Genomic DNA, 45,000 nt, shown 5'->3' on the forward strand with positions numbered 1-45,000 from the left:
TGACGCCGCGCCGAAAATGTAACGGGGCTAAACATACCACCGAAGCTATGGATCCCGTAAGGGATGGTAGGAGAGCGTTCCAAGCAGCAGTGAAGCGGTATCGTGAGGAGCCGTGGAGCGCTTGGAAGTGAGAATGCCGGTGTGAGTAGCGAAAAGAGGGGTGAGAATCCCCTCCGTCGAAAGCCCAAGGTTTCCTGAGGAAGGCTCGTCCGCTCAGGGTTAGTCTGGACCTAAGCCGAGGCCGAAAGGCGTAGGCGATGGACAACAGGTTGATATTCCTGTACCGCCGTACCACCGTTCGAACGATGGGGGGACGCAGAAGGATAAGGTAACCGTGCGACTGGAAGTGCACGGACAAGCAGCGAGGCCGTCGGGTTGGCAAATCCGCCCGGCATACAAGGTCGAGCTGTGACGTGGAGCCCGTAGGGCGAAGTACCGGATTTCACGCTGCCAAGAAAAGCCTCTAGTGAGGAGGTCGGCGCCAGTACCGTAAACCGACACAGGTAGGCGAGATGAGAATTCTAAGACGCGCGGGATAACTCTCGTTAAGGAACTCGGCAAAATGGTCCCGTAACTTCGGGAGAAGGGACGCTTATGGCAACATAAGCCGCAGTGAATAGGCCCAAACGACTGTTTAGCAAAAACACAGGTCTCTGCTAAATCGCAAGATGAAGTATAGGGGCTGACGCCTGCCCGGTGCTGGAAGGTTAAGGGGATGTGTCATCGCAAGAGAAGCACTGAACCGAAGCCCCAGTAAACGGCGGCCGTAACTATAACGGTCCTAAGGTAGCGAAATTCCTTGTCGGGTAAGTTCCGACCCGCACGAAAGGCGTAACGATTTGGGCACTGTCTCAACGAGAGACCCGGTGAAATCATAGTACCTGTGAAGATGCAGGTTACCCGCGACAGGACGGAAAGACCCCATGGAGCTTTACTACAGCCTGATATTGAGGCTTTGTACGCGATGTACAGGATAGGTGGGAGTTTGTGAAGCCGGAGCGCCAGCTTCGGTGGAGACACCCTTGGGATACCACCCTTTGCGTATAGAGTCTCTAACTCGCAGCCGTGATCCGGCTGGAGGACCGTGTCAGGTGGGTAGTTTGACTGGGGCGGTCGCCTCCTAAACAGTAACGGAGGCGCCCAAAGGTTCCCTCAGAATGGTTGGAAATCATTCGAAGAGTGCAAAGGCAGAAGGGAGCTTGACTGCGAGACCTACAAGTCGAGCAGGGACGAAAGTCGGGCTTAGTGATCCGGTGGTTCCGCATGGAAGGGCCATCGCTCAACGGATAAAAGCTACCCTGGGGATAACAGGCTGATCTCCCCCAAGAGTCCACATCGACGGGGAGGTTTGGCACCTCGATGTCGGCTCATCGCATCCTGGGGCTGGAGTAGGTCCCAAGGGTTGGGCTGTTCGCCCATTAAAGCGGTACGCGAGCTGGGTTCAGAACGTCGTGAGACAGTTCGGTCCCTATCCGTCGTGGGCGCAGGAAATTTGAGGAGAGCTGTCCTTAGTACGAGAGGACCGGGATGGACGCACCGCTGGTGTACCAGTTGTTCCGCCAGGAGCATCGCTGGGTAGCTACGTGCGGACGGGATAAGTGCTGAAAGCATCTAAGCATGAAGCCCCCTCCGAGATGAGATTTCCCTTTGAGCAATCAAGAAAGACCCCTCAGAGACGATGAGGTAGATAGGTCATGGGTGGAAGCGTGGTGACACGTGGAGCTGAATGATACTAATCGGTCGAGGCTTTGATCTAGTCTATGGTTTGACAATTGATGAACTTCAGTTTTCAGGGAACAAGCCTGAAATTGTCTGGTGGCGATAGCGAAGCGGCCACACCCGTTCCCATGCCGAACACGGAAGTTAAGCGCTTCAGCGCCGAAAGTAGTTGGGGGTCTCCCCCTGTGAGGATAGGACGTTGCCAGGCAACATGAGACGATCAAGCATCTGCTTGGTCGTCTCTTTTTTGTCTATATGCAAAACGATTAAGGAGGTTTTTTGATGACACGCCGATCTAAAAAGAACCCTTTCACATTCATGGAAGTTTTAGAACAACATGTGCGGGAAAGTCGTGTATCCTTTCATGTCCCTGGCCACCATAACGGTACTGTTCACGATCCAAGTTTACCGACAGCGTTCCATAAAATCATGCCGTATGATTTAACCGAGCTCGAGCACTTGGATGATTTACATCAGGCAGAGGGAATCATCCAGCAAGGTGAGGAAGCGCTTGGAACGCTCTATAAAAGTAAGAGTAAATGGTTGGTCAATGGTTCGACCGCGGGAAATTGGAGCATGCTAGCTGCGACTGTAAAACGTGGGGAACGTGTGTATGTACAACGAAATTCACATAAGTCCGTGTGGAATGCGATTGAGTGGTTAGGCTTAGAACCGATTTTATTGTCGCCTGAATTGGAACGGGGAAGCGGTATTCCTACGGTCGTCAATTTAGCTACGGTTCAAGAAGCGGTCGAGCGCTATCCAGGTGGTAAAGCACTGCTTCTCACATCACCGACGTACTATGGCGATATGGCTGATATTCAAGCAATCAGTACGTATTTAAACCAACATATGATCCCGTTGCTCGTTGATGAAGCGCACGGTGCGCACTTGATTTACGACGGATTGCCAAGACGTTCAGCGATTTTTGAAGGGGCGAGCGCGGTTGTTCAGTCGGCTCATAAAACGTTGCCTGCTTTTACGATGGGCGCTTGGTTACATTACAAAGAGAATGTCGATGAGAACCGATTGTTTCATGCCCTGTCTTCATTTCAAACGTCTAGTCCGTCTTACTTGATTATGGCGTCGTTAGACCATGCGCGGACTTATCTTGAACACTTGACGGAGCGAGACTGGTCAAGTATTCAAACAAGTCATTTCGCTTTTGTCATGGAATTGAAGCGCGCAGGATTTGCCGTTAAAGTCGGAGACGATTTTACAAAAGTCACGATTCTGACGTATCCGAAAAACGGTTTGATCTTTAGTCGCCACTTAGCATCGATTGGCATAGATATCGAGCTTGCCGCTGAAGATCATGTGTTACTCTGTTTGCCGTTACGGGAAATAAAGATGGAAGAGATTCATCATTGGGTGAAACTGATTCAAAATGCATCGAAACATGTGCCGCTGATTGAGGACGATGAAACGATTTATCCTTACCCTTCTACGGAGCAAGTCTCGAAATTAACTGTGCTTCATGACGTCGTGAAAACGGTGAGGCTTTCTTTTCAAGACGCAGTCGGTCAAATTGCAGCGGAAACGATTATCCCTTATCCTCCAGGTATTCCTTGGATCTTAAAAGGGGAAGTGGTGACAGAGGAAAAAGTTCGCGTGTTGGTCGAGTGGATTTCTCTCGGGCGGAAGCTTCAAGCGAGCAGACATGTTATGATGAAACAAATCGATGTTATCGTAGAGGAGTTTTAAGAGTGAATGGGATGTTTATTACAGTGGAGGGGCCGGATGGCTCTGGAAAAACGACACAATTGAAGTTACTCGAGCAAGCATTAAGCGCTCAAGGATATGAAGTCGTCACCACACGTGAGCCGGGGGGAACGAAAGTCGGAAACAGCATCCGCGAGATTTTGTTATCACCTGAACACGATGAGATGACGGCTAGGGTAGAGATGATGTTATATGCAGCCTCGCGAGCCCAAAACGTAGAACAAGTGATTCGACCTGCCTTGTCACGAGGTGCGATTGTCGTCTGCGACCGTTTCATCGATGCTTCGGTCGCCTATCAAGGTTTCGGATTAGGATACGATTTAGAACACGTCCTATCATTAAATGAGTGGGCAACAGGCGGCTTAACCCCAGACTTAACGTTTCTTTTCGATTTGACACCAAGTGAAGCAAGTAACCGTATGCGGGAACGCGGGCAATTGGACCGAATCGAGAGCCGGGACGAAGCGTTCCACCAACGCGTCTATGACGGTTTTCAAACATTGCTTGCGCAGCACCCTGATCGGATGGTACGAATCGATGCGAATGAGACGATTGAATCGATACAAGATGAAGTACTAGATATTACATGTGAGCGATTAAACGAAAGAGGAGTGAACAAAGCATGAAGATGGTAATTGCGATTGTACATGATAAAGATAGCGCCCGTTTATCTGACGCTTTGATTGAAGAGGACTTTCGAGCGACGAAACTTGCGACGACTGGTGGGTTCTTAAAAGAAGGAAACACGACGTTCATGATCGGTGTACCGAAAGAACGACTCGAGGATTTGCTTTCGCTCATCAAATCAAATTGCTCGAGCCGTGATCAGATGATCACACCGATTTCTCCGATGGGTGGCCACGCCGATTCGTATATCCCGTATCCCGTAGAAGTACAGGTAGGCGGCGCTACGGTATTCGTCTTGCCGATTGAAGGATTCCATCAGTTTTAATGGGAGTGGGACAGATGCGTTTTGAACAATTGGCCGCGTCTCAGACCGTTGTCGCCAAAGTGATGGAGAACTCGATTCGGACTGATAAAGTCGGGCACGCCTATATCTTTTCGGGCGATTATGAACCTTACTTGATTGAGACCGCTCAACTGTTTGCCAAGTCACTCTTTTGTGAGGCGCCAGATGGGGTAGAACCTTGTGGAGATTGTCGGAATTGTCGGCGGATGGATTCAGGAAACCTAGTCGATTATCTCGAGATGGAGCCGGACGGGGCAAGTATAAAAAAAGAACAGATTCAACAACTGCTCAGTGATTTGTCGTTACGCGGAGCCGAAGGGGATCGGCAAGTGTATGTGATTCATCAGGCCCATAAAATGACGACGCAGGCGGCGAATAGTCTGCTTAAGTTTTTTGAAGAGCCAGGCGTCGGGAAACTCGCGATTCTTGTGACAACACAGCCGCAACTGTTGTTGCCGACAATTCGCTCACGAGCCCAGCAGCTCGTCTTTCGACCGATTGATCGGAATGAGTTGGCGGATAAGTTGTCTGCGGACGTCGCATGTACGACGGATTTGGCTCGCTTGGCGCTCGCTGTTTATCCGAAATGGGATGACGCCCGTGAAGTGCTTCACAACGAGTGGTTTGTACAGTCGTATGGGCTAGTGGTACAATTAGTTGAAGTATTGACTAAACGACCACAGGAGTTACTCCTATTCGCCCAAGAGAAGTGGCTCGGCCATTTTAAAGGGCGCAATGAGTTACGAGTGGGCCTCGAATTGTTTGAAAGCTGGTTAGAAGAGTCGCTCCGGTTCAAAGTCCGGACGGATTACACGCCGCAACTGTTCACTCGCGAACAGGCGTTGTATCAGGCGTTCATCAGTAATCGTTCGGCGCATAAGATTGTCCATGCGATTGAACACGTCCATGAGGCGATTCGACGACTCGAGGCAAACGTCAATCCTCAATTAACGTTCGAACGGTTAACGTTCGATTTACAGAAAGGATAAGAGAGCGTGCTTGAAGTAGTCGGAGTCCGCTTTAAAGAAGCGGGAAAAATCTATTACTTTTCACCAGGCGAAGCAACGCTTGAACGTGGGGACCATGTCATCGTCGAGACGGTGCGTGGTATTGAATACGGGGAAATCGTCCAAGTCGGGAAACAACTTGGGGAAGATGAAGTCGTTTTACCTCTAAAAACGATTCTTCGTGTCGCTGATCAAAAAGATGCTCAAATCGTCCAAGAAAATCGATTGGCAGCTTTTGACGCTCACGCCGTCTGTGAAGAAAAAATACGTGAACATCGACTGGAGATGAAACTCGTCGATGTTGAATATACATTTGATCGCAACAAAGTCATCTTTTATTTCACGGCAGAAGGTCGGGTCGATTTTCGAGAACTCGTCAAAGATTTGGCGAGCGTCTTCCGCACGCGCATCGAACTCCGTCAAATCGGTGTCCGGGATGAAGCGAAACTACTCAGTGGGATCGGTCCATGTGGCCGTGTCTTATGTTGTTCTTCCTTCTTAGGAGAGTTTGAACCGGTTTCGATCAAGATGGCGAAAGATCAAAACCTTTCCTTGAACCCGAATAAAATTTCCGGTGTGTGCGGCCGTCTCATGTGTTGCTTGAAGTATGAGAATGATACGTATGAAGAGTTGAAGCGTGACTTGCCGGACGTTGGGAAACGAATCAAGATTCCTGAAGGTGACGGACGTGTCATCGGCCTCAACATTTTGGATCAACTGATTCAAGTCGAGTTGAGCGACCGGACCCGTGTTGTGACGTATACGATTGACGAACTCGTTGAGGTCGGTGCGATCAAACGAAAACCGTCGAAACAGTGATGGGGTGCTGAGCAGTGGAACGAATGGATAAAAAGGAAGTTATGATGCGCGTCGATGCCATCGAGCAACAAATGCAGCTGTTGACGGAGCATCTAGGTGTACTGAAAGAGCAGTTGGCCTATTTGCTTGAAGAAAACCAGCATATGTATCTCGAGAATCATCACTTGCGTGAAAAAGTCGAGCAACTTGCAGAAGTGGAGACGACGGATGGCGATGCGCAAATCGCATTGTCGGGCAAAGGGCAAAACAATTTGGCCGCCTTGTATCAAGAAGGGTTCCACATTTGTAACTTGCATTACGGACAAGTACGAAAAGACGGCGATTGTCTTTTCTGCATGTCGATGTTAAATAAACACTAATACATTGGGGCGATAGACGGGGAAGTCACCCGTCCGTCGCCTTTGTCGTTATGTAGGAGGGAACGAAGCGTGACTGTAAAACAAGGGGAGCGGCTCGATGATTTGCTCGGACGCCCCGGAAAAATTATTCAAAGCGACGATGTGTTTTCGTTCTCGTTAGATGCGGTGCTACTCGCTGAGTTCGTCTGGGTACCCATCCAAAAAGGAAACCTAGTCGATTTGTGTGCCGGAACGGGTGCGATTCCGCTCTTCTTATCGTATCGGACAAAGGGGAGCGTCACAGGCATCGAGATTCAACCGAGACTCGTCGATATGGCGAACCGCAGCATCGCGGTGAACCGTCTCGAGCATCGACTGCAGATTATAGAAGGCGACGTCAAAGAAGCGGCGACACGGCTAGGCCACGCCCGTTACGATGTCGTCACGTGTAATCCACCGTATTTTCTGGCAAACGAGACGTCGCTCCGCAATCAAAACGAACACCATACGATTGCGCGCCATGAAGTGCTCTGTACACTCGAGGATTGTATCCGATCGGCGAGTCAGCTCGTCAAACCAGGCGGAAAAGTGGCGTTCGTCCACCGTCCGGAGCGGCTACTCGATATCGTCACGCTCATGCGGACATATCGAATCGAGCCGAAGCGGATGCAGCTCGTCTATCCAAAAGCGGGACGAGCGGCGAATACATTATTGATAGAGGGGTCAAAAGATGGAAAAGCTGGGCTCACGATTTTACCACCGCTTATCGTCTATGAAGATGATGACACGTATACGAAAACGATGCGAGACATCCTCGATGCGTAAGCACTACGTATATATTTTGGAGTGCCAAGACCACACGTATTACACGGGTTATACGAACGACCTCGACAAGCGGCTTCGTACCCATAACGCTGGAAAAGGTGCCAAATACACGCGAGCACGTTTACCTGTAACGCTCTGTTACGTGAAATCGTTTGAGACGAAACGAGAAGCGATGCGTTATGAGTGGTCAATCAAGCAATTGACCCGCGCCCAAAAACAAACGTTGATGGAGGGGACGAGCAATGAACTCACAGAAAAGTTACCAGACTGACGGACCGACGCTTTACATCGTGCCGACCCCGATCGGTAACCTAGAAGACATGACATATCGCGCCGTGCGTACGTTGCGCGAGGTGGACTTGATTGCGGCCGAAGATACACGCCAGACGATGAAACTGTGCCGTCACTTTGAAATCGATACGAAGCTTGTCAGTTACCATGAACATAATAAACAAGTGAGCGGGCCACGGCTGATTGAAGATATCGAGAATGGAAAATCGGTGGCTGTCGTATCCGACGCCGGGATGCCTGGCATCTCTGACCCCGGTAGTGACCTCGTTCGGCTCGCGATTCAAGCGAAGGTACCGGTCGTCGTCTTGCCAGGGGCAAATGCAGCGCTCACAGCGCTCGTCGCGTCCGGACTGCCGACAGAACGCTTTTTATATTACGGGTTTTTGCCACGCAAAAAGAAAGAACGGGTCGACGTGCTAGCGTCGCTTCAATATGAGCCAGGGACGCTCGTCTTCTACGAAGCCCCGCATCGCTTAAAAGAGATGCTACAAGGGGTGAAAGCTGTGCTCGGCAATCGTGACGTCGTACTTGGGCGGGAATTGACGAAGACGTTCGAGGAGTTTTTGCGAGGAACGGTCGATGAGGCGCTCGCTTGGTGTGAAGGTGAAGTCCGCGGAGAGTTCGTCGTGTTGGTGGGCGGGTCGACCGAGTCGGCTCCGACGCAAGATTGGTGGGAGACGCTCTCGCCGCTCGAACACGTCGATCGTTATATCGAGGACGGGCTAAAGCCGAACGCAGCGATTAAACAAGTGGCGAAAGAGCGTGGTCTCTCACGCAACGACGTCTATGACGCGTATCACGGAGTCGACAAAAAAGAGTAAGCAAGGAGTCCCTTGCTTACTCTTCGTTGTAGTAATTCTCAAGCATGTTTTTCAACTCGACGAGAACACGTTGTGCGCCTTCTGGTGAAAGAATCAACTTTCCGTCCGCCAACTTGAAGTTATCGTCTGATACTTCGCCTGTTACTTGGCAAGTCATGTTCGGCTTATATTTTTTCAAAACGATTTGCTCGTTGTCGACGTAAATTTCAAGTGCGTCTTTCTCAGCAATTCCGAGTGTGCGGCGCAATTCGATTGGAATAACGACCCGACCGAGCTCGTCCACTTTCCGTACGATACCTGTTGATTTCATTTTGTGTTTCCTCCTCCGATGATGTCGAAATCTCTTGGTGACATAAATCGTCAAAATTCGACAATGTGGCTACAGCAAAAAGCATACTAAACTTTCCAATTGCAGTCAACTGCTTACTATTGGAATTGTGCTTTTTCGAAAAATGACGATAAAGGAACGATATACACCTAAATTTCCCCGTAACGTAGAGCTTTAAACAAAGAAAGGGTTTTTTTGGAACATTTATTTGAATAGGCAACAAATTAATTCCAAACAATTGGTTTGGAAAAAGGTTTGTCGAACCGTGTATAATGGAAATTGCAAATGTCGAAAGGATGGAGAACAACTATGGCGAAGCCTACTTTTTATATTACGACCCCAATCTATTACCCGAGCGCGAAGTTGCACATCGGTCACGCCTATACGACCGTGGCAGGTGACGCGATTGCCCGCTATAAGCGATTGAAAGGATTTGACGTCCGTTATTTGACGGGCACTGACGAGCACGGACAAAAGATTCAAGAGAAGGCGAAAGAAGCCGGCGTCACCCCACAGGCGTTCGTCGACGAAGTCGTGAAAGATATCAAAGTATTATGGGATCGCCTCGAGATCTCGTACGACGATTATATTCGAACGACGGAAGGCCGTCATAAGGCTGTCGTCGAACACGTCTTTGAGACGCTTCTTAAGAACGGAGACATTTACCTCGGTGAATATGAAGGCTGGTATTCGGTGTCGGACGAGACGTATTACACCGAGTCGCAACTTGTCGACGGCAAGAGCCCCGACAGCGGACATCCAGTCGAACTCGTGCGGGAAGAGTGTTACTTCTTCCGTCTCAGCAAGTATGCGGACCGCCTCATCGAATATTTCGAGTCGCATCCGGACTTTATCTTGCCAGAATCGCGAAAGACCGAGATGATCAACAACTTCTTGAAGCCAGGTCTTCAAGATTTGGCGGTCTCCCGGACAACGTTCGACTGGGGTGTCCAAGTCCCGTCGAACCCGAAGCATGTCGTCTACGTATGGGTCGATGCGCTCACGAACTATATCTCGTCACTCGGCTACGGGACGGACAACGACGAGTTGTTCAACCGTTACTGGCCGGCTGACGTGCATTTGGTCGGAAAAGAGATCGTCCGTTTCCATACAATTATCTGGCCAGCTCTCCTCATGGCGCTTGACCTTCCGTTGCCAAAACAAGTATTTGCGCACGGTTGGCTCCTCATGAAAGACGGCAAGATGTCCAAGTCAAAAGGGAACGTCGTCGACCCGATTCCGCTCATCGATCGCTACGGCCTCGACTCGCTTCGTTACTACTTGTTGCGTGAAGTCCCGTTCGGCGCGGACGGCACGTTCACACCAGAAGCGTTCGTCGACCGGTTGAACTTCGACCTCGCCAACGATCTCGGCAACCTGCTGAACCGGACCGTCGCGATGATTAAGAAGTACTTCGACGGGAACGTACCCGCGTATGCGGGGAACGTGACGGCGTTCGACGCCGACTTGCTTCGCGTCGTCGAAGAAACGACGTCGAAGACGGAAGCGGCGATGGAGCATATGGAGTTCTCGGTCGCGCTCACAAACATCTGGCAGCTCGTCAGCCGAGCGAACAAGTATATCGATGAGACGCAACCATGGGTGCTCGCGAAAGATGAAGCGAAACGAGACGAACTCGCGTCGGTCATGACCCACTTGGCTGGCGTCTTGCGCCACGTCGCTGTCATGATTCAACCGTTCATGACACGGGCACCGAAAGAGATGTTCCGTCAACTCGGACTCGAAGGACAAGACATGTCATGGGAAGCGCTCGATACGTTTGCGGCCTTTGACGGAGCGGTCGTCACGGACGGCACGCCAATCTTCCCACGTCGCGATGTGAAAGAAGAGGTAGATGCGATTCAAGAAATGATGCGTCAAGCCTCGAAAGCACGTGTCGAAGAGGAAGCAGAGGAAGAGGCAGCGGATGAAGACGTCCGTCCTGAAATCACAATCGACGTCTTTGACCAAGTCGAGTTCCGGGTCGGGCAAATCGTCGAAGCCGATAAAATCAAAAAAGCGAAAAAACTGTTGAAACTTCAAGTCGATCTCGGTAGCGAGACGCGCCAAATCGTCTCGGGCATCGCCGAATGGTATGCACCGGAAGAGTTGGTCGGCAAAAAAGTCATCGTCGTCGCCAACTTGAAGCCGGTCAAGCTCCGGGGCGAGTTGTCTCAAGGAATGATTTTGGCAGCCGATAAAGATGGTAAGTTAGAACTTGCAACCGTATCTGAGAATATGCCGAACGGGGCCATCGTCAAATAATTTTTGAGGGAGACTTCGGTCTCCCTCTGTTTGTTTAAAAAGGAGGATGCACGATGTTGATTGACACGCACACACACATTAACGCCGATCACTTCAAAGATGACGTCGATGAAACGATTAGACGGGCACGTGAGGCGGGGGTGTCCCCGATGCTCGTCGTCGGCTTCGATGATGAGACGATCTCGCGCGCGATCGAACTCGCCGAGACGTACGAAGACATTTACGCGATTGTCGGCTGGCACCCGGTCGATGCAATCGACTGCACACCAACGGACTTGGAACGAATCGAGGCGCTGATGGGGCATCCAAAAGTGATGGCGCTCGGTGAGATTGGACTCGACTATCATTGGGACAAATCTCCGAAAGACGTACAGCAACGTCTGTTCCGTGAACAAATTGCCATTGCGAGGCGCACGAACATGCCAATCGTCATCCACAACCGCGAGGCGACGGCAGACGTGCTCGATCTGTTAGAAGAAGAGCACGCCGAAGAGATTGGTGGCGTCTTCCACAGCTACAGCATGTCGGTCGAACTACTTGAGCGTTGCCTGCGCATGAACTTCTATATCTCACTCGGTGGCCCGGTCACGTTCAAGAATGCGAAAGTCCCAAAAGAAGTGGCGAAACAAGTCCCGCTCGATCGCCTGTTAGTCGAGACGGACTGCCCGTATTTGACGCCGACGCCGTTCCGCGGTAAACGGAACGAACCGGCCTATGTCACCTATGTCGCCGAAGAAATCGCCGCGCTACGAGGTATCTCGCTTGAGGAACTTGCTGAAGCGACGACCGCGAACGCGAAGCGGCTCTTCCGTCTACCGTGATGGTGAAACGAATCGCGCTCAGCGCTGTCGTACTCGTGACAGCGGTACTCGCCTATACGTTGACGCAACCGGAGACGGTGACGATCATCGACGGCACAAACCGAATCGAGCATGAGACGCGGGCGACGTCCGTGTTCGAGGTGCTCGAAGAGACCGGCATCACGGTCGAAGACGCCGATTACGTGACGCCGGCACTCAGTGCGGAACTGTCTGCCGAACGCATGATTTACATCGAACGCGCGAATACGGTCTCACTTCAAATCGGTTATGGGCAGACGGAGACGATTGAGACGCGAGAACGGACCGTCCGCGACGTGTTGCTTCGATACGGGGTGACGGTGCGCGACGGAGACGACGTCTATCCGGACGTGCGCACACCCGTCACATCCGGAATGACAATTCGGTATCAACCGGTGCTCGCGGTCAATTTAATCGTCGAGGATGAGGCGAAGACGTTGAATACGATGGCGAAGACGGTCGAGCAAGTGTTGCGCGAAGCCGGAATCAGCGTGTCAGAGCGCGATACGATCGCACCGGCGCTGTCGACAACGCTTCGAGAAGGCATGACGATTACCGTCAATACGAGTCGGGACGTCGTGCAATACGAGAATCGGCTTATCCCGTTTGAGATCGTGAAAGAAGACGATGATACGCTTGAAATCGGTCAAACCGAGGTCGCCCAAGTCGGAGTACCCGGGCTAGAACGGACGCGGTATGCAGTGACGGTCGAAAATGGTACAATTACAAATCGGACCGAGACAAGTGTCGAAACGTTGCAAACCGTGCGTCCGCAAATCATTAAGATTGGGACAAAACCGGTGCCAGAGCCGGCCGAAGAAGCGACGCCGGTTCCGACAGAATCTGAGAGTCCATTCCGTGAAGAGGCCGAAATCAAAATCGAAGAGACACCTCTGCCTGAGGATGTGCTCGATTTTTCAGCGGCCAAACAACTTCTCGTTGAGGCGACCGCCTACACAAATAACCCCGAAGATACGATCACGTTTGACGGACGCGTCTTGACGCGTAGCGGCTATGACGTGACCGATACGATTCTGTACGAAGGGATGCGAATCATCGCGGTCGACCCGTCAATCATTCCGCTCGGGACACGTGTGTATGTCGAAGGGTTCGGTATGGCCATCGCCCTCGATACCGGCAGTGCCATCAAAGGGAATATCATCGACATCCTGATGGACACGAAAGAAGAAGCGGTCACGTTCGGACGGAAGCCGCTCACGATTTGGGTCATCCCGAAGCAAGAAGAGAAAGAAGGAAGCGAAGATGCGTGAAAAAATACAAGAAGTGATTGTCGTCGAGGGACGGGACGATACGACCCGGCTCCAAGAAGTATATGACGTCGACACGATTGAGACGAACGGGTCGGCTGTCTCGAAACAGACGCTTGAACGGGTGAGGCGCGCCCAAGAGACGCGCGGCGTGATTATTTTGACGGACCCGGACTATCCGGGCGACCGCATTCGCGCTATCGTCGATGAATACGTTCCCGGCTGTAAGCACGCCTACTTGCCCCGGGCCGAGGCGAAAGACAAGCGCGGGAAAATCGGCGTTGAACATGCGACACCGGACACGATTCGCCGTGTGCTCGAGGCCGTGTACGAAGACCGAGTCGAGACCGACTTGCCACTCGTCACGCGAAAAATGGTGCTCGACGCCGATTTGATTGGTGGGGCCGAGGCGTCGAGACGACGAAAACGTCTCGGTGTGTTGCTTCGCATCGGCGAACCGAACGCGAAACAGTTCGTGAAACGAGTCGAGGCGATGCGCGTCACGACCGAGGAGTGGGAACGGGCGCTCAAGCAGTTAGAGGAGGAAAATCATTGAAAGACATTGCAACCATTCATCGGACGAAAGCCATTTTAGAACGGCATGGCTTCTCGTTCAAAAAGTCACTCGGTCAAAACTTTTTGATCGACTTGAACATCTTAAATAAAATCGTCGACGCGGCCGAACTCGGTGAAGCGAGCGGCGTGCTCGAGATTGGACCAGGCATCGGATCGCTAACAGAGCAGTCTGCGAAACGTGCGAAAAAGGTCGTCGCGCTCGAAATCGACCAACGCTTGTTGCCGATTCTAGAGGACACGATGGCGCCTTATCCGCACGTCCACGTCATTCACGGAGATGCGCTCGAGCTCGATCTTCCGGCTATCGTCGAGCGTGAGTTTTTGAACGAAGGGATTGACGACATCTCGGTCGTCGCCAACTTACCGTATTACGTGACGACGCCAATCATCATGCGTTTGCTCGAGAGTCAAGTTCCGTTTCGTTCGCTCGTCATGATGATTCAAAAAGAAGTGGCGGAACGCATCGGGGCGAAGCCGGGAACGAAGGCGTATGGCTCGCTCTCGATCGCGATTCAATATTATGCCGAGGCCGACGTGAGCTTTATCGTTCCGAAAAACGTCTTCATGCCGGCACCAAACGTCGATTCCGCCGTCATCACGTTGAAGATGCGCCCGCAGCCTGCCGTCGAAGTAAAAGACGAAGCGTTCTTCTTCGAAATCGCGCGAGCCAGTTTCGCGCAACGGCGTAAAACGATCTTGAACAACTTGACGAATCATCTCGGCAAAGACAAAAAAGTGGAGCTCGAACGCCTGTTGAACGAGGCGGGCATCGATCCGAAGCGTCGAGGTGAAACGTTGACACTCGAGGAGTTTGCACGTCTTGCTGACACAATTTTACCACTTAAAAATAGTTGACGACCGGATTTCGAGTCGCTATAATATTTAATCTTTATTTTCTTTTTTCAATGTGTTATACTTGTAACAGTGAGGTGAAGCGTATGCCAAAGACGTTACAAGAAATCAGACAGAAACTCGAATCGCATGTTGGAGAACGATTGACGTTGAAAGCAAACGGCGGTCGTAAGAAAGTCGTTACTCGGTTTGGAACGCTCGTTGAGACGTATCCCGCGGTGTTCGTCGTCAAATTGGATGAAGACCACCATAACGTGGAACGTGTCTCATATAGCTACGCTGATGTCCTAACGGATACAGTTAAAATTGAATTCAGCAATTGAACGATAAATGAGGGGCGGATGCATTGGCAGCTGCTTCTTTTTTTGTGCGCTCGTTTACGGTACAATGGCGAACAGGAGATACATGGGAAGGGTGAACGATATGCGCACGATTAGTGTGAAAGCGCCGGCAAAAATCAACTTGACGCTCGACGTTCTCGGAAAGCGAACGGACGGCTATCATGAAGTGGAAATGGTTATGACGACGGTCGACTTGTCTGACCGCTTAGAACTTACGGTCCTCGATACCGATGAGATTCGGATTCAATCGGAGCACGCCTACGTCCCGAGCGATCATCGGAACTTGGCGTATCGGGCGGCCGACTTGTTGCGGAAGCGGTTCGGCATCACAAAAGGCGTCGAAATCGTTTTGGATAAACACATTCCGGTGGCGGCCGGACTGGCTGGAGGTTCGAGTGACGCGGCGGCCACGCTCCGCGGGATGAACGAACTGTTTGACCTTGGGCTGTCGCTCGAACAATTGGCTGAGCTCGGGGCGGAGGTCGGTTCCGACGTCTCGTTTTGTGTCATGGGTGGCACGGCCATCGCGCGCGGTCGCGGCGAGAAATTAGAACTCATTCCGTCACCTCCACCGTGCTACGTCGTCTTGGCGAAACCGAAGATTGGGGTCTCGACGGCTGACGTCTATCGGGCTGTCGACATGGATCAGATGATTCATCCGAATACGGAAGCGATGGTCAAAGCGATTCACGAACGGGACTTTCACACGATTTGTGACAACCTCGGCAACGCGCTTGAGGCGGTCACGCTCGAGATGCATCCAGAGGTTCGTCAAATCAAAGAGACGATGCTCCACTGCGGCGCGGACGGGGTGCTTATGAGCGGGAGCGGCCCGACCGTATTTGCGCTCATCGAACACGAACAAAAAGCCCATCGCGTCTATAACGGGCTGAAAGGATTCTGTCCAGAAGTGTTCGTCGTTCGGATTCTCGGGAAAAAACATTGAACAAAGACGAATGAGTCTGATATATTCTGTTTAGAACATTCGTCTATTATTGGAAAAGTGAAGGGGAATCCGTATGAAAATCCGTAGAAGTGGTCGTCTCGTCGATATGACCCGTTATTTACTCGACCATCCACATCAGCTCGTCTCGTTGTCGATGTTTTCGAGCCGCTATAAAGCCGCCAAGTCGTCAATCAGCGAAGACTTGGTCATCGTCAGTGAGATGCTCGCCCACGATGGTACCGGCAAGCTCGTCACTGTCCCTGGGGCGGCCGGTGGCGTCATGTTTATCCCAGGTTGGAGCAAAGACAAATCGCTGTCGATGATTGACGGTTTATGCGACCAACTGTCGAAGCCGGAGCGTCTGCTTCCGGGAGGGTACCTCTATTTGACGGACGTGCTCGGTAACCCGCGCCAAGTGAAGCCGATGGGGCAAGTGTTCGCCTCGGTCTTTGCTGACCGAAAAGTCGACGTCGTCATGACGATTGCGACGAAAGGGATTCCGCTCGCGTACGCGGTCGCCGAACAGCTCGGCGTCCCGTTCGTCATCGTTCGTTCGGACAGCCGGGTGACGGAAGGATCGACGGTCAGTATCAACTACGTGTCCGGCTCTTCAAAAGCGATTCGGACGATGGCACTCGCACGTCGTAGTCTGCCGCGCGGTGCGAACGTCTTACTCATTGACGACTTCATGAAAGCCGGAGGTACGATTCGCGGCATGATGAGCTTGTTGAACGAGTTCGAAGCCAACCTTGCTGGTGTCGGTGTACTCATGGAAGCCGAAGGTGCCGAGAAGAAGATGGTCAGCGAATACGTCAGTTTGATGAAGTTGACGAACGTCGATTCAGATGAAGGGCTCGTCACAATTTCACGCGGAAACGTCGAACAGTTCTTAAAGTGATTGGCAAAAATTTGATTTCGTTTTATGATGAAAGGGTATAGAAGTCATACGGAATCAGTTACGTTCGCTAGAAGTCACCTTTACCTTTTATAAAGGACACCTTGGTACAGACAACGATGAAAAGGGGATGCGAAACATGCAGATCACAGACGTAAAAATTCGCAAAGTGGCAACAGAAGGTAGAATGAAGGCGCTCGCCTCGATCACGCTCGATCACGAGTTCGTGGTCCACGACCTTCGGATCATCGAAGGGAGCACCGGCCTGTTCGTCGCCATGCCGAGCAAACGGACACCAGAAGGCATCTTTCGTGATATCGCGCATCCGATTAACGGCGATATGCGTCAAAAAGTCGAAGCGGCCGTGCTAGAAGCGTACGCTGAGATTGACGTTACCTCATACGAGGCAGAAGAGATGATAAACGGGATGCAGGAATCCTAATAAGTCAGCGGGACGACATATCGTTCCGCTGCTTTTTTGCGTGCGTTTGGTTACGAATCAGTACAACGGTTGAAACGAGGTCGCTGTTTCGATATAGTAGAAACGGTGTAAATAGGATTTATATGCAGAAAAACCGAACTATAGCTATAAAATCACAGTCGATTGAGATAGGAGCGAATCAAGAATGGATCGTTTTGCAGTCATTTTGGCAGCAGGGAAAGGGACGCGCATGAAGTCGAAGCTATATAAAGTACTTCATCCGGTCCTTGGCAAACCAATGGTCGAGCACGTCGTCGACCAACTCGACAAAATCGGGGTCAGTCGTCAAATCGTCATCGTCGGCCATGGGGCTGAAGCGGTACAAGACACACTCGGATCTCGTGTCGACTACGCGGTTCAAGAAGAGCAACTCGGAACGGGCCATGCCGTCCAGATGGCAGAGGCGGAGCTCGCCGGGAAGGCTGGCGCGACGCTCGTCGTCTGCGGCGACACACCGCTTTTGACAGCGGAGACGCTAGAAGCGTTACTCGCGCATCACGAAGCGCAACAGGCGAAAGTGACGGTGCTTACGGCAATCGCGGACGATGCGACCGGATATGGCCGCGTCATTCGTGGTGCAGACGGCAACGTGACGAAAGTCGTCGAGCATAAAGACGCATCTGAAGCCGAACTTGAAATTCGTGAAATCAACACGGGTACGTACGTCTTCGACAACGAGTTGTTGTTTGAGGCGCTCCGTCAAGTCGGCAACGACAATGCACAAGGCGAGTACTACTTGCCAGACGTCATCGCGATCGCGAAAGAGGCAGGCGAAGTCGTGGCCGCACACACGGCTCCGACATTTGACGAGACGATCGGTGTCAATGACCGAGTCGCGCTCTCGCAAGCTGAGACGATTATGCGTAAACGGACGAATGAACGCTTGATGCGTGAAGGCGTCACGTTCATGGACCCAGCGTCGACATACATCTCACCGGATGCGGTCATCGGCTCGGACACGATCATCTACCCAGGGACGGTCATTCTCGGGAAGACGGTCATCGGTTCGGAATGTATCATCGGACCGAACTCGGATATCCGCGACAGTGTGATTGAAGACGGTGCAACGGTACGTCAATCCGTCTTGAGCGATAGCCGTGTCGGTAGCAACGCGCAAGTTGGTCCGTTCGCTCACCTTCGTCAACAAGCTGTACTCGGCGCGAACACACGTGTCGGCAACTTCGTTGAAATTAAGAAGTCGACGTTCGGGGACGGGGCGAAGGCCTCGCACCTCAGCTACATCGGTGACGCGTCAATCGGTGACCGCGTCAACCTCGGTTGCGGATCGATCACGGTCAACTACGATGGGACGAACAAGTTCGAGACAATCGTCGAAGCAGATGCGTTCGTCGGTTGCAATGTCAACTTGATCGCACCGGTCACGGTCGGAAAAGGGGCGATTGTCGCCGCCGGCTCGACAATCACGGACAATGTTCCGGAAGAAGCGCTTGCGATCGCCCGTGAGCGTCAAACGAATAAAGAAGGTTACACGAAACGATAAGTTGCTGCCAATTACTATTGAACACGATGGAGGAGAATCCTAAACATGTCTACTGTATATGAACGTGAAATTCGCCTATTTAGCTTAAATTCCAACCGCCCGCTCGCTGAAGAGATTTCAAAAGAAATCGGAATCCCACTCAGCGACTGCCAAGTGAAGCGGTTCAGCGATGGAGAACTTTACATCAACATCGAGGAAAGCGTACGCGGAGACGATGTGTACATCATCCAATCGACGAGCTCGCCGGTCAACGAGACGCTCATGGAGTTGCTCGTCATGATCGACGCGTTGAAACGCGCATCGGTCCGTACGATTAACGTCGTCATGCCGTATTACGGCTACGCACGCCAAGACCGCAAGGCGCGCTCGCGTGAACCGATCACGGCAAAACTTGTGGCTGACCTTCTTACAGTAGCTGGTGCGACTCGATTGATCACAATGGACTTGCACGCCGCTCAAATTCAAGGTTTCTTCAACATTCCAGTAGACCAATTGTTAGGAGTTCCCCTCATCTCGACGTACTTCGAGACAGAAGAATTCAAGTCGAAAGATATCGTCGTCGTGTCACCGGACCACGGTGGTGTCACACGCGCCCGTAAATTGGCGGAGCGCTTGAAAGCGCCGATCGCCATCATCGACAAGCGTCGCCCGGAAGCGAACGTGGCAGAAGTGATGAACATCGTCGGCAGCGTCGAAGGCAAGACGGCGATCTTAATCGATGACATCATCGACACGGCCGGTACGATCACGCTCGCAGCGGATGCCATCGTTCAAGCAGGTGCGAAAGAAGTGTACGCGTCATGTACGCACCCAGTCTTGTCTGGCCCGGCAATGGAGCGTATCGACAACTCGTCAATCAAAGAACTTGTTGTCTTGAACACGATCGATTTACAAGGTCGCGAATGTTCAAACAAAATCAAGCAAATGTCGGTCGCCCGTTTGCTTGGGGAAGCAATTATGCGTGTCCACGAGCACAAATCGGTGAGCACGTTATTCGATTAAAAAACGAGGCCCGAAGGCGTCCGCCTTTGGGCTTTTTTGTTCAGGAGGAAACGGATGAAATGCATCGTCGGCCTTGGGAATCCAGGCAAAAAATATGAGATGACCCGTCACAACGTTGGCTTTTTGGCGATTGACCGTCTCGCTGAGAAACACGGGATTCAATTGGATGAAGCGAAGTTTAAGGCGCTCATGGGAACGGGAAGAATCAATGGAGAACGTGTCGTGCTCGTCAAGCCGCTCACGTACATGAATTTATCGGGTGAGTCGGTTCGTCCGATTTTAGACTATTATAAGATTGACCTCGACGACTTGCTCGTCATCTATGACGACCTCGACATGGTACCCGGCAAACTACGGTTCCGTCCGAAAGGGAGCGCGGGAGGCCATAACGGAATCAAGTCGTTGATTCAGCACCTGGGCACGCAAGACTTTAAACGCTTGAAGCTCGGCATCGGTCGTCCGCCCCATCCGGTGAAAGTCGTCGACTGGGTGCTCATGAATTATCGAAAAGAAGACATGCCAGAATTGAATGATACGCTCGATCAAGCCGTATCCGCGGCAACCGATTTCGTGGATACCGAATGGATCGCGCTCATGAATCGATATAACTAAAGGGTCGCCGTACCCTTTTTTGTCGTATGAGGTGGAGGAAAACAAATGAACGCTCTAGAGAGATTTATGGTGGCGTTGCCTGAAACGAAAACCATTCGTGACAGGTTGCCGAAACTGGACCGTCAGCTCGTGACGGGATTGACGACGAGTGCGAAGGCGCTCGTTTTGGCGGGGCTCGCCAAGGAGACGTCACGACGTCTCGTCGTCGTCACCCACAACATGTATCAGGCCCAAAAAATGTACGACCAACTCGAGGCGTTGATTGGACCGGACAAAGCGTTGCTCTATCCAATCGATGAGACGCTCGCGGGCGAACTGTCGTTAACGTCGAGCCCAGAGCTTTTAGCGGCCCGAATCGAGGCCAGGACGCGTCTCCTTCATGAACAAGGAGGCGTCGTTGTCGTGCCGCTCGGCGGCTTGCGTCGTTTCATCCCAAGCCCGGACGATTGGCAAGCGAGTCATCACGTCATTCGACCAGGACAAGAGTTAGAGTTGAAGCCGTTCGCGGAACGACTTGTCACACTCGGTTATGAACGGACCGCGACCGTGACGGCACCGGGTGAATTCTCGGTCCGTGGTAGCATCCTCGATGTCTATCCGCTGACGGAGGCCCGACCGTTCCGTATCGACTTATTCGATACGGAAGTAGATTCGGTCTTCACGTTCGACGCCGAGACACAGCGTTCGCTCGGTGTGGCAAAAGAAGCCGTCATCCCACCAGCGACGGAGTTCGTGGCGTCGGCGGATCAATTGAAAAAAGCTGGAGACGCGTTAAATCGACAATATGAGCGGACGTTGTCGCTCATCGAAACGGAGACGATTCGTCAGGCGCTTGAAGACGGGATTGCCGGTGACATTGAGACGCTTCGGCGAGGGGACGTGCCGAGTCAAATCGGGAAATTCACGCCGCTCCTCTATAAAGCGACGCTCCTCGATTACGTCGGTGCGGAAGCGGTGCTCATTTTAGACGAAGTCGCGCGAATCGAAGATGCGGCCGATGTGCAAGACCGTGAAGAAGCCGAATGGTTCTCGTCGTTAATCGAACGGGGAGAGTCGGTCTCCAACTATACGCTCGCCGTGCCGATGCATAAAGTGTTCCGTGACTTGAAACAAGTCGCCTTCTCGCTATTGCCGTCACGCCGTTCGGGCATCCCGGAGGCGAACACGGTTCACCTCAGTTGTCGCCCACTTCCGGCGTTCCATGGCCAGATGCATTTGTTGAAGCAAGAAGTCGAGCGTTGGCAGCAAAGTGACCACCGCATCGTCTTCCTCGCCGGAGACAAGGACCGGGCGGACAAAGTCGCGACGCTACTTGAAGATTACGGCATCCCTTCTACGTTTACGAACGTGGACGGGGAACTGTTACCACGTCACGCCCACGTCATGATCGGTCAAATCGAAGGTGGGTTCGAACTCTCGACGAGCCGACTCGTCGTCGTCTCGGAAGAAGAACTGTTCAAGCGGGTGGCGAAGCGAAAACGTCAGACGAAGAATTTGACGAACGCCGAACGAATCAAGAGTTACCAAGAGCTGAAACCGAACGACCACGTCGTCCATATTCACCATGGGATTGGGAAGTACCTCGGGATTAAGACGATCGAAGTCGGCGGCATTCACCAGGACTACTTGCATCTCGTCTATGCCGGCGATGATGCGTTGTATGTACCGGTCGACCAGATCGACCTCGTCCAAAAGTACGTCGGCGCCGAAGGCAAAGAGCCAAAAATTTATAAGCTCGGTGGCACGGAGTGGAAGAAAGTAAAATCAAAAGTCGCGAAATCAGTCGAAGATATCGCCGACGAGTTGATTAAACTTTATGCGGCGCGGGAAGCGTCCGTCGGTTATGCGTTCCCGGGCGATGACGAAGAGATGAGCCAGTTCGAGTCGTCGTTCCCATATGCCGAGACCGAAGACCAAGTCCGCTCGATCGCGGAAATCAAAGCGGACATGGAGCGTTCGCGCCCGATGGACCGCCTTCTTTGTGGGGACGTCGGATACGGGAAGACGGAAGTGGCGATTCGAGCTGCGTTCAAAGCGGTCCTCGCTGGGAAGCAAGTCGCCTTCCTCGTACCGACGACCGTCCTCGCCCAGCAACATTACGAGACGATGCTCGAACGGTTCAGCGAGTTTCCGATTAACGTCTCGGTCATGAGCCGTTTCCGTTCGAAGAGCGAGATGGCAGCGACGAAGAAAGGCTTGAAAGAAGGGACGATTGATGTCGTCGTCGGGACGCACCGTGTCTTGTCAAAAGACGTCACGTTCGCTGACCTCGGCCTCGTCATCATCGATGAAGAGCAACGTTTCGGAGTGAAGCATAAAGAGCGGCTCAAACAGTTGAAGACGAACATCGACGTGTTGACGCTGACGGCGACCCCGATTCCACGGACGCTCCACATGTCAATGATCGGCATTCGCGACTTATCCGTACTCGAGACACCGCCGGAGAACCGCTACCCCGTCCAGACGTACGTCATGGAGTACGATGGGATTGTGCTCCGTGAGGCGCTCGAGCGCGAACTCGCCCGAGGTGGTCAAGCGTTCTTCCTCTATAACCGTGTCGAAGGCATCGAGCGCAAAGCCGAAGAGATTCGGGCACTCTTGCCGGAAGCGCGCATCGCGACAGCGCACGGACGGATGACCGAGACAGAGCTTGAAAGTCAGCTCATCAGTTTCTTAGAAGGCGAGGCCGATATTCTCGTCTCGACGACGATTATCGAGACGGGCATCGACATCCCGAACGTCAACACGCTCATCGTCCACGATGCGGATAAGATGGGGCTGTCGCAACTGTATCAGCTCCGCGGCCGTGTCGGACGTTCAAATCGGATTGCCTACGCATACTTCACGTACCGGAAAGACAAACGGTTGACGGAAGTGGCAGAGAGCCGATTACAGGCGATTAAAGAATTTACCGAGCTCGGAAGCGGCTTCAAGATCGCGATGCGTGACTTGTCGATTCGCGGTGCCGGTAACCTGCTCGGGGCTCAACAGTCCGGATTCATTGACTCGGTCGGTTTCGACTTGTACTCGCAAATGTTGTCTGAAGCGATCGAAGAGCGGAAGGACCGCATGCGCGGACAGGCCAAACAAGTCGTCTTTAAACCAGAAATCTCGTTCCAAGCCGATGCGTACATCCCGGACGATTACTTGTCGGATAGCGAACTGAAAATCGAGATGTATAAACGTTTCAAATACGTCGATACACCGGAAGCGTTGTTCGCGCTCCAAGACGAGTTGATTGAGCGGTTCGGGGAGTTCCCGGAACCGGTCGCGCTATTGATTCAATTGACACGCCTTCGGATTTACGGCGAGATGGCGCGAGTAGCGCGGATTAAACAAGTGCCAGGCCGCGTCGAGATCGTCTTGACGATGGAGTCGACGACAGCGCTTGACGTCCCATCCTTCATGGAGTGGACGATGCCGCTCGGCCGTAAACTCGGCGTCGGTCAAGACAACGGTGCACTCAAGCTGTCGCTTAGCGGACGCATGCCGGTTGTCGAACTGTTGAATGATGCCGATACGGTCCTCGAAGAGTTGACGAAGAGGTTGGCGCATGCGGCCGTCAAGTAAGTTTGCGACAGGCGTCGTCTTGTTCGCTCTCGCGGGCTATATCACGAAAGTCATCAGCTTCGCGTATCGTGTCCCGTACCAGAACATTGCGGGAGACTTCGGTTTGTATGCTTATCAGACGGTCTATCCGTTCGCAGCAATCGTCGCATCGCTCGGCATGTACGCGATGCCCGTCGTCATCGCAAAGATTGGTGTCGGGGCGAACGGGCCGAAGCGGAAACTCGAAGTGTTGTGGGGGAGCTTTTATATTTTGCTCGGACTCGCCGTCGTACTTGTCATGGGGATGTGGTCGCTCGCGCCGCTCCTTGCGGGCTGGCTCGGCGACCCAAACCTCTCCTCGACACTTCGTGTGATCAGCCTGAGTTATTTGCTCATGCCGGCGCTCGCAGTGCTGAGAGGATCATTCCAATCGATTGACGACTTAAAACCGAGTGCCTTGTCGCAAGTGCTAGAGAACCTCGTACGCGTCACGGTCCTACTTGTCGTACTCGTCATCGGCGTGCACCTCGGACTCGATGCTTACGCCTTGAGCCGCTACGCTTACGCGGCGACGCTCGTCGGCGGAATCGTAGCAATCGTCGTCCTCAGCGTGTGGGCGAAAGGCTTGCGACTACGGCTCGTCCCGGTCCAAAAGGTGACGCTCCAGGCCGCATTTCGTGTCATCGTGACGACTGGGTTTGCGGTCGGCTTCGCCTCACTCGGCATTCTATGGATGCAACTCGTCGACTCGTTCACGATCGTCAACTTGATGGGGGGCGATTTCGAGGCGAAAGTGAGTAAAGGCGTGTTCGACCGTGGTTATCCGCTCGTCCAATTCGCGATTCTGTTCACGACCGCGCTCGGGATGGCAAACGTGCCGAGCCTTGTACGACATTACCGGGCCCGGCAGATTGAAGCGACGGCGAGCGGTCTTCGCTCGATGATTCGGGTGACGACCGCTGTCGCGGCCGCGGCAACGATTGGACTCATGGGTGTGATGCTCCCGCTGAACGTGGCGTTGTTCGAGAATGCGGACGGGACGTTCGCGCTCGTCCTCCTTTCGACGAGTACGTTCGCCGCGTCCCTCGCCGTCGCGAGCATGACGTGTCTGCAGGCGATTGACCGGGAGCGGACGGCCGCGTTCGGGATGCTTGTCGCGATTGGAATGAAACTCGTGGTCAATCTCATGCTCGTTCCAAACTACGGGATTGAAGGGGCGGCCATTGGGACGTCTGTCGCCTTTTTAGGGATGGCCGCCTTTAACTTTAATCGGCTCGACCGAGTCATCCCGCTCGGCATGCTACGCTTCAAACATTATGGATTACTCGTCAAAACGGTCACGCCGATGGGTCTTGTCCTCTTCGGTTTGAACGTGCTCGCGCTCGATCGGATGACGCACCGCCTCGATGCCTTCGTCTGGCTCGGGGGGATGGTGTTGATCGGGGCCGGCCTATACGCGTGGCGGCTTTGGCGCGAGCGCGTCCTCTCAATCGGAGAGTGGGAGATGATTCCGCTCGGCAACCGTTTCGTCAATTTGATGGATAAAAAGGAGAACTGATATGAGCTTTGGAATTACCGTCGTCGGACTCGGGTCCGGCGAACTTGAACAACTGCCGCTCGGCGTATATCGTCATTTGAAACGACAGCCGCTCGTCTGGTTACGGACAAGGAACCATCCGGTCGTCGACGAACTCGAGGCGGAAGGAATGCACTTCGAGTCGTTCGATTCGGTCTACGAGACGTCGGAAACGTTTGAAGACGTCTACGAACAAATCGTCGCATCTCTCATCGAGAAAAGTGACGAGCTCGCTATTACGTATGCTGTCCCGGGTCATCCGTTCGTAGCCGAACGGACGGTCGAGTTGCTCGTTGAACGAGGCGCGGATGTCACGTTTCTCGGTGGACAGAGCTTTCTGGACGCGATGTTTCAGGCGCTTCGCATCGATCCGATTAATGGCTTCCAGTTGCTCGATGCGACCGCGCTCGATATCGAACGGTTGCAAGTGACGCAACACGTCCTCATCGGACAAGTGTACGACGGCTTCGTCGCCGGGGACGTGAAAGTTCAATTGATGGAACGCTATCCCGATGAACACGTCGTGAAGCTCGTCACGGCAGCCGGGACGAAACACGAGCAGATTCGAGAAGTGCCGCTCTATGAGATGGATCGGGTCGCCGAAGTCGACAACTTGACGACGCTCTACGTGCCGCCGTTGACCGATGAAGCGTATTTAGCTCGCGAGTTTGCGACGCTTCACCACATCATCGCGACACTCCGAGGTCCAAACGGATGTCCGTGGGACCGGAAGCAGACGCATGAGTCGCTTCGTAAGTATTTGCTCGAGGAAGCGTACGAGTTGATTGAAGCGATTGACGAACAAGACGATGACGCCATCATCGAAGAGCTCGGCGACGTGTTACTCCAAGTCATGCTGCACGCCCAAATCGGTGCCGATGACGGCTATTTCGATATCCGGGACGTCATCGGGTCAATCAGTGAGAAAATGGTGAGGCGACACCCGCACGTCTTCGGGGATGTGACGGTCGCTGACGCCGATGATGTCATTTCGAACTGGAATGCGATTAAACAGACCGAAAAAGGGGAAAAGAGAAAATCGCAACTAGACGGTGTGCTCATGACACAACCGGGATTGATGCGAGCCGAACAGCTGCAGAAGAAAGCCGCCCACGTCGGGTTCGAATGGGACGATGTGAGCGGTGCGTTCGCGAAACTCGAAGAAGAAGTGCGCGAGTGGAAAGAACGCCCGGAAGACGAGACGGAGTTAGGTGATGTGTTGTTCTCCATCGTCAACGTCGCCAGATACTATAAGTTGAACGCCGAGCAAGCACTCGAACGAACGAATCAAAAATTCAAGAGACGGTTTGAATACATCGAGGCGAACGGGTCCGTCGAGGACATGACGCTCGAACAGATGGACCGACTCTGGAACGAAGCGAAGGAGCAAGGACTATGAGGTTGGATAAATTTTTGAAAGTGTCCCGGTTAATCAAGCGCCGGACGTTGGCCAAAGAAGTAGCGGATCAAGGTCGTATCGAACTGAACGGACAAGTCGCGAAAGCGAGCACGGACGTCAAAGTCGGAGACGAGCTGAAAATCCGTTTCGGGAACAAGCTTGTCACGGTCGTGATCGATTCGATTGCAGAACATGCCCGTAAAGAAGACGCGAAAGAAATGTATCGCCTGATCAAAGAAGAAAAGGTGAACAGTGGTACGGAAGCGTAAAAAAAAGTATACTGAACGTATCAGGACAGGAGGAAGGTGATTCGATGAATGGACGTACCCCGACAGAGCGAAAACAGCGAATTCGGGCTCTCGACGAACGGAGAGAACAGCTGGAAAAAGAACAGAGCCGGCGACGTATCCATCTTCGACGCCGCCTGGCTGCGGCCTCCCTTCTCTTTTTGTTGATGATCGTGCTCATCGGTCAAAGTTACTTCTCGAAAGTCGGTTACGTCTCGGAACAAGAGCGAAAGCAAAATGAGGCGCAAATCGAGTTGACCGAAGTGAAAGGTGAGCAAGCGGAATTGAAGGAGCAGGTCGAACGTTTACAAGACGAAGAATATATCGCCAACCTCGCGCGCAACGAGCTGTTGTTCTCGAAAGATGGCGAGATTATTTTTTACTTCTCCCCAGAGGAATAAGTCGGTTCGTTGACCGTTGACGAAACGACTCGTATAATTGTAGGGAATCAATCAAAAAAGGAGTACATTATTTTATGTCAATTGAAGTAGGAAGCAAGGTACAAGGCAAGGTTACAGGGATTACGCATTTCGGAGCGTTCGTAGAACTTCCAAACGGGAAGACAGGTTTGGTCCACATCAGTGAAGTGGCGGATTCTTACGTCAAAGACATCAACGAAGTCCTCACAGTCGGCCAGGAAGTCACAGTCAAAATCTTGAACGTCGAAAACGATGGCAAAATCGGGTTGTCCATCAAGAAAGCGGTCGATCGCCCTGTGAGCGAACGCCCTGAGCGTCCGGCTGGCGAACGTTTCTCACGCGGTCCACGTCCAGGCGGCCCGGGCCAAGGCCAAGGCGGTCCACGCGGCGGCGGTGGCCCACGTGGTGGCGGTCCACGTGGCGGCGGTGGCGGCCGTCGTGAAGTGCGACGCGAGCCAGAGACGTTTGACACGTTGATGAGCAAGTTCTTGAAAGATAGCGATGAGCGTCTCACAACGTTGAAACGTCAAACCGACTCAAAACGCGGTGGACGTGGCGCCAAGCGCGGGTAACCCTTCGTAACACCATTCGCTTCTACTCACCATACAAGCTCTTCCTGTAGGAGAGGCACGAACCACAGACGAACATCGTCTGTGGTTTTTTTAGTTTAAAGTTATGAAAGATAACTAAAAAGGGTTGATTTTTTCATGAAGAGCGAGCAAAATAGGAAACATGAAAAAATAGTTATGTTTTATAAGTGAAGGTGGAGAAACAAATGAATGGATGGAAACTTTGGAAAGCGGAGTGGCGGAACATCGCGAAAAACCCTCGCGTCTTGATTCCGATTTTGGCGGTGGCACTCGTACCGCTCATGTACGCGGGCATGTTTTTATGGGCGTTTTGGGATCCGTATGGTCAGATGAAGGATCTCCCTGTCGCAATTGTCAACGAGGACGAAGGGGCGACGTTCGACGGCACATCACTCGCCGTCGGAGATGAACTCGTCGATAAGCTTCTGACCTCGGAGGCGTTTGATTTTATCGAGACGACTCGAGCTGAGGCTGAATCGGGATTAAACGACCATGATTATTACATGGCGATTGAAATCCCGAAAGATTTTTCAAAAAAAGCGACGACAGCACTCGAGGACAATCCTGAACAGCTCGAGCTCAAATATATTGCGAATGAGTCATATAATTTTCTAGCGGCTCAAATCGGCGGCTCGGCGATGGAGCAAGTAAAAGGGGAGTTATCGACCGAGGTCGCCAAACAGTACGTCAGCGCCATGCGAGATGGCATCCAAGATGCAGCAGCTGGTCTTGAAGATGCGGCAGATGGGGCAGCTAAACTCGCCGACGGATCCAAGACGGCCGAGAAAGGTGCGACTGAACTTGCCGATGGCACTGCACTTCTCGCTTCGAAACAACAAGAGTTGGCAGACGGAGCAGGGCAGTTAGGTGAGGGTGTGTCCCAACTTGCAACCGGTTCGACCGACTTGGCGGATGGAAGTCAACAAGTGTATGAAGGAAGTGCGGCCCTCTCAGACGGGGCACGACGTGTGGACGAAGGAGCGTCCGCCCTCTCAGACGGGACGAATCGACTCGTCGAAGGGACGACCACGTTCGCGTCAAAATTAGCAGAATTGCATGCGGGTACCACGTCACTTGACGAAGGGATGCAAGATTTAGCCGCAGGACTCAACCAAGCGAAAGCTGGTAGCGCACAGCTCGTCTCTGGATCTAGTGAGTTGGCGAATGGAATATCGAATGCCAAACAAGGCAACGCCGCACTCTTGGCAGGAGAAACCGAACTAATTGACGGCATCGGTCAAATGAAAACAACATTACTCGCTAGCCAAGACGCATTGATGCAACAACTTTCGACGTTGGCAGAATCCGGTCAACCGATCCCGCCAGAAGTGCTTCAACAAGTCGTCAATCGACTTGCGGAAGGGAATCAGGCGACAGCAGCAGGATTTGATGAGCTCGCTTTAGGAGCAAGCCGCATTCGAGACGGGCAAACCGCACTCGATGCCGGTTTGACGAAAGCGGAAGCGGGGGCGAATGAACTTGCTTCTGGTCTAGTTACCCTTGATCAAGGACAAGCCAAATTGAGTGACGGGGCGACGGCGCTCGCCACTGGTTCATCCCAACTCGAGCAAGGAGCGAAAGTAGCCGCCGCAAGTTCGAACGAGCTCGCATCAGCGAGCACGGCGTTGAACGCGGGTGTAGGGCAGTTGAGAGATGGAACGTCTGAATTGGCTTCTGGTAGCACACGTTTGACGGAAGCGACGGGCACGTTGATAGAAGGAAGTAAAAAACTCGCCGCCGGTGCGAAAGACGCAGAGACTGGTACACGCACGCTGACTGATGGGGCAATGCAACTCGCCGATGGCGGGAAGACGGTCGCGTCAGGAAGCAGTGAATTGAGAGACGGCTTGTCTGAACTGGAATCGGGAAATGTCACGCTACGTGACGCATTGGCCGAAGGTGCGGAGCAGGCGTCCATCGAGCTTGGAGACGAGAACGTCGATATGATGGCCGGACCGGTCACGATTGTCAATGAGTCGATTCATAAAGTACCGAACTATGGGACTGGTTTTGCGCCGTACTTCATGTCACTCGGTCTTTTCGTCGGAGCGCTATTGTTGTCGATTGTATATCCGTTATACGATCCAGCCGGGAAACCGAAGCGCAGTCTATCTTGGCTCCTTTCTAAATCCGGAGTGCTCGTTGTCGTTGGATTCGTGCAAGCGCTCGTCTTGAACGTCGCGATGATTCAACTCCTTGGTCTAGAGGTGGAAGCGCCGCTTCGCTTCTTCGGATTCAGTTGGCTCGTTAGCATCACGTTTTTATTAATCGTGCAATTACTCGTGACGACACTTGGCAACCCAGGTCGTTTCGTCGCCATCGTCTTGCTCATTTTGCAATTGACGACGTCGGCCGGAACGTTCCCGCTTGAGTTGATTCCAAGCGCACTTCAACCATTTAACACGCTCTTGCCGATGACATATACGGTCGCGGGATACAAAGAGATTCTCTCGAATGACGGCATTCAATATTTACAGTCGGCAACAACTTATCTAGCCTTCGCCTCACTTGCTTGTTTTGGACTTCTATGGAGTTATTTTAGAATTGCGTGGAAGAAAAAATATCGAGGCGTGACAGCAGAAGCATGATGTAAAATGAACAGGAAATCGTGTATAGTGGGAAAGACGACACTATGCACGATTCTTTTTATAAAAAACTTTTAAAAAAGAATTGACACAAATGTGGTGACTGGTTATTATAGAAAATGTGCTTAGGACACAACAATAACATGGCGGTGTAGCTCAGCTGGCTAGAGCGTACGGTTCATACCCGTGAGGTCGTGGGTTCGACTCCCTCCGCCGCTACCATTTTATTTAGGCCCGTTGGTCAAGCGGTTAAGACACCGCCCTTTCACGGCGGTAACACGGGTTCGAATCCCGTACGGGTCACTTACCTAAGCGAACAAGTCATCTCATCTGAGGTGGCTTTTTTTGTTATCTCGAGGAGGGATAGACATGCCGAACGTCTTGCTTGCCGTTTCGGGCGGCGTCGATTCGATCGTCTTGCTTCATCAGATGGTTGCAAAAGGCATCGCCGTGGGCGTCGCTCACGTCCATCACGGGCAGCGCCGTGCATCCGATGAAGAATATCGATTCGTGGAACGACTCGCGTGCGCGTACGGCGTCCCGTTTCACGGCACGCGATTGGAACTTGAAGCCGCCTCGCAATCCGCTTTTCGGGAAGCGCGCTACGCCTTTTTCGAGACGGTCATGCGTGAACATGGCTATCGGGAGTTGATGACGGCCCATCACGCCGACGATGTCGTCGAGACGGTGCTCATTCAGTTACACCGTAACGTCATCGAAGTGACGGGCATCCCGGAACGTCGCCCGTTCGGTAGCGGAACACTCGTCCGACCGTTGTTAGACGAGACGAAACAACGGCTCATCGAGTATGCGGAGCACCACAACTTGGAATGGCGGGAAGATGCCACGAACGCGAAGACCGATTATTTACGCAATGAAATGCGTCATCTGATCATTCCGAAGCTACAAGCTGAATGGCCGACGCTTGTGCAAGACGTATGCACAGCGGCGCGTCTGAACCGTGAAATTTGGCAGCGGCGGTATGCGGCCATGGCCGACTGGATGGCGCGTCACATCCGGTTTGAAATGAAAGCGTTTCATGTGAAACTTGCGACGCTTGCGACCTTGTCGGAAGAAGAGCGGCATGTGCTCGGCCGGCTTTTATCGCAGCGTTTTGGGGTACAGGTAGCGGAAGGCATGACGCGACTTATGCGAAGTAAGCGAGGGACGGGTGTTTACGATGTGGGCGGGGATTTTCGTTTAGAGAAGCGTGACGGTAGCCTCGCTCTGACGGAACGGGGGCGACTGTCAATCCCGTCGCCGCAACGAGTCGAGACGCTCCCGGAACGCGTGACGTTTGGTGAACACGTCGTTTCGCTCGAGGTGACGGATGGTGGTCGCGGTTTCCCGCTCGATGCACTCGAGTGGCCCTTATACGTTCGCGCCCCGCGCCCTGGTGACCGAATCAGCCTCTCGGTCGGGACGAAGAAAGTCGCCCGCGTTTTAATAGATGCAAAAGTCCCGCGGGAAAAACGGGCGCTCATCCCGTTATTAGTTGACGCAAGCGATCGGATTATCGCTATAGTAGGAATAAGAGTTTCCGATTTTCCGGAGAAGTCGGATGCGAGATACCCACGATTAATGGTAAAATGATGATTGTGTCGGATTAGAAAGAGGAGGATTTTAAGATGTCATTAAAGAACGATATGGAAAAGGTGCTCATTTCGAGCGAACAGATTCAAGTAAAAGTGAAAGAACTCGCGACAACGCTCAGCGAAGAATATAAAGAAGAGTTCCCGCTTCTCGTCTGTGTATTGAAAGGCGCGATGCCGTTCATGTCGGACCTCGTCAAAGAGATGGACATTCATCTTGAGATGGACTTCATGGACGTATCGACGTACCACGGCGGGACGTCATCGACAGGTGAAGTGAAAATTGAGAAAGATTTAAATACGTCTGTAGAAGGTCGTGACATCTTGATTGTAGAAGATATCATTGATAGCGGGCTCACGCTCGCCTATCTCGTCGACCTCCTTAAGTATCGTAAAGCCAAGTCGGTGAAGATCGTCACGTTACTCGACAAGCCGACAGGCCGTAAAAACGGACTGTCCGCAGATTATAGCGGTTTCGTTATCCCGCACGAATTCGTTGTCGGCTACGGTCTCGACTATGAAGAGAAATATCGCAACCTCCCTTACGTCGGTGTGCTCAAGCCGAGCGTTTACGGGGGCTAACGTTTTTCTTTTGAAAATGTGACGTGGTAAGATAAAAGAAATACCCAAAGTATACACATATACTGAATGGGCGAGAACATCGTTTCTCGGAATAGGAGGCAGAGAATGAATCGTGCAGTGAAAAACACCTTAGTTTTCGGTGTGATTTTCCTAGCCTTGATCTTGTTCCTTCAATATTTACAAAACCCGAGTAGCCAGAGCGAGACGCTCACGTACTCGGAGTTCTTGGAATATGTGGAAGAAGGTCGGATTGAAACGGCGACCGTGCAAGAAATTCCGGGTGCCATCTCGATTACAGGTGATTTAACAGGAGATGACGACCAGCGTTTTGAAACGAACATCCCGGCCAACGAGGCCGAATATGCCGAAGTACTCTCGTCACTTCGTGCGAATACGAACATTAGTGTCGAAGAAGCGGAGTCGAGCGGGAACTGGTTCAGTATCGTATTTGCGATCTTACCGTTCATCATCATCTTCATCTTGTTCTTCTTCTTGCTCAACCAAGCCCAAGGTGGCGGCGGTGGCGGTCGTGTGATGAACTTCGGGAAATCGAAGGCGAAACTATACGACCAAGAGAAGCGCCGTGTGACGTTCAAGGACGTTGCCGGAGCGGACGAAGAGAAGCAAGAACTGATTGAAGTCGTTGAGTTCTTGAAAGACCCGCGCAAGTTCTCGAAACTAGGCGCACGGATTCCAAAAGGTGTCCTTCTTGTCGGTCCTCCAGGGACAGGTAAGACACTCCTCGCTCGTGCAGCGGCGGGTGAAGCCGGCGTACCATTCTTCTCGATTTCAGGTTCTGATTTCGTTGAGATGTTTGTCGGGGTCGGGGCATCACGTGTCCGTGACTTGTTCGAGAATGCGAAGAAAAACGCACCGTGTATCATCTTCATTGATGAGATTGACGCGGTCGGACGTCAACGTGGTGCCGGTTTAGGTGGCGGCCACGATGAGCGTGAACAGACGCTTAACCAACTTCTTGTTGAGATGGATGGATTCAGTGATAACGAAGGCATCATCATGATTGCCGCGACGAACCGTCCGGACATTCTTGACCCGGCCCTTCTCCGTCCGGGACGTTTTGACCGTCAAATCACGGTCGATCGCCCTGACGTCAAAGGCCGTGAAGAAGTGTTGAAAGTCCACGCACGCAACAAGCCGCTCGACTCGACGGTCGACTTGAAGTCGATCGCGCAGCGGACACCTGGTTTCTCAGGTGCGGACTTGGAGAACTTACTCAACGAGGCAGCACTCGTTGCAGCCCGCTCGAACCGTGCGGCTGTTTCGATTGTCGATGTGGAAGAGGCGATTGACCGTGTCATCGCTGGCCCTTCGAAGAAGAGTCGCGTCATCTCGGAGAAAGAACGAAACATCGTCGCTTACCACGAGGCAGGTCATACGATTATCGGAATTGAACTTGAGAACGCCGATGAAGTGCATAAAGTGACGATTGTCCCACGCGGAAACGCGGGCGGTTACGTCGTCATGCTTCCGAAAGAAGACCGTTACTTCATGACAAAACCTGAGCTTGAAGACAAGATCGTCGGACTCCTCGGTGGTCGTGTCGCCGAAGATATCATTTTCGGTGAAGTATCGACGGGTGCGAGCAATGACTTCCAACGCGCGACTGGAATCGCACGGAAGATGGTCATGGATTACGGGATGAGCGACAAGCTCGGACCGCTCCAGCTCGGTTCGAACCATGGCGGTCAAGTGTTCTTAGGCCGTGATTTCCAAACGGAACAAAACTACTCGGATGCCATCGCGCAAGAAATCGATCTCGAGATTCGTGAAATCATCAACCGTTGCTACGCGAAAGCGAAGCAAGTGTTGACGGATCGTCGCGCTGATCTCGAACTCGTTGCGAAGACGCTTCTTGAAGTCGAAACACTCGACTCGAAGCAAATTCGTCACTTGATTGAGACACGCGAGTACCTCCCGCACGAGCCGGCAGAACCGACCGATGAAACGAACGATTCAGACGAGGCGAAAAAAGATGAGGCGGCCGTCAAGCACGGACAAGTCATCGATCAACCCGAGTCTGTTCAAGAAGTGAAGCCGGATGTCGTCCCAGAAGGCGATAAGCCTGAAGCGACACCGACAGAACGGCCGAACAACGATTCACGGTAAGTGTTAGAGACGAATGCCCTTCATGAGGCATTCGTCTTTTTTCGTGTTATAATTCGAGCGAACTGTAATTGACAACAAAGTGAGGAACGCTATCATGATTTTAGTGATTGATGTTGGGAATACAAATATTGTTCTTGGGATGTATGACGGTGAGACGCTCGTCCACCATTGGCGCATCTCGACGGACCGCACGAAAACGACCGATGAGTACGGGATGCTCGTTAAGTCATTGTTTGACCATACGAACGTCTCGTTTGACCAAATCGATGGCGTCATTCTCTCGTCTGTCGTCCCGCCGGTCATCTTTCCGCTCGAACAGATGTCGCAACGCTACTTCAACGTCCGTCCAATCGTCGTGGGTCCTGGCGTAAAGACAGGTCTCGATATTCACGTCGACAATCCGCGTGAAGTCGGTGCAGACCGCATCGTCAATGCGGTCGCCGGAATTGCCAAATATGACGGGCCGCTCATCATCGTCGACTTCGGGACGGCGACGACGTATTGTTATATCGATGCGAACCGGCGTTATCACGGCGGTATTATCTCGCCGGGTATTATGATCTCGGTCGAGGCGCTCTATCAACGTGCGGCGAAGTTGCCGCGCATCGAACTCGCGACCCCGCCGACCGTCGTCGGAAAAAACACGATTCAAGCGATGCAGTCCGGGACGTACTACGGGTACGTCGCCCAAGTCGATGGCATCGTCAGCCGTATCAAGCGCGAAGTCGGGGAAGCAACCGTCATCGCGACGGGTGGACTCGCCCGATTGATTAGCGAACATGCGGAAACCATCGATGTCGTCGATTCGTTCTTGACGCTTGATGGGCTTCGCCTCATTTATGAACGCAACCAGAAATGAATACAAAGGAGTTACACGATATGATTCAACCAGAACAACAAGCATTACTTGACCAAATGAAAGCCGATTACCTCGTCCGTGCCCTCGGGTTCAATGGTGAGGTCCGTGCCTTTGCCGTCCGCACGACAAAGACGATTTTTGAAACACAACTCCGTCATCAGACGACACCGGTCGCTTCAGCAGCCCTCGGTCGAACGATGACGATTGGGACAATGATCGGGGCGATGCAAAAAGGGGCGGCGCGTGTCACCCTTAAAGTCGAGGGGGATGGCCCAATCGGAAAGATTATCGTTGACGCGGATACGGCAGGCGACGTGCGTGGATACGTCTCGCATCCGCGTGTCGAAGGTGGCACGTTCGTCAACGACCATGGCCTTACAAAGCTCAAAGTCGGCGAAGCGGTCGGACGTGGGACAATTTCGGTCATTAAAGACCTCGGTTTAAAAGATTACGTCGGTGGGTCATCTGAAATTCAAACGGGTGAAATCAGTGAAGACTTCACGTACTACTTCGCCACTTCGGAACAAGTGCCGTCAGTCGTCGGTGCCGGCGTTCTCGTTCTTCCTGAAGACGAGTCGATTCTCGCAGCAGGTGGCATCATCGTTCAATTGATGCCAAACGCGTCAGAAGAGACGATTCAAAAACTCGAAACCGCATTGAAGACGTTCCCGCCGGTATCGGTGTTAATCGGAGAAGAAAAGACACCGGAAGAGATGCTCGAGATGCTTCTTGGCGATAGTCTAGAACTACTTGACCAAAAACCGGTCCAATTTAACTGCACGTGTAGCCGTGACCGCATGGAAAGTGCGATTATCGGGCTCGGCGCCGAAGAGATTCGTCAAATGATTGAAGAAGACGGCGGCGCGGAAGCGGTTTGTCACTTCTGTGGTGAAAAGTATCACTTCTCGGCAGAACAGCTCGAGGCAATGAAACAACAAGCGCGTTAAACGGCTTCGTTCCAAATTGCATATTTTCAATTCGATAGGGTATGATTACATTATCGGAATAGTCGGAATTATGAGGAGGAAGTAACATGCGTATCGTAGATTCAGTGACAGACTTGATTGGGAAGACACCGATTGTAAAATTGAACGGACTGACCGGTCCAGAAGACGCAGCGGTTTATATGAAGTTAGAGTATATGAACCCAGGCTCAAGCGTAAAAGATCGAATCGCGCTCGCGATGATCGAGGCAGCTGAAAAAGAAGGCATCTTGAAGCCAGGCGACACCATCATCGAACCGACAAGTGGAAACACGGGGATCGGGCTTGCGATGGTTAGCGCGGCGAAAGGGTATAAAGCGATTCTCGTCATGCCGGAGACGATGAGCATGGAGCGTCGCAACTTGCTTCGCGGTTACGGTGCGGAGCTCATCTTGACGCCAGGTCCTGAAGGAATGGGCGGCGCGATTCGTCGCGCGACCGAAGAAGCGGAAGTGAACGGATACTTCCTGCCTCAACAATTCAACAATGCGGCCAACCCAAACGTCCACGAGATGACGACGGGACCTGAGATTGTCGACGCGTTCGAGGCCTCAGGATTGGACGTCGATGCGTTCATCGCTGGTGTTGGAACGGGTGGCACGATTACAGGTGCCGGTAAAGTGTTGAAGGCGAAATATCCGGACGTGAAAATCTTGGCAGTTGAACCTGTTGATTCGCCGGTCCTTTCAGGCGGAAAGCCGGGGCCGCATAAAATCCAAGGCATCGGCGCAGGGTTCGTCCCATCGATTCTCGATACGGAGATTTATGAAGGTGTCCTGCAAATCACGACGGACCAAGCGTTCGAATACGCTCGACTCGCGGCACGGACGAACGGGGTCCTCGGTGGCATCTCGTCAGGCGCGGCCATCGCAGCAGCGGTCGATACGGCGAAACAACTTGGCAAAGGCAAAAACGTGCTTGCGATCATCCCATCAAACGGAGAACGCTACTTGAGCACGCCGCTCTACCAATTCGACGAAGAATCGGACAGTGTCCGTTCATAATGTATGAGGCAGTTCCTAGAAGACAACTTCTTTCGGGAACTGCCTTTTCTTGTGTACAATTAGAGGCATGAACTAGAGGAACGGGGGAATCGGATGTGCGGACGACAGCGTTCAAAACAATCCATATGACAAAACAGAAGATGTACGACACATACTTAACGTTGACGGAAGGGAAGTCCCACCATGCGTGGCTCGAGAGCGGCCGGGCCGGTCGGTACACGATGGCGGGCGTCGAGCCGTTCGGGACGCTTCACGTGAAAGATCACATCGGGACGTTGAAGACGGAAGCAGGGCTTGAAACGTTAAACGGTCGCCCGCTCGACATCGTCGAAGCGGTCCGTTCGCGTTATGCGGTCGAACGTCCGGACGGGGCACCCCCGTTCTTTGGCGGCATGATCGGCTATGTGAGCTATGACGTCGCGCGGACGCTCGAGCGGTTGCCACGTGAAGCGGCCGATGACTTGGCGACGCCGGACGTTTCGTTCTTGTTGTTCGATGAAGTGGCCGTCTTCGATGAAGACGAGTCGCTCTTGTACGTCATGGTCACGGCAGAAGGAAACGTCGAGGCAAAGCTCGATCGGTTCGCGGCACTTTGGCAGACGGAGACACATTACGCTTTCGCACCCGTCGCCGATCGTGACGTGGAGCGGGCGCGGTCCCTATCGCAAGCACAGTTCGTCGCGGCGGTGCAGACGATTCAAGCATATATCGTGGAAGGCGACGTGTTCCAAGTCAACTTGAGCGTCAGACAATCCGAGCCGCTCCTCGCCGACCCGCGCCACGTCTATGACACGCTTCGTGAGATGAACCCGTCACCGTATATGGGTTACTTCAAAGACGATTTTTTGACGATGGTATCGGCGTCGCCCGAGCTGTTAATTGAGAAGCACGGTTCTGCCATCTCGACACGCCCGATCGCCGGGACGCGGCCGCGGGGACGTGACGAGGCGGAAGACATGGAACTGGCCCGAACGCTGTTAGATAACGAGAAAGAGCGGGCCGAACATGTCATGCTCGTCGATTTGGAACGAAACGATCTTGGGAAAGTGGCGGCGTACGGCACCGTCCACGTCGACGAGTTGATGGTCATCGAAAAGTACTCGCACGTCCAACATATCGTCTCAAACGTCCGCGGTCTGATTCGGGACGATGTTTCCGGTGCTGAAGCGCTCGGGGCGATGTTCCCGGGCGGAACGATTACAGGGGCGCCGAAAATTCGGACGATGGAGATTATCGAGGAACTCGAACCGGTTCGGCGCGGCATTTATACCGGCTCGTACGGTTGGCTCAGTTGGGCCGACGACCTCGTCTTCAACATTACGATTCGGACGATGGTCGTCAAAGACGGGGTGGCACACGTTCAAGCCGGCGCGGGCATCGTCATCGACTCGGACCCGGTCGCCGAATATGAAGAATCGTTGTCAAAGGCGAAAGCGCTCTGGGCGGCGAAAGCGAAAGCGGAGGAGACAACATGATTTTACTCATCGACAACTATGATTCATTCACATATAACTTGGTGCAATATTTCGGTGAGCTCGGCGAACAACTCGTCGTCCGCCGGAACGACGACATCACGCTCGAGGAAATCGAGGCGCTGGCTCCGAGCTATCTCGTCATCTCGCCGGGACCATGTACCCCGAATGAGGCCGGCATCAGTGTGGAGGCGATTCGTACGTTTGCCGGGAAAGTTCCGATTCTTGGCGTCTGCCTCGGTCATCAAGCGATCGCGCAAGCGTTCGGTGGCGAAGTCGTCCATGCCGAGCGGCTCATGCACGGGAAGACGTCGAACATTCGGCATGACGGCAAGACGCTCTTTCAAGACGTCCCCCAAGATACGGTCGTCACGCGATATCATTCGCTCGCCGTTGACCGTGCGTCGCTCCCGGACTGTCTCGACGTGACGGCCGAGACGCGGGAAGGTGAGATTATGGCGCTCCGCCACAAGACGTTGCCGATTGAAGGGGTGCAATATCATCCGGAGGCGATTTTGACGGAGCATGGCAAAGAGATGATTCGAAACTTTATCGAGGTGTATCGTCATGTGGCTATGGCATAACGGCGAGTTACGTGGAAGCGATGAAGTATGCATCCCCGTGTCCGATCACGGTTTCCTGTACGGAATGGGGTTGTTTGAAACGTTTCGGACGTTTGACGGGAAGCCGTTCTTGTTCGATGCGCATTGGGAGAGACTCACTGACAGTTTAGACGCGCTGTGGATCGACTTGCCTTATCGAAAGCGAGACATCGAACAAGCGATTCAAGACGTCGTTCGACAAAACGATGCCCCAAACCTTTACATTCGCCTCAACGTATCGGCGGGCGTCGCACCACTCGGGCTTCACGACGGACGGTATGGGCGGCCGAACGTGACGCTCCTCGTCAAGCCGCTCGCTGAGGCGTTTACGCCAGTTGAAAAACGGCTCGAGGCGTTACCGTTTCCGCGAAGCCGGCCTGAAGCCGCGTTTCGTTTGAAGTCGCATCATTATATGAACAATATTCTCGGGAAACGTGCCTTGATTGACCGTGAGGCCGAAGGGTTGTTTGCGGATGAGAGTGGAAGCGTCGTAGAAGGGCTCGTCTCGAACGTATTTTGGACGGAACGGGACGGTCGTCTCTTTACGACTCCGCTCTCATCGGGCGCGCTCGCCGGTGTGACCCGAAAATGGGTGATGGAGACGTTTGACGTATCGGAGCGGGCTGTCACGTTTGAAGAGTTGGCCGAGGCCGAAGAGATTTGGCTGACGAACTCGATTCAACAAATTGCGCCGGTGACCGATTTTTCTGGCCGTCGTTTCCCTGGTAAAGAAGGAGCGCGCTTCACGGAGGTGTGGCAACGTGTATTGAAGACGATTGAAAAGGAGGGTGCGACATGACGAACGTGATGGGGATTTTGAATGTGACACCGGATTCATTCTCGGATGGTGGCCGCTATACGGTGCTTGACGATGCGATTGCGCATGCGAGGCAACTCGTCGAGGATGGGGCCGATGCGATTGATGTCGGCGGCGAGTCGACACGGCCAGGGGCGCAGTTCGTATCAGCTGAAGAAGAGATTGAACGGGTCGTCCCGGTCATTCGCCGGTTAAAAGCAGAGCTCGACGTGTTGGTTTCGATTGACACGTACAAGCCGGAAGTCGCGCGAGCGGCCGTCGAAGCCGGGGCGGATATCATCAACGATGTCTGGGGATCGAAATGGGGCGACCGCTCGATGGTGCAGGTGGCCAACGCGTATGGCGTCCCAATTATTTTGATGCACAACCGGGACAATCGGAATTACGGACATTTCATCGAAGAAGTCGTCGGCGACATTCAAGAATCGATTGAGCTCGCGCACGAGGCAGGTTTGTCGGACGAGTTGATTTGGCTCGACCCGGGCATCGGTTTCGCGAAAGACTATGCACAGAACCTTGAACTGATGAACCGGCTTGATGTCATCACGAACCTCGGGTACCCGGTTCTGCTCGGGACGTCCCGGAAGTCGTTTATCGGACAGGCGCTCGACTTACCGACCGAGGAACGTCTAGAAGGGACGATTGCGACGACGTGTCTCGGCATTATGAAAGGTTGCGCTTGGGTAAGGGTGCATGACGTGCGCGCGAATAAGCGGGCGGCGCAGATGATGGATGTGATGTTAGGAGGCGGACAGCATGGATAAGATGTTTGTGACCGGGATGCGCTTTTACGGGTATCACGGTGTGTTTGAAGAAGAAAATCGACTCGGGCAGCGATTTAATATCGATTTGATGTGTGAACTCGACCTGGCACCGGCCGGATTGTCGGATGATTTAGATGACGGGGTCAGCTACGCCGGTTTGTATCAAGTGACAGAAGCGATCGTCTCGGGCGAACCGGTCAACCTGCTCGAGACGCTCGGCGAACGGATCACGCAAGCCGTGCTCGCCCACAGCGATAAGATTCAAAGCGTGACCGTCAAAGTGATCAAACCGGACCCGCCGATTCCGGGACACTACGACTCGGTCGCCATCGAGATGACGCGGAGGCGAAACGGATGATGTATATCGCACTCGGTTCAAACATCGGTGAGCGGGCCCGTTACTTACACGAGGCGATTGAAGCGATGGAGGCGGAAGGGCTTCGTGTCACGAGTCGGTCGTCCGTCTATGAGACGGCACCGGTCGGATATACGGACCAGCCTTCGTTCTATAATATGGTCGTTGCAGTCGTCACGGCACGTTCGGCCGAAGACGTCCTCGACCGGTTACAACACATCGAGCGACAGCTTGGGCGGGAACGTCTCTTTAAGAACGGCCCCCGTACAATCGACCTTGACATCTTGGTTTATAACGGCGAAGATATACAATCGAAGCACTTGTCTGTACCGCATCCGCGGATGCATGAACGCGCTTTTGTCCTCGCCCCGCTCGCGGAAATCGCTCCGACGCTCGTGGTGAGAGGCCAGACGGTTCACGACCTGCTCCTCGCGCTACCGGAAGCGGAACGGCGCGATGTAGTCCGGCTTGAATCGTTACAGTCGCTCGTTGAATCGGTTTAACGTCTATAAAAGGAAGTGGAGCTATGTCAGGTTTTAAGATTGGAAACGTGGACATTAAGAATCGGGCCGTGCTCGCCCCGATGGCCGGCGTCACGAATCCGGCATTTCGTCTCATCGCGAAAGAGTTCGGTGCCGGGCTCGTCTGTGCCGAGATGGTGAGCGATAAAGGGATTTTGTTAGAGAACGCGCGGACGCTACGGATGCTGTACGTCGATGAGCGAGAAAAACCGCTCAGTCTTCAAATCTTTGGCGGGTCGAAAGAGACGCTCGTACAGGCGGCGAGGTACGTCGACCAAAATACGAATGCGGACATTATCGACATCAACATGGGTTGCCCGGTCCCAAAAGTGACGAAGTGTGAGGCGGGCGCGAAGTGGTTACTCGACCCGGAGAAAGTGTATGAGATGGTAAATGCCGTCTCGAATGCGGTCGAAAAACCAGTCACCGTCAAAATGCGTCTCGGTTGGGACGAGGATCACATCTACATTCTCGATAACGTCCGAGCGGCCCAGTCGGGTGGCGCCTCGGCGATTGCGATCCACGGGCGGACCCGTTCCCAACAATATGAAGGTACGGCGAATTGGGAATGGATTGGCGAAGCGAAAAAGATTGCGACCGTTCCGATTATCGGGAATGGCGATATCTCGACACCGCAAGAAGCGAAACACGCGATCGACCATTACGGCGTCGATGCCGTCATGATCGGCCGGGCCGCTTTAGGGAACCCGTGGATGCTTTACCAGACGGTTCAATATTTAGAGACAGGTGAACTCCCGCCAGAACCGGCAGCGCGGGAGAAGATTGATATATGCATGCTTCACCTCGATCGATTGATTGCCATCAAAGGCGAGCTGACGGCAGTGCGGGAAATGCGTCAACACGCGGCCTGGTACTTGAAAGGATTGAAAGGGAGCGGCCCGGTTCGCAAGCAAATCAATGAGGCTGAATCACGTGATACGTTCGGGATCATTTTGTACCATTTCGTCGAGCAACTCGAACGACAGATGCAAGAAGTGTGAACTAGTGTAAAAAAGTGATTTATGGTAAGCTTGTTTGGCGAAAAAGCGCTACGCAATGAGCGAACGGCTCAGGCTGTGCTGTTGGCCATCGGGTCGACAGTTTTTTATTAGAGAGAAACCCAATACGTATAGAGGAGTGAATGGAGTAGTGAGTCACGAGTTGGAAATGAACGACCAAATGCAGGTGCGTTTTGAAAAGATGACGGAAATGCGCGAACGCGGCTTAGACCCGTTCGGTCAGCGGTTCGAACGCTCGGCCCATGCCGGTGAATTGCACGAACAATATGAGGCGATTGAGAAAGAAGCGCTCGCTGAACAAGCTGTCGACGTGACGCTTGCTGGCCGAATCATGACGAAGCGTGGGAAAGGGAAAGTCTTCTTTGCCCACATCCAAGACGTCACTGGCCAGATTCAAATTTATGTTCGCAAGAATGATGTCGGTGACGAGGCGTTCGATTTGTTTAAATCGTCTGACCTTGGTGACATCGTCGGTGTGAAAGGGAAATTGTTCAAAACGAACGTGGGAGAATTGTCGATTCACGTTGAAGCGTTTGAACTGTTGACGAAAGCGTTGCGACCGCTTCCGGATAAATACCACGGACTTAAAGATGTCGAACAACGTTATCGCCAACGTTATCTCGACTTAATCACAAACAATGATTCACGTCAGACGTTTATTTTGCGTAGCCGAATCATCTCGGAAATCCGTACTTTCTTAAATCAACGCGGTTACCTTGAAGTGGAAACGCCGATGCTTCATACGATTGCCGGTGGTGCAGCGGCCCGTCCGTTCTTGACGCATCACAATGCACTCGATATGGAACTATATATGCGAATTGCGATTGAGCTCCACTTGAAGCGCCTCATCGTCGGTGGACTTGAGCGCGTCTATGAAATCGGACGCGTCTTCCGTAACGAAGGAATCTCGACACGTCACAACCCAGAGTTCACGATGATTGAGCTATATGAAGCATATGCGGATTATAACGACATCATGGATTTGACGGAAGAATTGGTTGCGCACGTCGCGAAAGAAGTGCTAGGCACGACAGATGTCCAGTACGGTGAAGATACGATTCATCTCGGAATCGGTTGGAAACGTGCCCACATGGTCGACTTGGTGAAAGAGGAGACAGGTGTCGACTTCTGGCAACAAATGTCGGATGAAGAAGCACGCGCACTTGCGAAAGAGCACGGTGTCGAAGTTCAAGATCATATGACGTTCGGTCATATCGTCAATGAATTCTTTGAACAAAAAGTAGAAGAGACGTTGCTTCAACCGACTTTCGTCACTGGCCATCCGGTCGAAGTGTCACCACTTGCGAAAAAGAATGATCAAGACCCACGCTTCACGGACCGCTTTGAGTTGTTCATCGTCCGTCGTGAACACGCGAACGCGTTCACGGAGTTGAACGACCCGATCGATCAACGTGAGCGTTTCGAAGCACAGTTGCTTGAGAAAGAAGCGGGGAATGATGAAGCACACGAACTCGATAAC

General features: G+C 52.8%; 43 protein-coding genes, 2 tRNA genes and 2 rRNA genes (2 of these 47 cut by a window edge). 46 read left to right on the forward strand and 1 reads right to left on the reverse strand.

Annotation, left to right across the window (positions count from 1 at the left end; translation table 11 throughout):
• From KB235_RS01920 to rsmI, 11 genes are all read left to right on the forward strand, one after another.
• Positions 1-1,756 (forward strand): 23S ribosomal RNA (locus KB235_RS01920); it begins 1,158 nt to the left of the window's first position.
• A 55-nt stretch (positions 1,757-1,811) separates the two neighbouring features.
• Positions 1,812-1,927, forward strand: a 5S ribosomal RNA gene (gene rrf, locus KB235_RS01925).
• Between the two features lie 74 nt (positions 1,928-2,001).
• Positions 2,002-3,423 (forward strand): aminotransferase class I/II-fold pyridoxal phosphate-dependent enzyme, encoded by a 1,422-nt coding sequence (locus KB235_RS01930; RefSeq protein WP_246514297.1) that lies wholly within the window; start codon positions 2,002-2,004, stop codon positions 3,421-3,423.
• Positions 3,424-3,425: 2 nt separating this feature from the next.
• Positions 3,426-4,067 carry a dTMP kinase gene (tmk, locus tag KB235_RS01935; RefSeq protein ID WP_211780244.1) on the forward strand — a complete coding sequence of 214 codons (642 nt, stop codon included), beginning with the start codon at positions 3,426-3,428 and terminating at the stop codon, positions 4,065-4,067.
• Complete coding sequence (locus KB235_RS01940) at positions 4,064-4,393, forward strand: cyclic-di-AMP receptor (RefSeq protein ID WP_034803672.1); 330 nt, start codon at positions 4,064-4,066, stop codon at positions 4,391-4,393. The genes tmk and KB235_RS01940 overlap by 4 nt, the downstream gene beginning before the upstream one ends.
• 14 nt (positions 4,394-4,407) lie before the next feature.
• Positions 4,408-5,400, forward strand: coding sequence for a DNA polymerase (locus tag KB235_RS01945; RefSeq protein WP_051622477.1), 993 nt, complete (start codon positions 4,408-4,410; stop codon positions 5,398-5,400).
• 6 nt (positions 5,401-5,406) lie between these two features.
• Positions 5,407-6,237: a PSP1 domain-containing protein gene (locus tag KB235_RS01950; RefSeq protein WP_034817188.1), complete on the forward strand. Its 831-nt coding sequence runs from the start codon at positions 5,407-5,409 to the stop codon at positions 6,235-6,237.
• 23 nt (positions 6,238-6,260) lie between these two features.
• Positions 6,261-6,596, forward strand: a complete 336-nt coding sequence (gene yabA, locus KB235_RS01955; protein ID WP_034803771.1) for a DNA replication initiation control protein YabA — start codon at positions 6,261-6,263, stop codon at positions 6,594-6,596.
• Positions 6,597-6,665: 69 nt separating this feature from the next.
• Complete coding sequence (locus tag KB235_RS01960) at positions 6,666-7,400, forward strand: tRNA1(Val) (adenine(37)-N6)-methyltransferase (protein ID WP_211780245.1); 735 nt, start codon at positions 6,666-6,668, stop codon at positions 7,398-7,400.
• Positions 7,393-7,671: a GIY-YIG nuclease family protein gene (locus KB235_RS01965; RefSeq protein WP_034803681.1), complete on the forward strand. Its 279-nt coding sequence runs from the start codon at positions 7,393-7,395 to the stop codon at positions 7,669-7,671. The genes KB235_RS01960 and KB235_RS01965 overlap by 8 nt, the downstream gene beginning before the upstream one ends.
• On the forward strand, positions 7,643-8,512 hold the full coding sequence (gene rsmI, locus KB235_RS01970; protein ID WP_034803684.1) for a 16S rRNA (cytidine(1402)-2'-O)-methyltransferase: 870 nt from the start codon (positions 7,643-7,645) through the stop codon (positions 8,510-8,512). The genes KB235_RS01965 and rsmI overlap by 29 nt, the downstream gene beginning before the upstream one ends.
• 16 nt (positions 8,513-8,528) lie before the next feature.
• Here the strand turns inward: rsmI and KB235_RS01975 are convergent, their stop codons facing one another.
• Positions 8,529-8,822 (reverse strand): transition state genes transcriptional regulator AbrB, encoded by a 294-nt coding sequence (locus KB235_RS01975; protein ID WP_034803687.1) that lies wholly within the window; start codon positions 8,820-8,822, stop codon positions 8,529-8,531.
• 327 nt (positions 8,823-9,149) lie between these two features.
• Between KB235_RS01975 and metG the strand changes: the two genes are divergently transcribed.
• From metG to lysS, 35 genes are all read left to right on the forward strand, one after another.
• Complete coding sequence (gene metG, locus KB235_RS01980) at positions 9,150-11,105, forward strand: methionine--tRNA ligase (protein WP_034803690.1); 1,956 nt, start codon at positions 9,150-9,152, stop codon at positions 11,103-11,105.
• Between the two features lie 53 nt (positions 11,106-11,158).
• On the forward strand, positions 11,159-11,926 hold the full coding sequence (locus KB235_RS01985) for a TatD family hydrolase (protein ID WP_211780246.1): 768 nt from the start codon (positions 11,159-11,161) through the stop codon (positions 11,924-11,926).
• Positions 11,926-13,215: a 3D domain-containing protein gene (locus KB235_RS01990; protein ID WP_034803696.1), complete on the forward strand. Its 1,290-nt coding sequence runs from the start codon at positions 11,926-11,928 to the stop codon at positions 13,213-13,215. The genes KB235_RS01985 and KB235_RS01990 overlap by 1 nt, the downstream gene beginning before the upstream one ends.
• On the forward strand, positions 13,208-13,768 hold the full coding sequence (rnmV, locus tag KB235_RS01995) for a ribonuclease M5 (RefSeq protein ID WP_034803698.1): 561 nt from the start codon (positions 13,208-13,210) through the stop codon (positions 13,766-13,768). The genes KB235_RS01990 and rnmV overlap by 8 nt, the downstream gene beginning before the upstream one ends.
• Complete coding sequence (gene rsmA / locus KB235_RS02000; protein WP_034817177.1) at positions 13,765-14,643, forward strand: 16S rRNA (adenine(1518)-N(6)/adenine(1519)-N(6))-dimethyltransferase RsmA; 879 nt, start codon at positions 13,765-13,767, stop codon at positions 14,641-14,643. Before rnmV ends, rsmA begins: the two co-directional genes overlap by 4 nt.
• Positions 14,644-14,726: 83 nt before the next feature.
• The gene (locus KB235_RS02005) at positions 14,727-14,963 is read left to right on the forward strand and encodes a Veg family protein (protein ID WP_021065751.1); all 237 of its coding nucleotides are present in this window, start codon (positions 14,727-14,729) and stop codon (positions 14,961-14,963) included.
• A gap of 100 nt (positions 14,964-15,063) precedes the next feature.
• A complete protein-coding gene (ispE, locus tag KB235_RS02010) occupies positions 15,064-15,927 on the forward strand; it encodes a 4-(cytidine 5'-diphospho)-2-C-methyl-D-erythritol kinase (protein ID WP_034803702.1) in 864 nt (287 codons plus the stop codon).
• Positions 15,928-16,000: 73 nt separating this feature from the next.
• Positions 16,001-16,825: a pur operon repressor gene (gene purR / locus KB235_RS02015; protein ID WP_034803704.1), complete on the forward strand. Its 825-nt coding sequence runs from the start codon at positions 16,001-16,003 to the stop codon at positions 16,823-16,825.
• A gap of 136 nt (positions 16,826-16,961) precedes the next feature.
• On the forward strand, positions 16,962-17,264 hold the full coding sequence (gene spoVG, locus KB235_RS02020; RefSeq protein ID WP_211780247.1) for a septation regulator SpoVG: 303 nt from the start codon (positions 16,962-16,964) through the stop codon (positions 17,262-17,264).
• A 184-nt stretch (positions 17,265-17,448) separates the two neighbouring features.
• Positions 17,449-18,804, forward strand: a complete 1,356-nt coding sequence (glmU, locus tag KB235_RS02025; RefSeq protein WP_034803708.1) for a bifunctional UDP-N-acetylglucosamine diphosphorylase/glucosamine-1-phosphate N-acetyltransferase GlmU — start codon at positions 17,449-17,451, stop codon at positions 18,802-18,804.
• 45 nt (positions 18,805-18,849) lie between these two features.
• On the forward strand, positions 18,850-19,806 hold the full coding sequence (locus KB235_RS02030; RefSeq protein ID WP_034803710.1) for a ribose-phosphate diphosphokinase: 957 nt from the start codon (positions 18,850-18,852) through the stop codon (positions 19,804-19,806).
• Positions 19,807-19,860: 54 nt separating this feature from the next.
• The gene (gene pth / locus KB235_RS02035) at positions 19,861-20,418 is read left to right on the forward strand and encodes an aminoacyl-tRNA hydrolase (protein WP_034803713.1); all 558 of its coding nucleotides are present in this window, start codon (positions 19,861-19,863) and stop codon (positions 20,416-20,418) included.
• Between the two features lie 45 nt (positions 20,419-20,463).
• Complete coding sequence (gene mfd, locus KB235_RS02040) at positions 20,464-23,988, forward strand: transcription-repair coupling factor (RefSeq protein WP_211780248.1); 3,525 nt, start codon at positions 20,464-20,466, stop codon at positions 23,986-23,988.
• The gene (locus KB235_RS02045) at positions 23,972-25,525 is read left to right on the forward strand and encodes an oligosaccharide flippase family protein (protein ID WP_211780249.1); all 1,554 of its coding nucleotides are present in this window, start codon (positions 23,972-23,974) and stop codon (positions 25,523-25,525) included. The genes mfd and KB235_RS02045 overlap by 17 nt, the downstream gene beginning before the upstream one ends.
• Position 25,526: 1 nt before the next feature.
• Positions 25,527-26,942 carry a bifunctional methyltransferase/pyrophosphohydrolase YabN gene (gene yabN / locus KB235_RS02050; protein ID WP_211780250.1) on the forward strand — a complete coding sequence of 472 codons (1,416 nt, stop codon included), beginning with the start codon at positions 25,527-25,529 and terminating at the stop codon, positions 26,940-26,942.
• Positions 26,939-27,211 carry an RNA-binding S4 domain-containing protein gene (locus tag KB235_RS02055; RefSeq protein ID WP_211780251.1) on the forward strand — a complete coding sequence of 91 codons (273 nt, stop codon included), beginning with the start codon at positions 26,939-26,941 and terminating at the stop codon, positions 27,209-27,211. The genes yabN and KB235_RS02055 overlap by 4 nt, the downstream gene beginning before the upstream one ends.
• A 44-nt stretch (positions 27,212-27,255) precedes the next feature.
• Complete coding sequence (locus KB235_RS02060) at positions 27,256-27,630, forward strand: FtsB family cell division protein (protein WP_034817166.1); 375 nt, start codon at positions 27,256-27,258, stop codon at positions 27,628-27,630.
• A 74-nt stretch (positions 27,631-27,704) separates the two neighbouring features.
• On the forward strand, positions 27,705-28,220 hold the full coding sequence (locus KB235_RS02065) for a S1 domain-containing RNA-binding protein (RefSeq protein WP_034817164.1): 516 nt from the start codon (positions 27,705-27,707) through the stop codon (positions 28,218-28,220).
• Positions 28,221-28,423: 203 nt separating this feature from the next.
• A complete protein-coding gene (locus tag KB235_RS02070; RefSeq protein ID WP_211780252.1) occupies positions 28,424-30,826 on the forward strand; it encodes a YhgE/Pip domain-containing protein in 2,403 nt (800 codons plus the stop codon).
• A 142-nt stretch (positions 30,827-30,968) separates the two neighbouring features.
• Positions 30,969-31,045: transfer RNA gene (locus tag KB235_RS02075), tRNA-Met, on the forward strand.
• Between the two features lie 9 nt (positions 31,046-31,054).
• A tRNA-Glu gene (locus KB235_RS02080) sits at positions 31,055-31,126 on the forward strand.
• Positions 31,127-31,192: 66 nt separating this feature from the next.
• On the forward strand, positions 31,193-32,416 hold the full coding sequence (gene tilS / locus KB235_RS02085) for a tRNA lysidine(34) synthetase TilS (protein ID WP_211780253.1): 1,224 nt from the start codon (positions 31,193-31,195) through the stop codon (positions 32,414-32,416).
• Between the two features lie 35 nt (positions 32,417-32,451).
• Positions 32,452-32,997, forward strand: a complete 546-nt coding sequence (gene hpt / locus KB235_RS02090; protein WP_211780254.1) for a hypoxanthine phosphoribosyltransferase — start codon at positions 32,452-32,454, stop codon at positions 32,995-32,997.
• Between the two features lie 105 nt (positions 32,998-33,102).
• Entirely contained in the window at positions 33,103-35,124 is a 2,022-nt protein-coding gene (ftsH, locus tag KB235_RS02095; protein WP_211780255.1) for an ATP-dependent zinc metalloprotease FtsH, read from the forward strand.
• 94 nt (positions 35,125-35,218) lie between these two features.
• The gene (locus tag KB235_RS02100; protein ID WP_211780256.1) at positions 35,219-35,983 is read left to right on the forward strand and encodes a type III pantothenate kinase; all 765 of its coding nucleotides are present in this window, start codon (positions 35,219-35,221) and stop codon (positions 35,981-35,983) included.
• A 20-nt stretch (positions 35,984-36,003) separates the two neighbouring features.
• Positions 36,004-36,930, forward strand: a complete 927-nt coding sequence (gene hslO, locus KB235_RS02105) for an Hsp33 family molecular chaperone HslO (protein ID WP_051622478.1) — start codon at positions 36,004-36,006, stop codon at positions 36,928-36,930.
• A gap of 86 nt (positions 36,931-37,016) precedes the next feature.
• On the forward strand, positions 37,017-37,970 hold the full coding sequence (gene cysK, locus KB235_RS02110; protein ID WP_211780257.1) for a cysteine synthase A: 954 nt from the start codon (positions 37,017-37,019) through the stop codon (positions 37,968-37,970).
• A 125-nt stretch (positions 37,971-38,095) separates the two neighbouring features.
• Positions 38,096-39,445, forward strand: coding sequence for an anthranilate synthase component I family protein (locus tag KB235_RS02115; protein WP_051690339.1), 1,350 nt, complete (start codon positions 38,096-38,098; stop codon positions 39,443-39,445).
• Positions 39,442-40,026 carry an aminodeoxychorismate/anthranilate synthase component II gene (pabA, locus tag KB235_RS02120; protein ID WP_034803748.1) on the forward strand — a complete coding sequence of 195 codons (585 nt, stop codon included), beginning with the start codon at positions 39,442-39,444 and terminating at the stop codon, positions 40,024-40,026. The genes KB235_RS02115 and pabA overlap by 4 nt, the downstream gene beginning before the upstream one ends.
• Positions 40,010-40,843, forward strand: a complete 834-nt coding sequence (locus KB235_RS02125) for an aminotransferase class IV (RefSeq protein ID WP_211780258.1) — start codon at positions 40,010-40,012, stop codon at positions 40,841-40,843. The genes pabA and KB235_RS02125 overlap by 17 nt, the downstream gene beginning before the upstream one ends.
• Entirely contained in the window at positions 40,840-41,625 is a 786-nt protein-coding gene (gene folP / locus KB235_RS02130; RefSeq protein WP_034817153.1) for a dihydropteroate synthase, read from the forward strand. Before KB235_RS02125 ends, folP begins: the two co-directional genes overlap by 4 nt.
• Positions 41,618-41,983 carry a dihydroneopterin aldolase gene (folB, locus tag KB235_RS02135; RefSeq protein WP_211780259.1) on the forward strand — a complete coding sequence of 122 codons (366 nt, stop codon included), beginning with the start codon at positions 41,618-41,620 and terminating at the stop codon, positions 41,981-41,983. The genes folP and folB overlap by 8 nt, the downstream gene beginning before the upstream one ends.
• Positions 41,980-42,483, forward strand: a complete 504-nt coding sequence (folK, locus tag KB235_RS02140; protein WP_034803757.1) for a 2-amino-4-hydroxy-6-hydroxymethyldihydropteridine diphosphokinase — start codon at positions 41,980-41,982, stop codon at positions 42,481-42,483. The genes folB and folK overlap by 4 nt, the downstream gene beginning before the upstream one ends.
• A 23-nt stretch (positions 42,484-42,506) precedes the next feature.
• Positions 42,507-43,502, forward strand: coding sequence for a tRNA dihydrouridine synthase DusB (gene dusB, locus KB235_RS02145; protein ID WP_034803760.1), 996 nt, complete (start codon positions 42,507-42,509; stop codon positions 43,500-43,502).
• Between the two features lie 148 nt (positions 43,503-43,650).
• On the forward strand, positions 43,651-45,000 hold the 5' portion of the coding sequence (lysS, locus tag KB235_RS02150) for a lysine--tRNA ligase (RefSeq protein WP_034803763.1). Its footprint extends 141 nt past the window's final position; 1,350 of the gene's 1,491 nt are visible here — the first part of the coding sequence; its start codon is at positions 43,651-43,653; its stop codon lies off the right edge, out of view.

Source organism: Exiguobacterium alkaliphilum (genome assembly GCF_018138125.1).
Lineage (GTDB): Bacteria > Bacillota > Bacilli > Exiguobacteriales > Exiguobacteriaceae > Exiguobacterium > Exiguobacterium alkaliphilum.

Coding starts and splice junctions, on each gene's coding strand:
- metG (WP_034803690.1), top strand. CDS start 9,150: ATGGCGAAGCCTACTTTTTATATTACGACCCCAATCTATTACCCGAGC.
- KB235_RS01940 (WP_034803672.1), top strand. CDS start 4,064: ATGAAGATGGTAATTGCGATTGTACATGATAAAGATAGCGCCCGTTTA.
- KB235_RS02125 (WP_211780258.1), top strand. CDS start 40,010: ATGTGGCTATGGCATAACGGCGAGTTACGTGGAAGCGATGAAGTATGC.
- folP (WP_034817153.1), top strand. CDS start 40,840: ATGACGAACGTGATGGGGATTTTGAATGTGACACCGGATTCATTCTCG.
- hpt (WP_211780254.1), top strand. CDS start 32,452: ATGTCATTAAAGAACGATATGGAAAAGGTGCTCATTTCGAGCGAACAG.
- rnmV (WP_034803698.1), top strand. CDS start 13,208: ATGCGTGAAAAAATACAAGAAGTGATTGTCGTCGAGGGACGGGACGAT.
- KB235_RS02065 (WP_034817164.1), top strand. CDS start 27,705: ATGTCAATTGAAGTAGGAAGCAAGGTACAAGGCAAGGTTACAGGGATT.
- purR (WP_034803704.1), top strand. CDS start 16,001: ATGAAAATCCGTAGAAGTGGTCGTCTCGTCGATATGACCCGTTATTTA.
- glmU (WP_034803708.1), top strand. CDS start 17,449: ATGGATCGTTTTGCAGTCATTTTGGCAGCAGGGAAAGGGACGCGCATG.
- folB (WP_211780259.1), top strand. CDS start 41,618: ATGGATAAGATGTTTGTGACCGGGATGCGCTTTTACGGGTATCACGGT.
- KB235_RS02070 (WP_211780252.1), top strand. CDS start 28,424: ATGAATGGATGGAAACTTTGGAAAGCGGAGTGGCGGAACATCGCGAAA.
- KB235_RS02005 (WP_021065751.1), top strand. CDS start 14,727: ATGCCAAAGACGTTACAAGAAATCAGACAGAAACTCGAATCGCATGTT.
- yabN (WP_211780250.1), top strand. CDS start 25,527: ATGAGCTTTGGAATTACCGTCGTCGGACTCGGGTCCGGCGAACTTGAA.
- pth (WP_034803713.1), top strand. CDS start 19,861: ATGAAATGCATCGTCGGCCTTGGGAATCCAGGCAAAAAATATGAGATG.
- ftsH (WP_211780255.1), top strand. CDS start 33,103: ATGAATCGTGCAGTGAAAAACACCTTAGTTTTCGGTGTGATTTTCCTA.
- tilS (WP_211780253.1), top strand. CDS start 31,193: ATGCCGAACGTCTTGCTTGCCGTTTCGGGCGGCGTCGATTCGATCGTC.
- hslO (WP_051622478.1), top strand. CDS start 36,004: ATGATTCAACCAGAACAACAAGCATTACTTGACCAAATGAAAGCCGAT.
- dusB (WP_034803760.1), top strand. CDS start 42,507: ATGTCAGGTTTTAAGATTGGAAACGTGGACATTAAGAATCGGGCCGTG.
- KB235_RS01975 (WP_034803687.1), bottom strand. CDS start 8,822: ATGAAATCAACAGGTATCGTACGGAAAGTGGACGAGCTCGGTCGGGTC.
- KB235_RS01965 (WP_034803681.1), top strand. CDS start 7,393: ATGCGTAAGCACTACGTATATATTTTGGAGTGCCAAGACCACACGTAT.
- spoVG (WP_211780247.1), top strand. CDS start 16,962: ATGCAGATCACAGACGTAAAAATTCGCAAAGTGGCAACAGAAGGTAGA.
- rsmI (WP_034803684.1), top strand. CDS start 7,643: ATGAACTCACAGAAAAGTTACCAGACTGACGGACCGACGCTTTACATC.
- KB235_RS02045 (WP_211780249.1), top strand. CDS start 23,972: ATGCGGCCGTCAAGTAAGTTTGCGACAGGCGTCGTCTTGTTCGCTCTC.
- KB235_RS02115 (WP_051690339.1), top strand. CDS start 38,096: ATGACAAAACAGAAGATGTACGACACATACTTAACGTTGACGGAAGGG.
- ispE (WP_034803702.1), top strand. CDS start 15,064: ATGCGCACGATTAGTGTGAAAGCGCCGGCAAAAATCAACTTGACGCTC.
- KB235_RS01930 (WP_246514297.1), top strand. CDS start 2,002: ATGACACGCCGATCTAAAAAGAACCCTTTCACATTCATGGAAGTTTTA.
- pabA (WP_034803748.1), top strand. CDS start 39,442: ATGATTTTACTCATCGACAACTATGATTCATTCACATATAACTTGGTG.
- yabA (WP_034803771.1), top strand. CDS start 6,261: ATGGATAAAAAGGAAGTTATGATGCGCGTCGATGCCATCGAGCAACAA.
- folK (WP_034803757.1), top strand. CDS start 41,980: ATGATGTATATCGCACTCGGTTCAAACATCGGTGAGCGGGCCCGTTAC.
- cysK (WP_211780257.1), top strand. CDS start 37,017: ATGCGTATCGTAGATTCAGTGACAGACTTGATTGGGAAGACACCGATT.
- KB235_RS01985 (WP_211780246.1), top strand. CDS start 11,159: ATGTTGATTGACACGCACACACACATTAACGCCGATCACTTCAAAGAT.
- KB235_RS01945 (WP_051622477.1), top strand. CDS start 4,408: ATGCGTTTTGAACAATTGGCCGCGTCTCAGACCGTTGTCGCCAAAGTG.
- KB235_RS02060 (WP_034817166.1), top strand. CDS start 27,256: ATGAATGGACGTACCCCGACAGAGCGAAAACAGCGAATTCGGGCTCTC.
- mfd (WP_211780248.1), top strand. CDS start 20,464: ATGAACGCTCTAGAGAGATTTATGGTGGCGTTGCCTGAAACGAAAACC.
- KB235_RS02100 (WP_211780256.1), top strand. CDS start 35,219: ATGATTTTAGTGATTGATGTTGGGAATACAAATATTGTTCTTGGGATG.
- KB235_RS02055 (WP_211780251.1), top strand. CDS start 26,939: ATGAGGTTGGATAAATTTTTGAAAGTGTCCCGGTTAATCAAGCGCCGG.
- KB235_RS01990 (WP_034803696.1), top strand. CDS start 11,926: ATGGTGAAACGAATCGCGCTCAGCGCTGTCGTACTCGTGACAGCGGTA.
- KB235_RS02030 (WP_034803710.1), top strand. CDS start 18,850: ATGTCTACTGTATATGAACGTGAAATTCGCCTATTTAGCTTAAATTCC.